This is a genomic window from Salinivibrio sp. IB282, from assembly GCF_001995685.1.
Lineage (GTDB): Bacteria > Pseudomonadota > Gammaproteobacteria > Enterobacterales > Vibrionaceae > Salinivibrio > Salinivibrio kushneri.
Genome location: NZ_MUET01000017.1, coordinates 1 through 57,671, shown reverse-complemented (window position 1 = coordinate 57,671; position 57,671 = coordinate 1). Strand labels below are relative to the sequence as shown.

Sequence of the window (57,671 nt, the reverse complement as noted above, 5' to 3'; positions counted from 1 at the left end):
CCGTGCCATTGATGCCTTCATCAAAGTGGGCAAAGAGATGAAATTGATTGGGTAATGTCATGACACAAACAACCATGAAAGCCTTGGCCAAACTCAAGGCGGAGCCCGGCATTTGGATGACGGAGGCCGAGCTTCCTGAGCTGGGGCATAACGATCTGCTGATCAAAATTCGTAAAACGGCCATCTGTGGCACCGATGTGCATATTTATAAGTGGGACGAGTGGTCACAAAACACCATCCCTGTTCCTATGGTGGTCGGCCATGAATATGTCGGTGAAGTGGTCGGCATTGGCCAGGAGGTACGCGGTTTCTCATTGGGGGATCGCGTATCGGGTGAGGGCCATATCACCTGTGGGCATTGCCGTAACTGTCGTGGCGGTCGTACTCACCTGTGCCGCAACACGGTTGGTGTGGGCGTCAACCGTGAAGGCGCGTTTGCCGAGTACTTGGTGATCCCTGCGTATAATGCGTTCAAAATCCCCGATGAGATTTCGGATGACTTAGCCTCGATTTTTGACCCATTTGGCAACGCCGTCCATACCGCGCTCTCGTTTGATTTGGTCGGTGAAGACGTATTAATCACTGGCGCGGGCCCGATTGGCATCATGGCCGCTGCGGTGGCGCGCCATGTAGGGGCGCGTCATGTGGTGATCACCGATGTGAACGAATATCGCCTCGAGCTTGCCCGCAAAATGGGCGTGACCCGCGCGGTCAACGTCGCCAATACCTCGCTGGAATCGGTGATGGAAGAGCTGGGGATGAGTGAAGGCTTTGATGTTGGCCTCGAAATGTCCGGCGTGCCCGCAGCGTTTAATAGCATGCTGGCAGCCATGAACCATGGTGGCAATATTGCGCTTCTTGGGATCCCACCCAGTGATATGGGGATTGATTGGAACCAGGTGATTTTTAAAGGCTTGGTGATCAAAGGCATCTATGGCCGTGAGATGTTCGAAACCTGGTACAAGATGGCGTCGCTCATCCAATCAGGGTTGGATTTAACCCCGATCATCACCCATCACTACAGCGTGGATGACTTTCAACAAGGCTTTGATGTGATGTGCTCAGGCCAATCAGGCAAGGTGATCCTCGATTGGCAAGACTAATGCCCGGCAGCCGGAACCATGTTTAGCCGTGTTGATGCGCGCTAGGCACGAGTGAAAACGCCCGCCTACCCGGTGGGCGTGTTTAATCCAGCCAAGGGATGGGGTTGGTGGTGTTGCCTTTGCGGCGAATTTCGAAATACAGAGAAGGGGTGGATTGGCCACCGCTGTCGCCCACCAAGGCGATAGCTTCCCCGGCGGTCACCGTATCGCCCACATCTTTGAGCAAGGCTTGGTTGTAGCCATACAAGGTCATGTCCCCTTTACCGTGATCGACGGCAATCAACAGGCCATAGCCACGCAACCAACTCGACAGCACCACTTTACCGGCATGGGCGGCTTTGACCTCGGTACCGCGCTTGGCACCAATCACGATACCATTCCATGACACCTCACCGGATTGGCGCTCGCCAAAACGATGGAGCAGCTTCCCTTGGGTGGGCCAGTGAAGTTTGCCTTTGGCCTTGCCAATGCCCGCCATTTTTACTTGCGCACGCCGCGCGGCCGCGGCGATCTGCTCTTGCAGCCGTTGCTTATTGGCCTTGAGTTCAGCTAAATAAGCATTGTCGCTGGCAATTTTGGCCCGGATTTTTTTCGCGGTTTGGCTTTGCGAGGCTTGCTCCCGTTCCAACGCTTGTTTTTTCTCGGTTAACTCTGCGACCAAGCTCGCCTGCTTATCACGTTGCTGTTTGAGCTGATGGGCCGTGAGTTGGTAATCGGTGCGAGTCGCAGCTAGTGACTCGATCGCCTCCCGCATGGTGCTTGCAAGTACCTCAGCGTACTTTGTGAGGCGGTCAAGTTTCGCGGGTGACTCTTGGCTAAGCAGACGTTTAAGCTGATCATGCTCGCCTTGGCGATATTGAGCATCGATCAATTCGGCCAACTGTGCCTGCTGGGCAATCATCTCTTGTTTGAGTCGCGCTTGTTTTTTGCTGAGGCGCGTGATTTGAGTATCAGTCTGCTGCAGGGTTTGCTGGGCTTGTCGTGTTTTTTTAGACAGGGTATCAATGCGTGTCGACTGTGCTTTTAGATCGCTTTGTAACGCATTGAGCTTTTTATTATGCGCCGCCAATTGCGATTGCTGGCGTGCAATTTCATCGCTCACTCCCTCTAGCTCAGAGTTGGCATTGGCTGAGCCAATCAACAGGCAGAGAAAAACGCCAGTGCATAATGCACTGGCGCGGAGGGTTTGGCGTAAGCGTGTTCGTTTTTCCCGCATAGGGGGATTATTTCAGATCGAACAGTGGCTTGCCAGTCATCTCTTCAGGAATCTCCATACCGGTCAATGCCAGCATGGTCGGTGCCAGATCAGACAGCTTACCGCCCTCTTTCAAGGTCACTGGTTTGCTACCCACATACATCAGTGGCACTGGCAAGTTGGTGTGTGCGGTATACGCACCACCGGTCTCTTCGTTGACCATCATCTCAGCGTTACCGTGGTCGGCGGTGATCAGCATCTGACCATCGACTTCTTTGATGGCTTCCAAGACACGGCCGATGCAATGATCGACAGCTTCACAAGCTTGAACTGCCGCGTCATACACCCCAGTGTGGCCCACCATGTCACCGTTTGGATAGTTACAGATGATCATATCGAACTTACCAGACTTAATCGCATCAACGAGCTTGTCGGTCAGCTCTTCTGAACTCATTTCTGGTTGCAGATCGTAGGTAGCGACTTTCGGTGAGGCGACCAAGGCACGCTCTTCGCCTTCAAACACGGTCTCGATACCGCCGTTGAAGAAGAAAGTCACGTGTGCGTACTTCTCGGTTTCAGAGATACGCAGCTGAGTTTTACCATTTTTTGATAGCCACTCGCCAAGGGTGTTGGAGAGGCTTTCAGGTGGGAAGGCCACCGTGGTATCGATGTCGGCTGCATATTCTGTCAGCATCACAAAGTCAGACAGCTCGGCGTATTTTTTACGCGTAAAGCCATCGAAATCCGGCATAAAGGCACGCGTCATTTGACGGGCACGGTCGGCTCGGAAGTTCATGAAAACGACCGCATCGCCATCGTTGATGGTCGCTTTGTTGTCACCGTCACGGTAAATTTCCGTCGGGGCGACGAACTCATCATTTTCTTCACGTGCGTAAGCCGCTTCCAAGCCTTCTACGGCGCTGGTCGCAGTGAATTCACCTTGCGCTTGGGTGAGCAAGTCATAGGCGCGCTCGACACGGTCCCAGTTGTTGTCACGGTCCATGGCGTAGTAGCGACCAACCAGTGATGCGGTACGGCCTTTACCCAGCTTTTCAAACAGGGCATCGAAGCGCTCTAGCGATGCTTTTGCACTGCGTGGCGGCGTATCACGGCCATCCAGGAAGCAGTGTAGATAAATCTGATCGGCGCCACGCTCTGCGGCCAGTTCAACCATGGCGGCAATATGATCTTCATGGCTGTGCACACCGCCTGGCGACATCAGGCCCATGATGTGCACGGCTTTGCCCTTATCGACGGCTTTATCAACAGCGGCGGTCAGTGCGGGCGTTTGATTAAACTCACCGTCCGCAATGGATTTGGCAATACGGGTCAAGTCTTGGTAAACCACGCGGCCAGCGCCGATGTTGACATGGCCAACTTCTGAGTTACCCATTTGTCCATCAGGCAGACCCACATCGAAACCGGACGCTGAAATCAGTGTGCTGTTATCGGCCATGAGGCTATCGATCACAGGCGTGTTGGCGTTGGTAATCGCGTTATCACTTTGAGGGTCGCGATAGCCCCAGCCATCGAGAATCACCAGTGCAAGTGGTTTTTTCGCAGACATGTTACGTCCTCTTAATTCAAGCAAAAGACTGACATTGGATGCCAATGACATTGGATGTCATGGAGCAACCACTGAGGCATGGAGCCAGATTCATGGCTAGCTTCAGGACTCAGTGTGTGCGTAATTTTACAACATTTTACGGGCTGATATGTAGGCTAAGATCAATTATCCCAGCTGACAAGTTAACCAGCAAGCCTTGGTTCACTTGCCTTCGACCCTTGACTCCCCTCATTATGGCGAAGATCGCCGCTGTGCGCGAATGGCTTGGCTCAATTTCTGCGATTGATGAAACCTTCTTTCTTTTCAAGTTATTGAGCGGAAGGTGAAAACGCGTGGACGTGCGTATGAGTGAGCAAACGCGCGATTTCGTCTCGGCAGGCTGTAAAACCATGGCGAGCAGGTTATACTCGACACCATTTTCACCCTTGATGGACTCTCGCCTTTGGCGAGACAAGCAAGCAGTATAGAGCAAAGGTTATGCAGGAATATATTGATTTTGTCTCCAACAACATGATTCTCACCCTTGTCTGGGTGGGTTTGGCGGCCGCTTTACTGATGTCGCTGATTAAACAAAAAACGGCTGCCTACAAAGTGGTCGGTCCTAATGACGCGGCGATCCTTAACAACCGAGAGAATGGGGTGTTTGTCGACATTCGTAGCCACGATGAATTTCGCGCTGGTCACATCACGGGTGCGCTTAATGTGTTACCGAGCGAAATCAAATCACAGTCGTTTGGTGAACTTGAAAAACACAAAAATGACCCCATTATCGTGGTATGTAAAACTGGTCAAACGGCGACTGACAGTGCCAATCAACTGGCGAAAGCGGGCTTCGAATCCGTGTATATTCTCAAAGACGGTTTGACCTCTTGGAACGATGCCAAAATGCCACTTGTTCGCGCCAAAAGCGGCAAGGGCAAAAGCAAAAAGAAAAAGTGATCCTTCACTCAATTCTCGAGCGACCGCATGACGCGGTGGCTCGCATTTTTTAATGTGCCAGGCGCATTTGCAATTTTTTAAATAAGGACGAACCATCATGGCTGAAGCCGAAAACAACCAACAAGCCGAGCAAAATTTTGCCATTCAACGCGTTTTTCTCAAGGACGTGTCTTTTGAAGCGCCAAACTCTCCAGAAGTGTTCCAGCAAGATTGGGCGCCAGACGTTAACCTCGATTTGGATACGCAAAGCCGCGAGTTGGGTGAAGGCATCTATGAAGTGATCTTGCGTTTGACCGTGACGGTGAAAAACCAAGAAAGTAATGCCTTCCTTTGTGAAGTGCAGCAGGGTGGTATTTTCTCTGTGTCAGGCATGGAATCGCCTCAATTGGCACATTGCCTGGGCGCGTTCTGTCCTAACATTCTTTTCCCTTATGCGCGTGAAACCATTTCTAGCCTCGTTGTGAAAGGGACCTTCCCGCAGCTAAACCTGGCACCGGTTAACTTTGATGCCTTGTTCATGAACTACCTGCAGCAGCAGGCAGGCGAAGCATCTAGCGAAGAAGACGCGCAAGCGTAAGGTGTGATGATGACAGATCTTGCTCCCACTCAAGACGCAGCGATTACGGTTCTGGGCGCTGGCTCTTACGGGACAGCGCTGGCGATCTCGTTGGCCAGAAACGGCGCTAACGTGGTGTTATGGGGGCACGATCCGAGTCATGTCGCGCAGCTAGAAATTGATCGCGCCAACCAAGCGTTTCTTCCCGATGTGGCGTTTCCAGACTCATTAGTGCTCTGTGCGGATCTTTCTGTTGCGGTTAATGCCAGTCGCGATTTGCTTGTGGTCGTTCCCAGCCATGTGTTTGCTGATGTACTGAGCCAGGTGCGCCCTCACTTACGGGCCGACTCTCGCATATGTTGGGCGACCAAAGGCCTAGAACCGGAAACCGGGCGCTTATTGCAAGAGGTGGCGCGGGAACAATTGGGTGACGATATTCCGCTCGCGGTGTTATCTGGCCCTACGTTTGCCAAAGAACTTGCCGCGGGCATGCCGACCGCGATTTCGGTGGCCTCGCCCGATACAGAGTTCGTGAGTGATTTACAAGAAACCATTCATTGCCAACACAGCTTCCGTGTGTATGGCAATCATGATTTTATCGGTATGCAGCTTGGCGGCGCGGTGAAAAATGTGATTGCGATTGGGGCAGGGATTTCCGATGGCATTGGCTTTGGCGCCAACGCACGGACGGCATTGATTACCCGCGGGCTTGCCGAAATGACCCGGCTGGGTGAAGCACTGGGCGCCTCTCGAGATACCTTTATGGGGATGGCGGGATTAGGGGATTTGGTGCTGACCTGCACCGATAACCAATCACGTAACCGTCGCTTTGGCCTGGCATTAGGCCAAGGTGAAGATGTGCAAGGTGCCCAAGACAACATCGGCCAAGTAGTCGAAGGGTATCGCAACACCAAAGAAGTATGGGCACTGGCCCAGCGTGCGGGGGTTGAGATGCCGATTGTTGAGCAGATTTATCAAGTGCTGTATCAAGGCAAACTGGCCCACCATGCTGCGCGCGATTTGCTGGCACGAGACAAAAAGTCCGAATAACAGCAAAGACAAAGAGAATAACGCGCGGGGTGAGAACCGCGCGTTTTTTTTATACACTGGCGTGGGGCGGTGTTGTCGCCTGAGTGGTAGATCATTTGGGATAAGGATGAAGGCAGTGAATCAGGCCAAAAAACAATGCCAACAAGATCGTGTCTGGCAAGCAGTGAAAAAAGAAGCGCGTGAGCATTCAGAGCGTGAGCCGATGTTGGCGAGTTTTTACCACGCCACCATTATTAAGCACGACAATTTAGCCAGCGCACTGAGCTATATTCTCGCCAACAAGCTTTCCACGCCCTCGATGCCTTCAATGGCGGTGCGAGAGGTGATAGAAGAAGTCTATGCCAATGATGCTTGTGTCGCGGAATCCGCGGCGTGTGATATTTGTGCCACCGTTGAGCGCGATCCGGCTGTCGAATTGTATTCAACGCCACTTTTATACTTGAAAGGCTTTCATGCGTTGCAAGGCTTTCGGGTTGCCAACTGGCTATGGCGTCAAGGACGCAAAGAGTTAGCCACTTACTTACAAAACCAAATTTCGGTGACCAGCCAAGTGGACGTTCATCCAGCGGCCTGTATTGGTCGTGGCATTATGTTTGACCACGCCACGGGTATTGTTATTGGTGAAACCGCGGTCATTGAAGACAATGTGTCTATTCTCCAAGATGTCACCTTGGGCGGCACCGGCAAAGAGGGCGGCGACCGCCATCCGAAGATCCGCACTGGGGTGATGATTGGTGCAGGGGCGAAAATACTGGGTAATATTGATATCGGTGAAGGCGCGAAAATTGGCTCTTGCTCTGTGGTGCTTAAMCMCGTACCGCCTCATACCACGGTGGCTGGCGTACCGGCAAAGATCGTAGGTCGACCCAGCTCGCACATGCCATCGCTGGATATGGATCAAGAATTTAATGGCTCGCACAAGACATTTATCTCGGGAGACGGGATATGATGCGGCTTGCATAAGCGCGGATTGCATAAGCGCGGATTGCATAATCGCGGATTGCATAATCGCGGCTTGCATAAGTGCGGATTGCACAAGCGCGAGTATTGTTTTCTAGAGTGACGGGATAATGCGCCGACTCAAGTGTGGGGTCAGAACGAAAAACGGAGCCCTCGGCTCCGTTTTGGCAATAGATGAAAGCTTCGCCGCGAGTTAGAACAGCTTTTCAGCGACTTCGTATAAGTCATCGCGGAATGGGCGCTTCATGTTTTCAATCGCATCAACGATGTCATGGTGCACCATTTTGTCATTCTGAATACCGACACAGCGTCCCCCTTCACCTTGTTGCAGAAGGTCAACGGCGTAAGCGCCCATGCGCGAGGCAAGAATGCGGTCAAAGGCGCCGGGCTGGCCACCACGTTGAATATGACCAAGAATGGTCGCGCGTGTTTCGCGGCCAGTTTCTGTCTCGATGAACTTCGCGAGTTCATTCGCGTCGGTCATCAGCTCAGTGATCGCGATAATCGCGTGTTTCTTACCTTTGTAGATGCCTTCTTTCACTTTGGCGAGAAGCTTGTCTTTATCCAAGCCGATCTCTGGGGTGATGATGTATTCACAGCCACCGGCAATCGAAGCCATCAAGGTTAAGTCACCACAATGGCGTCCCATCACCTCAACAATAGAGATACGCTGGTGAGAAGATGAGGTGTCGCGCAGGCGGTCAATGGCGTCAATCACCGTGTTCATCGCCGTCATATAGCCGATGGTGTAGTCCGTCCCCGCAACATCATTATCAATGGTGCCCGGCAGGCCAATACAGGGGTAACCCATTTCGGTCAGTTTCTTTGCCCCCATGAATGAGCCATCACCACCAATGACGACCAAGGCGTCGATACCGTGCATCTTCAGGTTCTGAATCGCTTGCTCACGGACTTTTTCGTCGGCAAACTCAGGAAAACGTGCCGAACCTAAAAATGTCCCGCCGCGGTTAATCACGTCGGAAACACTGGTGCGGTTGAGGCGTTCAATACGGTTTTGATGCAGGCCGAGAAAGCCATCATAAATACCACATACTTCTAAGCCTTCGCTGAGCGCGCTGCGAACCACACCGCGAATCGCTGCGTTCATACCTGGCGCATCACCGCCACTGGTCAAAACACCAATTTTTCTAACCATGGGTTACCCTCTAACTGTTCGTCACTTAATTCGTGCCGATTGCGGTAATGGCAACCTGCTTGCCCCAGTGAACCCGCAATGACGATCGCTTAAACTGTAATTTTCCTACTTCTGTAATAGTATTACAATTGCTATAGAAAAAAAGTTGATACATGTCAGCCCGATGAGCTTTTGTTCAGGTTACCTCTCACGCCTTTGCCTCTTTTGGCACCACGGATTTGGGATCTTGATGGATGATCACATCTGCCCCGGGAAAGGCGACGAGCAACCTATCTTCCACTTCATCGGCGATAGTATGTGCATCCACTAAGGGTAGCTCGTCATCCAGCTCTATGTGTAATTGGATAAACTTTGTCATCCCCGCCTGACGTGTGCGTAATTGATGAATGCCGTGCACCCCAACCACTGAGCTGGAGAGCACGGCAATTTTTTCTTGCTCTTCAAGCGGTAATTGCCTATCGAGTAGTGATTGGATGGCCTCATAAGCCATTTTAAGCGCTTGCGATAAGATAAACAGGCTGATGGCAATCGCAAACCAGGCATCGGCGTGTGTCCAGCCGTACCAACTCAGTCCAAGGGCAATAATAATCGCGACGTTCATTAATAAATCAGATTGATAATGAAGGGCATCGGCGGCGATGGCGGGGCTGGCGGTTTTGCGGATCACCCACTTTTGAAACAGCACCAAGCCGAGGGTGATCACGGTGGCACCGACACTGACCATAATCCCCAGTTCAGGGGCGGCAATCGGTACAGGCTTGAACAAACGTTCGAGTCCACTGAGCAGCAAGAAGGAGGCGGAGCCAATAATGAAGGTGGATTGCGCCAAGGCGGCCAGTGATTCGGCTTTACCGTGGCCAAAACTGTGTTCGCTATCTGCCGGTTGTACTGCATAGCGCACCACGAGCAAGTTGGTGAGCGAGGCGAGCAAATCGAGCAATGAGTCAACAAACGAGGCCAGCACACTGACCGAGCCGGTGAGCCACCACGCGATGAGTTTGGCTAACAGGAGAAGGGTCGCCACACAGGTGGCTGCCCACGCCGCGGCTTCAACCCAAAACGCATACTTTTTTGTCATACAGAGGGCAGTCGGTTAATTAACACTGCCCTCAGTATATATGCCATTGACGGCAAACGTATGACACGGCGCAGGTTTAGCGCCAACAGTCACCTTTTTGACCCGGTTGACGATTCTCCCCTTTACCACGGTGACCGTGGCCGCGTTGCGCCCGCTTTTCCGTCATCGCATCAAAAAAGGCGCTCTGTTGCTCAGCGGTCAGCACTTGTAACATCGCATGCTGATGGCGGGCATGACTAACGCGTCGCTCAAGATTAGGTTGTGACTGAGRCGACAATAGGTCGCGCACCGCTGCTTCATCGAACGTCTCTTGGGTAAGCAGTGTATGCATATTGGTATGGAAGTCGCTTCGTGCTTGTTGACGCTGGGCGCGATAGTCATCTCGCAATGCTTCAAGCTGCGTCTTTTGCTCAGCGGTCAAATCCAGATCACGCCACAGACTGCGGTCCATGCCACCACTAAAGTGCGGGGCAGCCAAGGTGGGAAGGGTCACTGCCGCAAGTGCTAAGCCAATCGTAAAGCGTTTCATCATCTCTCTCCTAATTGGAATGTTTACCCTGTTAGCCTACGGACTGGGATGTAAAGTGACGTTATTGGGTGTAAAGATGGGTAAAGTCACGCATGTGTGTGAGCCGCTATGATAGAAATACACCCTGTTGGGTGTCACAAACACGCCACCTTGGGAGTGAGTGTAAAAGCATGTATCAGGTTTTAATCATCGATGATGACACAGCGTTAACGGACCTTCTGAGCGAACTACTGTCTTTGGAGGGATTTGCGGTGCGCTGCGCGGATAACGGCCAAGTGGGGGTGGAGATGGCAAATGCGTCCCCGCCCGATATCATTTTGCTGGATGTGATGATGCCAGTACTCAACGGGATGGAAACCTTGCGCCAGCTACGCGCGACCTCCAACGTGGCGATTTTGATGCTCACTGCGCGAGGTGAGGAAGTGGATCGTGTGATGGGACTAGAATTAGGCGCGGACGACTATTTGGCTAAACCCTTTAGTGATCGTGAACTGCTTGCCCGAATGCGTGCCATTTTACGCCGGACGCAGGGAGATGGCGTTGAACCGACGCAATCGGACGAGGAGCCTGTCCTCGCCCACCATGACGTGCGGGTCTACCCACGCCGGTTAGAAACCCTATGTCAAGACAGGCCCGTGGAGCTAACGGGGATGGAAACCGAAATGCTCGCCTGTTTACTTCATCACCCTGGCGAAGTGGTGAGTAAATCCTTGCTCAGCGAACAGGTACTGGGCAAGCGCTTAATGCCGTTTGATCGGGCGGTCGATGTGCATATCTCCAACTTACGCAAGAAGCTGCCCGAGCGCCTTGATGGTAAGCCAAGGATCAAAACATTGCGCGGGAAAGGTTACTTATGGGTCGATTAATAGCGCTGCGGCAGCGTATCGGTGAACGTTGGGCGCGATTACCCTTTCTTGGCAGCCTTTATGGTCGGGTTTTTATTATTTTTTGGCTCACTTTGCTGGTGGTGCTCGCGGCAGTGATGTGGGCACAGCGTGGTGACCCGCGTAGCTTACATGCGATCTCATCCGTCGAAAAAGCGCGCATACAAAGTCAGATTGAGAAATTGATGGCCATCGCGCAGCGCCGAGAGGTACCGCTCTCTGTGCTGGTGGCACGGCAACATCAATATCGCGGACACCGCCGCACACCGTACAAGCTCTACTGGGTGCCTGACAGCGCACCGCTCGACGCGCTTCCTCGCGAGTTACGCCACTTTATGTCACGAACGTCAGACACTGCCGAGCCTTTGCAACGCCTCTATCATCGCCACATGTTCGCGGGGCCGTTTCCGGTCCAGACCTCCGATGCGTCGGGGCGTTTTTATCACGCCAGACGCTGGCAGCCCAGACTGCCCTTTGTCCTGAAAATATTGGAAAAGCCGGAGCATCTATTAGGTGTCACCATGTTGGTGAGCACACCTTTATTATTGTGGTTAGCGTATACCTTAACGCGCCCGGCCAGGCGCTTTCAGGCGGCCAGTCAACGGGTGGCCCACGGGGAGTTAGTGACAGACTCTGATCTTGAGCAAGGCCCGAGGGAGTTTCGCGACGCGGGGCAGGGCTTTAACCAAATGGTGACCTCGCTTAATCAGATGGTGACCGGACAACAACAGCTGGTCTCAGATATTTCTCATGAATTACGCTCACCGCTCACGCGTTTGCAAATGGCGCGGGCCCTCGCTGCGCGTGAGCTGGGCGATAGCGAGGCGTTAGCGAGAATTGAACGCGAAGCGAGCCAACTTGAGGCGTTGATCAGCGAGTTACTCACTTTGTCACGCTTACAATCCCAAGGCCACCTGGCGCGAGAAAGAATCAGTGCTGATGCCTTGTGGCAAACAGTGATAGAGGATGCCCAGTTTGAAGCCGGTCAACAGGGTAAGCAGGTCACCAGCAAGGGGATCCCAGATGCCATGCTGACCGTCAATGTGCGCCTGGCGCGTAGTGCCTTAGATAACGTATTACGCAATGCCATTCACTATGCCGGCCAACACGTTCACATCACGGTGGAACGAGACGCGGGACAGCTCTGCCTCTCGGTTGTTGATGATGGGCCTGGGGTGCCAGAGAGCATGTTAAAAGRCATTTTCCGCCCGTTTTACCGGGTATCGGCCGCGCGCGATCGCCACAGTGGCGGCTCAGGATTGGGACTGGCGATTACCGCACAAGCGATTCAACAGCACGGTGGGCAGGTTAACGCATCCAACCGTCCACAAGGTGGGCTAGCGGTGTGTTTATACTGGCCATGTGGTTAATATTGCGCAATCCACAAGCGGTTGCGACAATACCGCCTTTGCTGGATTTTGCAGGTTACTGCCATGTTTGATATTGCGCTCTATGAGCCTGAAATTGCACCGAATACGGGCAATATTATTCGCCTGTGTGCCAATTGCGGCGCSCACTTACATCTGATTGAACCGTTRGGTTTTGATCTTGACGAGAAAAAAGTCCGTCGCGCGGGATTGGATTATCATGATTTGGCGCGTGTGACACGTCATCAGGACTACACGGCGTTTGCAAAAGCGATGGCCGGCCGGCGGATCTTTGCGTGTACCACCAAAGCCACCCAGTTTCACACTGCGGCGACGTTTGCGGACGGTGATGTGTTGTTGTTTGGGCCAGAAACGCGCGGCTTACCCGATGCGTTGATCCAAGCATTACCAGACGCGCAGCGGTTACGCATTCCAATGCAGCCAGAGGCACGTAGCCTTAACCTGTCTAATGCCGTGGCGATTATTGGGTATGAAGCGTGGCGGCAGTTTGGTTTTAATGGCGCGCAATAAAAAACGCCCCCAGCGATGGCTGAGGGCGTGGATCTTTCATGTCTTCGGCGCGTAATTTACGCTTTTTTCGCTTCTGCCGCGGCTTTAGCAATCGCCGCAAAGCCAGCAGCGTCAAGCGCGGCACCGCCAACGAGCGCGCCGTCGATGTCTGGCATTGCAAACAGCTCAGCGGCGTTGCCGGCTTTCACAGAACCACCATATTGAATCACGACTTTGCTTGCCACGTCTTCGCTATAAGACGCAATATGCTTGCGGATCGCTGCATGGATATCTTGTGCTTGCTGCGCGGTCGCCGCTTTACCGGTGCCAATTGCCCAGATTGGCTCATAGGCGATCACGGCATCGTTCAAGGCTTCAACCCCTTGTGATTGGATTACAGCGTCAAGCTGACGTGCGCATACCGCGAGAGTTTCACCCGCTTCGTTTTGCGCGTCAGACTCACCGATACACAACACAGGCGTGAGGCCGTTTTCTTTCAAGAAAGCAAATTTCTGCGCGACAAATTCGTCAGACTCTTGATGATACTCGCGACGCTCTGAGTGGCCGATAATGATATGGGTCGCACCAAAGTCTTTCAGCATCTCTGCAGAGATATCACCGGTGAATGCGCCGCTGTTGTGTGTATCGACGTTTTGCGTACCGAGTTTAATCGCGCTATCAGCCAGCAGTTGCTCAGCTTGTGCCAAATACATCACTGGTGGCGCAACGGCCACATCGACGCCTTCAACGCCTTTCAGTTCAGCGTTAAGGCCGTTAAGCAGTTCAGTGACCATGGCTTTGCTGCCATTGAGTTTCCAGTTACCCATTACCAATGGACGGCGCATAGGAATTCCTCCGCGGTTTAGTTGATTTGAAGTCAAAAGATGTAAAGAAGGTAGTCTATTGTAGCGCGGCCTTCTCTGTTTAAAATCATAGAATGGCGAGAATGCTTTCGTTTTTACCCGTTTTAGGCCAAAAAGGGAACCTTAGGTAGTAAATTTTCATCATAAGGGCAGGCGGGTATCGACAAAAGTGTGACAGTCGCGCTCGTGGTAAGGCAAGACTTTCGGCACTATACGCGTGGGCGTGTTTAATGGAGGGAGGTTTTATGCCCCATCTGGTAATGGAATACACAGACGCATTGGCCGAGCGCGTCAATATTGATCAACTGGTGGATGACTTACACCATGCTGCGATTGCTACCGGCAGCTTCGACCCCGAGGCCTTAAAATCACGCGCGGTACCGTGCGGTGTTTGGCGTGTGGGGGCACAGGCAGATCGCAGTGAGTTTGTTCATGTTGAATTTCGGTTACTCGCGGGGCGCAGTACCCAGCAAAAAGAAGCGATCAGTGATGCGTTGACCGTGCCGCTGCGTGAGCATGCCGGGYACGTCAGTAGTCTTACGGTAGACGTCCGTGATATGGATACCAGTAGCTACCGTAAGTGGGTGGGGACCACGCGCGCGATGTAGCGCACTTATGCGGGGGTAGGGCTCTCACACAAGGGTGACTAAGTGGGACGGTCCGATCCTTTTGTCGCGCCTTTTTTCGCGGCCTGCCCAACGCGAAAGTCCATAATGTCCGCTTGATGACGGCATGTTCATCGGGTGCGGTAAACGCGGTGGCAAAGCGCGAATACTGGCGCGTCAGTGCTTGGAACAACAGCATATTGACGTGTAATGGGTTCTTACCATGATCTATCATTCGATTGATATGGCTTAACATCGCATGTAGCTGAGGTTGGGTGGCGTAAGATGCATTGGCGATGACATCTTCACTCATACTAAGCCTCAATGCTTCTAATGCGTGTGGGTCTGACTCAGCCAGTGCCGCCAACTCATCGAAAGAGGGTAGGGTCTTCATCGCTTACTCCTTACACGCCGCCGATCATCTGATCGTGTTACCAAAGCGTTAATTTAACTATGAGCCGGAGGCTGGAGGGGATCAAATAAGCGATGTCTGGCTATATTGGCGGCCTGAATGAGGATGCAGACGGAGGCGGGGGCAATCGACTGAATCCGAATGGGTTTTTGTGATTAATTCTCGTCGATAAAAATGCCCTGCTTTACCGTATGCTTGTCAGCAAAGCAGGGGAGCGGCTTACCAGTAGTGCTCGGTGGTCACGTTGCCTGGTTTACGGCGCAGGTTTTTGCTCAGTCCTTTACCTTCTAAGAGTGTTTTCACTTCTTTGACCATGGCCGGGTTGCCACACAGCATCACTTGGCTGTGTTCAGGCGTGAGGGGCAGACCCACTACCCGCTCAAGTAGCCCATCTTCCAGTGCGTGGGTCACGCGTCCAGAGAGCGCGCCCGCGGTTGGCTCGCGGCTGACGAAAGGTTGAACCACCAACTGATCGGGATACTTTTCTTGCAGCGCGTTAATGCGTGCTTGATAGGTTAAATCGGCGGCGAAGCGTACGGCATGCACCAATATCACTTTACGAAAACGTGACCACAGATCGCCTTGTTCCATGAGTGAGATGTACGGGCCGATTGCCGTCCCAGTGGCAAACATCCAAAGGTGTTGGCCTTGCGGCACTTCATCGAGGGTAAAGTAGCCAGCCGGATCTTGCGTAATCATCACGTTGTCACCCGGCTCAAGCGCGTGGAGGCGGGGTGACATTAACCCGTCGGCGACACGGGTGGCATAAACTTCTAAATATTTACTTTGTGGAGGATTCACGAACGAGTAGGCACGCTGGATCAACTTGCCATCGATCTCCATGCCGAGTTTTGTGAATTGGCCTGCCTTAAACGGCTCGACAGGGGCGGATAACACCAGGCTGAAGAGATCCYTTGTCCAATGTTGGTTCTCCACGACCTCAGCCTTAATCCAAGTGGCCATATTACCTCCTCAGGTCTTTTCTCCAATACGATATGTGCAGCGGTGCTGTCCAGAGACAATGTGCTCTTCGCGTTCGACCCGATAGGCCTCACCGAGCAGGTGGCGGAATAACTGGATTTCTGAGCGGCATAACGCCGGACAGGACTTTGCTGCATGACAGATAGGGCAGTGATGTTCAATCAGTATATAGTCGGTGCCGTCTTGATGAAGCTCGGCCATATATCCCTCGCTCTCTCTAAGATACGTCAAGGTTTGCAATTTAGCCTCTAAATTATCGCAATCTTTGAGCGCGTCTTGATATTGGGCAAAGGTGGCGGCTTCACGTTGGGCAATGACATCGGCAACACCTTGCTCGCCAAACACGTTTTGCACGGAATCGATAAGGGTAACCGATAAATCATGGTGGCTGTCGGCAAACCGCCGATGACCCTGGGCGGTTAGGGACCAATGACGAGAAGGTCTGCCCACTTTAGCGCGGATATCCTCAAAGTCGACCAAGCCATCGCGCTCTAAGCTTTGCAAATGCTGACGTACGCCCATGGTGGTCATGCCGAGCTGATCGGCCAAGACTTTCGCACTTACGCTGCCTTCGCGTTTGATGGTGTGTAGAATGCGGTCAGTGGACTTCATGATTCGATTTCGATTACCCCAATCGTGTCGTCGCAAATAAATAAAGTAAACTCTTTATAAAAGGATAATCGAAATCGACGGGCTTGACCAGTCTAGGGCCGTATTCACGGCCACTGGGGTTACAGGATGTGCGGTTTGATCGCCGTATCTTTGCGACTTAAATAATGGGTCGAACGGATCCGACGAATGGTGCGGCATTGCCCGCGTACCACCAAGGTTTCTGTGGTGGCTAAATCCCCGTGTCGGGTAATGCCATCGAGCAGATCGCCCTTGGTGATCCCAGTCGCCGCGAATACCACATTATCACTGCTGGCCATGTCCGATAGCGTCAACACCTGATGAGCGGCAATCCCCATTTGCGCACATCGTGTCATTTCTTGTTCACCGAGCAAGCGGTTGTCTGGGGTATCCCCTTTCACGTCGTGACGTGGTAGCAATCGTCCTTGCATATCGCCGCCCAGGGCCCGGATCACGGCCGCGGATACCACACCTTCTGGCGCACCGCCAATGCCAACCATCACATCGACTTCACTTTCTGGCATACAGGTGAGAATAGAGGCCGCCACATCCCCATCGGGGAAGGCAAAGACACGGATCCCTTTGGCCTGCATGCTGGCAATGATTTCATCATGACGCGGTTTGGCCAAGGTGGCGACCACCAAGCTGTCGAGTGGTTTACCCAACGCTATCGCGACGTTTTCGAGGTTGTCGAGCAAAGGCTTATTGAGGTCAATCGCCCCTTTGGCGCCGGGGCCGACCACCAGTTTTTCCATGTACATATCAGGGGCTTTTAAAAAGCTGCCTTTCTCGCCAGCGGCGAGGACTGCCAATGCGTTGGCTTGCCCCATGGCTGTCATTCGCGTGCCCTCAATCGGGTCAACGGCGATATCGACCGCATCGCCGCCTAAACCAACCTGTTCGCCAATGTAGAGCATGGGGGCATCATCGATTTCACCTTCCCCTATCACGATTTCACCGTCGATATCGGTGAGGTTAAGCAGGGTGCGCATTACTTCAACCGCCGCACCATCGGCCGCGTTCTTGTCTCCACGTCCCAGCCATTTGTACCCAGCCAATGCTGCGCCTTCGGTTACGCGCGAGAATGCCAATGCGAGATCACGTTTCATCAGTACTCCGGAAATGTCAGCCACACTAAGACGGGCCTTAGCCCAATTTGCGCGCAAGTCTACCAGAAAGAGAAAACGTTTGCGTGGAGTCGGGGCGCGCGTTTTTTTCTCATCCGGAAGGGGGATGACAAAAGGCGCTGCTTTTTTGCGCACTTGTACGCGAGCAGGTAGCGAGAACAGTGGCAGTCTGGTATCACCTGAGTACAATAAAGCCGGGGTGCACGTTCCGTTGCACGGGTTGCTGCGCATGAGGCAGTAACGGGATCAATCGTCAGAAATAAGGTGGCCTTGATGTCATTGGAAGTATTAGAACAACTCGAAGCGAAAGTACAAATGGCGGTGGATACCATTTCGCTGCTACAAATGGAAATCGAAGAACTCAAAGAAACGAACGGCTCACTAGAGCAAGATGCCGCCGCGGAAAAAGAGCGCCGTGAGCAGCTTGAGCAGGAGAACGCCAAACTGCGCGATGAGCAGCAAGCATGGCAAGAGCGCATTCGGAGCTTGTTAGGTAAGATTGAGAACGTTGAATAAACAAAAACAGAGCCAATTGGCTCTGTTTTGCTATTCGGTATCAGACGACGAGTCAGTCGTCTTCCGCATCGTCGAGGTCTTCGTCTGCCATGGTCAGCGCATCCGGTGAAAGGATCACGCCAGTGGTGTCGGCATAAACATGATCATCGGGCAAGAAAGTGACGCCGCCAAAGTTGACGGGGACATCCGTTTCACCGATACCTTGCTCATCAGTCCCCACTGGAATCGAAGCCAGTGCTTGAATGCCGATATCGATTTCATCGATGGTATCGACATCACGAACACAACCGTAAACAATCATGCCAGCCCAGTCGTTGTCAGCGGCAAGCTGCGCAATCTCGCCGTCAATAAGGGCGCGACGTAACGAACCGCCGCCATCAATCAGCATAATTCGCTGCTCGCCGGCTTGCTCGGCCATTTCACGAATTAACCCATTGTCCTCAAAGCATTTTACTGTGGTAATTTGGCCACCAAACGAGCTGCGGCCCCCATAAGAGCTAAACATTGGCTCCACGACATCCACGTGTTCGGGGTACATGTCGCATAGTTCCGAGGTATTATATTCCATAGTCTAACTTCTTGTTGAGGCAGAAAAAGGCTGGCAAGCTAGCGTTGCCAACATGGCAAGTCCAAGTATAACGAGCCCATAAGGGTTTGCAATGTTAAAGCGGTCAATCTGTGGCCTAATTAGACCAACAGCATACCCGTCATAAATAGGCCATTGGTGATCAGTGCACAACGCACCATGGTTCCCATCATGGGGCGCAGGGCGCTGGCATTAGTGGCTTGATAGACGTCACGCCCATGGCGCGCCAGAAATGGGACACCAGCGAGGAACAACCAACCCAACCAAGCTTGCAAGGTAAGGGCAGCAAACAAGGAATAACAAACGATGGCGCTGGCCAGCAAGATCACGTGATACTGACGCCCGCGCTCCGGCCCTAAACGCACCACCAAGGTATGCTTACCACAAGCGCGATCGTTATCAATATCTCGTAAATTGTTGATGTTTAATACGCCCACCGCCAGCAAGCCGCAAGCGGTGGCAGGAAGTATGATTAAAGAATCAATATGGCCGACCTGCAAATAGTAGGTGCCAGCCACCCCGAGCCAGCCAAAAAACATCAGTACCGATAAATCCCCTAACCCGCGATAGCCATACGGTTTGTTGCCCACGGTGTAGGTAATGGCTGCCACAATCGCCATCACGCCAAGCAGCAAGAAACTGATAATGTCGGTCGGTTGTTGGCAGGCTATCGCAATCAGTGAGCCACCACTGAGTAGGGTCAAACCAATATTGAGCATGAGCGCGCGGCGCATGGTGGTCAGGCTGACATGGCCGGATTGGATGGCACGCATGGGGCCGATACGCGTCGCGTTATCCGTGCCTTTTAGTGCATCACCATAGTCGTTCGCGAGGTTAGACAGGATCTGCAGCAATAAGGCAGTCACCAGCGCCATCAAGCTGATTGACCATGACAGGCTCCCTTGTGAGGCGGCGACAGCACTGCCGGACAAAATCGAGGTAACGGCCAGCGGTAGGGTTTTAGGTCGCGCCGCATCCAGCCATATCGCAAGAGTAGAAGGCCGCATAGCGATCCTCAAGACGAAAAAACGATGCCACTATTATCGCGCAAGCGGGGAGAGGAGTAACCCATTGTTGGCTGAAATCCGACTTGCTATTGCGCTAGCTCAACTTTTGATGCAAAAAAGGGCAGCGTTTGCTGCCCTAGTGTTGTGGTCTCTCGCACGCTTAGAGGATGAAACGACTCAAATCTTCGTCGTCAACTAACTCTTCGAGGTGGCGGCGGACATAATCGGCATCGACGGTGACGCTTTGACCGGCACGCTCGCTGGCGTCGTATGAGACCTCTTCCATCAAGCGCTCCATCAAGGTATGTAGACGACGGGCACCGATGTTTTCGGTTTTCTCGTTCACACGCCATGCGGCAGAGGCCAGCTCATCAATACCACTTTCCTCAAACGTCAGATCAATGTCTTCGGTTTTCAGCAGTGCGGTATATTGCTGGGTGAGCGAGGCATTTGGCTCGGTGAGGATCCGCTTGAAGTCATCGGTGGACAGTGCTTCAAGCTCAACACGGATGGGCAAGCGGCCTTGCAATTCCGGGATCAGATCAGACGGCCGTGATACTTGGAAAGCGCCCGAGGCGATAAACAAGATATGGTCGGTTTTAATCATCCCGTGCTTGGTGGACACTGTGCTGCCTTCGACCAATGGCAAGAGATCGCGTTGCACCCCTTCGCGAGACACATCGCCACCGCTGGTGTTGCCTGATTTACAGATCTTATCGATTTCATCCACGAACACGATACCGTTGTTCTCCACCATGTGGATGGCTTGCTCTTTGATTTCTTCTTGGTTAACCAGCTTGGCGGCTTCTTCCTCGGTCAGCGCTTTCATGGCGTCTTTGATTTTCATCTTACGCTTTTTGGTGCTGTTGCCACCGAGGTTTTGGAACATGCTCTGCAGCTGGTTGGTCATCTCTTCCATGCCTGGTGGCGACATGATTTCTACGCCCATTTGTGGGGCGGCGACATCGACTTCCACTTCTTTATCATCAAGCTGGCCTTCGCGTAACTTTTTACGGAAGCTTTGCCGCGTTGAAGAGTCCTCTTGGCTGTCCTCGTTTTGGCCCCATGCGTCGCGTGCTGGTGGCAGCAAGATATCGAGGATACGATCTTCTGCTTGTTCTTCTGCGCGGAATTTGACCTTTTCCATCGCTTGCTGCTGGGTCATGTTCATCGCCACATCCGCGAGATCGCGAATAATGGTTTCTACTTCTTTCCCTACATAACCCACTTCGGTGAATTTGGTGGCTTCCACCTTGATAAAAGGGGCGTTCGCGAGTCGTGCCAACCGGCGAGCGATCTCTGTTTTGCCCACACCGGTTGGACCTATCATCAAGATGTTTTTGGGGGTGACTTCCGCACGCAGCTCTTCGGCAAGCTGCATTCGGCGCCAGCGGTTTCGCAGTGCGATCGCCACCGCACGTTTGGCATTGTCTTGACCGATAATGTGACGGTCAAGCTCATGCACGATTTCGCGTGGAGTCATTTCAGACATCACTAATCCTGTTTCTTACTCTCGAGTTCTTCAACCGTGTGTTGCTGGTTAGTAAACACACATATATCACCGGCGATGGTTAGCGCTTTCTCTGCGATCTCGCGGGCATCTAACGCCGTGTTTTCAAGCATAGCAACCGCGGCGGCTTGGGCATAGTTGCCGCCAGAGCCAATAGCAATCAAATCGCGTTCGGGTTCAACCACATCGCCGTTACCCGTAATGATTAATGAGGCGGTTTCATCGGCGACGGCCAGTAGGGCCTCTAATCGACGCAGTGCGCGATCAGTGCGCCATTCTTTAGCAAGTTCAACCGCCGCTTTGGTTAGGTGACCTTGGTGCAGTTCAAGCTTGCGCTCGAAGCGCTCAAATAAGGTGAAGGCGTCAGCAGTGCCGCCAGCAAACCCGGCGAGTACTTGGCCGTTATACAAACGGCGAACTTTTCGGGCATTGCCTTTCATGACAGTATTGCCGAGTGACACTTGGCCATCGCCAGCAATAACCACTTTACCTTCGCGACGAACGGAGACGATTGTAGTCACGGGAACCTCTTTCTTTGTGTCTGGTACACCAGATGGGTGATTACTGTATGAGGTTGGGCTTTACCGATCACTTTTCAAGGGGTGAGGAGAGGATTTCAATCAAGGCTGGGCAAGGAATAGACTTGGCCCAGCCGATACAATGCAGCAGTGTTATTCCCAGTACCAAATGGCACAAGGTTCAACTCCGGCGCGTCGGAGCATATTACGGTCACGCTCTGCTTGACGCTTACGCGGGTAAGGACCCAATACCACGCGGTACCAGGTGCCTTTTTCCCCTTGGCTTATCTTGATTTGGCTTTCTAGCCCTTGAAAGGCAATGATCGCTTTACGCTCATTCGCCTGATCTTGACTGCGGTACGCGCCGCATTGCATCAGATAAGGACGCGTGGATTGTGGCAGTGCTTTGGCCTTCACTTCCACCTCTTTACTCTCCAGCTCCTCGATGTAACTCCATTTTTCTTCAGGCTTTTTAGGCAGATGTGCCTTATCGCTCTGCGCGGAAGGCTGAGGCTGTGCGTTTGTTGCCGGTTTAGGCGCGGGCGCGTCAGTGTTGCTCAATAGGTACAGGCCATAGCCAAACGCGCCAACCAAGCAGACAGCCAGTAACGCCCACTTTAATGGGAAACGAGCACGCGCTTTGGGTGGTTGCCGACGGGTATTTTTTTTACGCGGTGCTTTACCACGTTTTACGTAATCACGAGTTGCCACAGCAAGTATTCAAATTCAAAAAGCCAGTAAAGCGTTCATGTTACTGGCTTCGACCCGTGCTGACCAGTCTTACTACCGAGACGGTGGGGCAACGCTCTCACGGATCACTAACTTGGCATCTAAAAGCCGTGATCCTGCGTTCACTTCACGTCCTTGCAAGGTGTTGAGCAGCATTAACATGGCCTGACGACCAATGTCATAGCGAGGTTGGGAGACGGTGGTCAGGGGAGGATCGCAATATTCCGCGAACTGGATGTCATCAAATCCGACAATCGAAATATCTTGCGGTACGCGCATGCCTAAGCGTTTGGCTTGTTGCATTGCGCCCACGGCCATCACGTCGCAATGACAGAAGACGGCGGTGGGTGGCTCGGGCAGGGAGAGTAGGTTGGTCATTGCCCGTGCCCCCGAGGCAAAGCTGAAATCCCCCACCACGCTGTAGGCTGGGTTGACGGTAATCCCCGCGCGCTGTAGCGCTTGTTGATAGCCTTGCGAGCGGAATTGTGTCAGTGCGGTTTCTGGTACCCCAGTAATATTGGCGATACGGGTGTGGCCGACTTGGGTGAGGTAATTGACCGCCTCAAACGCGGCAGTTAGGTTGTCGATATGCACCGTCGGCAGTTCAAGATCCGGGGCATACTCACAGGCCATCACCAGCGGCGGCAGGTTTTTCTGCTCGGGCTTACTCACATCAAAGGGCACATCGGCGCCCAGCAGTAGCATGCCGTCTGCCTGCTTGGTGAACACCAAGTTGACGAATGCGTTTTCGCGGTGGTGTTGTTGGGCACTATCGCCGAGCAAAACCAGGTAACCGTGCTCCATCGCCGCTTCTTCGATCCCACGGATGATCTCACTAAAGTAAGGATCGCAGATATCTGGGACAATCGCGACGATGGTTTTGGACTCGTTGCGGCGTAGATTACGCGCAAGTGAGTTAGGGGAATAGCCAGCTTCTACGACCGCTTGCTCAACCTTTTTACGGGTTGTGGCCGAGACCTTTTCAGGGTTCATCAGCGCGCGTGATACGGTTGCTGTAGATACACCGGCAATGTGGGCAACGTCCTTCATTGTCGCCATAGTGACAGTCCTCTTGTTATCTGTATTGTGAGATCAGACAGTTATTAGCTCATCTGACCTGTTCTCTTAGCCAATTGCGGCCTTATTCTACCTAGCCTTGTCCGATTTAAACACGGACAAGCTAACACTTATTGCAATGAAAGTGTGATTGCTGTCGCTTTACTGCAAGGGAATATTAAGAAAGGTCTTGCGGCTCGACGTCTAATGACCATCTGACTTTACGTGACAGGGGGAGCTGTTGGATGGCCGGAAGTGCCACCTGGAGCCATTGCTGCATCACTTTTCGGCTGGGCGCTTGAATGAGGAGTTGCCACCGATAGCGACCCGCGCGTTTCGCCATGGCGGCGGGCATCGGCCCCATAATATGACAATCATCCTGTTGAACCGGTGAGGCAGCCAGTGTTTGACGGACTTGTTGTAAAAACTGCTGGACACTGTTTTCTTCATGCCCATCGGCGCGAAAGAGGCTAAGAAACGTGTAAGGCGGCAGCCATGCCTGACGCCGTTCATTTAACGCCGATTCGGCAAAGGCTTGATAGCCTTGGTGCACCAAAGATTGGATCAGGGCGTGCTCTGGATGGTGGGTTTGTAATAACACAGTACCTGGTTTGCTGGCGCGGCCGGCGCGCCCGGCCACCTGAACCATCAATTGGGCTAAACGCTCAGGCGCGCGAAAATCATTGCTGAACAGCGCCCCGTCCACATCGACTAAGGCGACCAGGGTGACGTTAGGAAAGTGATGGCCTTTGGCGAGCATTTGCGTGCCCAGTAGAATTTGATACTCACCTTTTTCAATATCGGCCAAGTAACCTTCAAGGCTCCCTTTTCGCCGGGTATTATCGCGATCAATGCGAACGGTATTGTATTCGGGAAATAACTCGCCAAGCTGGGATTCGAGTTGCTCGGTGCCTACGCCAACACTAATCAACTGGGTAGAACCACAGTCGCCACATTGCGGGGGCACTCGTTTTTGGTGGCCGCAGTGATGGCAGCGTAACTCTTGGTGTCGCTGATGAAGGGTGTAGTAGGCATCACAGCGTTGGCAGTTCGCCAGCCAGCCACACTCATGGCACATCATCGCCGGCGCATAACCGCGGCGATTTAAAAACAGCATCACCTGGTTACCTCGTTGCAAGTGCTGACGCATTTCAGCAATCAGCGGCGCAGACAAGCCAGCTTCGAGGTGATGGCCTTTGATATCGAGTATCCCTTGCCGGGCGGTGACCGCATTACCAGGACGTTGAGTCAGTTTGAGGTATTGGTATTTACCGGTCTTTGCGTTATGCAAGCTTTCTAGCGACGGCGTGGCTGAGCCCAAGATCACCGGTACGTTTTCTTCATGCCCCCGCATGACGGCCAGATCGCGGGCGTGATAGCGAAAGCTATCTTGCTGTTTATAAGAGGGGTCGTGTTCCTCATCGATAATGATGATGCCAAGCTTTGCCATGGGGGTAAAAAGTGCAGAGCGGGTACCAATCACAATGGCTGCTTGGTTTTCGCGTGCGGCCAGCCAAGCGTTGAGACGGTCGGTATCGCTGAGCCCTGAATGCATCACGGTCACAGGGACAGCAAAGCGACGCTCAAAACGGCGAATGGTTTGTGGTGTCAGGCCAATTTCTGGCACCAAGATTAGCGCCTGCTGGCCGCGTGCGAGCACCGGTTCTAGCACATTGAGGTAAACCTCGGTTTTGCCTGAGCCTGTGATCCCCTCTAGTAACGCGCAGGCAAAACCATCGCTGGCATTGAGGGTGGCAACCGCCATCGCTTGCTCGTGATTAAGCGTCGGCTTTTCTTCGGTGACCGCAAAGCTTTTTACCCAAGCATTGGCCTGAGAAGGGGGCGAGTAGGGCGCGATCCAGCCTTTTTCTGCCACTGTTTTGAGTACCGGCGCGCCGATGTCTTGTTCGATTAAGTCGGCTTGGGTGGCCGGGCCGTGAGTGAGCAGCTGCAACACTCGGGCTTGTTTGGGGGCGCGGCTCAGACCTGATAGAGGTTGGTTTTGTCCTGATTCGGTAATTTGCCACCATTTTTGTTGCTGTAATGTCGCCGGGCGTCCTTTACGCAGCGAAGTCGGCATCACCGCCCCCATCGCATCGCCAAGCGGGTGATGGTAAAAGCGACTGGCCCATTGCAAAAGGTTATAAACGGCGGGGGTCCAGACCGGTTGCGCGTCGAGTACGGTATCAATTGCTTTGAGTTGGCTGGTTTCCACACTGGCCGTGGACGACAAGCCGGTAACGATGCCGACTTTATGCTGGCGTCCAAACGGCACCTTGACGCGCCCGCCGACGACCGGGTGCTGATCGTCTGCGATACGGTAATCAAAGGTTTTCGGCAAAGGGACAGGCAACGCTACCTGAGCAAACTGTTCCATCACAACATCTTATTGGCCAGAAGGAATCTCAGTGTAACGGTTAGCCACACGTTGGCAAAGCCTTGATGCCTTTCAGCTGGCGCTATGATTGCACAAAAAAGTTGCGAAAAAGAGGGCGCTTGATTAGAATTGCGCGCCTTAGAAAATGTTTGTTAACGACGTGTGGTGCCCGGCTTAGGATCGGGAGAGCGACACGGCCTTCAAGATGAGGTTATCCCTATGAAAGCTGGTATCCATCCAGAGTACAAAGCCGTCACAGCAAAATGCTCTTGCGGTAACGAATTCGCGTTCAGCACAACCCTAGGCAAAGACATCTACCTAGACGTGTGTGACAAGTGTCACCCATTCTACACTGGTAAGCAGCGTATCCTTGATACCGGTGGCCGTGTTGACCGCTTTAAGAAGCGTTTCGGTGCCCTTAGCAGCAAAAAATAAGCCGCTATTGACCGAATACAGAGAAGGGACGCATCAGCGTCCCTTTTTTTGATCGTATCGTCCTTGTATTGGGGCAACAGGTCCGAGCATCATCGCGAATGCGTGTTAGCACTGGTGGACGTTTGCTCCCTGCGTTACCATCTTTATGCGAATGCAAACCTTCCCTGTGTGGTTTGTCGAGTGTCTGGCTAATATCGTTCACGCTTCCCTGGCGATATTGGTTATCTATCCCTTCACGATAATAATTAGGAACACTAGATGTCGGACGATAAACGCCAGCAAGCGCTGGATTATCATGCATACCCTACTCCCGGAAAAATTTCTGTTGAATTGAGCAAACCGGCCGACTCGGCCGCGGATCTCGCCCTAGCGTATAGTCCTGGCGTTGCTGAGCCGGTGCGAGAGATAGCGCAAGACGCAGATGCGGTTTACCGCTATACGGGTAAAGGCAACATGGTGGCGGTGATCTCAAACGGCACCGCGATTTTGGGATTGGGGAACTTAGGCCCCATGGCTTCTAAGCCCGTCATGGAAGGTAAAGCGTTATTATTCAAGCGTTTTGCCGGTTTGGACTCGATTGATATTGAAGTGAAACACCGCACTATCGATGAGTTCGTTGATACCGTGGCCAATATTGCTGACACCTTTGGCGGTATCAACCTCGAAGATATTAAAGCCCCTGATTGTTTTGAAATTGAAAAACAACTGATTGCACGGTGCGAAGTGCCTGTATTCCATGATGACCAACACGGTACTGCCATCGTGACTGCTGCCGGCATGCTTAACGCTCTCGAGCTACAAGGCAAAGATATCTGTGAGGCGACGGTGGTGTGCATGGGTGCTGGCGCGGCCGCGGTTGCCTGTATGGAGCTATTAATAAAATGTGGTGCGCAGCGAGAAAAAATCTATATGTTGGATCGTAAAGGCGTGATCCATACGCGTCGTGATGATATCAACAAATACAAGCAGCTGTTTGCCAATAACACCGATAAACGTACCCTCGAAGATGTGATTGAAGGCGCGGACATGTTCGTTGGCGTATCTGGCCCTGACTTACTCTCACCAGAGGCCTTGAAGCTGATGGCAGACAAGCCCGTGATATTTGCCTGCTCGAATCCGGATCCTGAAATCCACCCGGATGTGGCACATCAAGTCCGGGATGATCTGATCATGGGAACCGGGCGTTCGGATTATCCCAACCAGGTCAATAACGTACTTTGTTTCCCGTTTATTTTCCGTGGTGCATTGGATGTKCGTGCCAGTGAAATTAACGATGCGATGAAACTGGCCGCGGTCGAGGCCATTCGCAGTTTGGCCAAAGAGCCGGTGCCACAAACAGTATTAGACGCCGCCGGCTTGTCTTCGCTCAGCTTTGGTCCTGATTACATCATTCCCAAGCCCATGGACGCGCGTTTGTTGCCGAAAGTAGTACGTGCAGTGGCGCTGGCGGCCGTCGAAACCGGCGTAGCTCGTATCGAGATGCCAGAAAACTATATGATGTAGCGAGGCATGTTGCCATGCGTAAGTGGCAGACAGCACGATGCTGCAGGTAATGAAAAACCCGCCGGTTGGCGGGTTTTTTTAGTATTCGCTATCGTCGAATTCGATACCCAGCTCTTTCATGATCCGACGCGCTTCGGCGGGGATGCTGTCGGGTTTATCCTTACGGATATCGTCATCGGTTGGCAGAGGTTGACCGGTGTAGGCATGAAGAAATGCCTCACACAACAACTCGCTGTTGGTCGCGTGACGCAGGTTTTGCACCTGACGACGAGTGCGCTCATCAGTAAGAATTTTTAGTACTTTTAATGGGATAGAGACGGTGATCTTCTTTACCTGCTCTTTCTTTTTACCATGTTCGGCATACGGATTAATGTAGTCGCCGTTCCACTGCGCCATGTCTCACCTATCTTGATTAAGGAATACCCAGGATGATGCTGCGGAGATTTTAGCTATATTAACCGCCACATGCAAAGGAGTGTAGACGTCTAGAAGTATTGACGTCCCAAAAAGCGACGGGTAAGGTGGCAGTATGACGCCTGGATCACGCCCACCATGCGCAAACAGACTAGCAAGGACAGATAATGACAGAGAAAAAAACCGACACCATCGCCGTTCGCACTGGGATTGGCACCGACACCCAGCACCATGCGGTAGTGCCTCCCTTGTATTTATCGACCAATTACCGTTTCCCGGCTCTGGGAGATGTGCCTACCTACGACTACGCGCGAGGCGGCAACCCAACCCGTGCGCAGTTGGAACAAGCGCTGACTGACTTAGAGGGGGGCGCGGGTGCGGTAGTGACTAACTGTGGCATGTCGGCGATAAACTTGGTGTTATCTCTATTGGAGGCAGGCGATCATATCGTCGCCCCGCACGATTGTTATGGCGGCACCTATCGCTTGCTCGAATCACGCGCCAAACAAGGCATTTGGCAGGTGAGTTTTGTCGATCAATCCGACCATGAGGCGTTGGAGCAGGCATTGGCTAAGCAGCCCAAGTTGGTGCTGGTGGAAACTCCATCCAATCCACTTCTACGCGTGGTCGATATCGCAGAAATAAGCCAAAAGGCCCATCAAGTTGGGGCCTGGGTGGTGGTGGATAACACCTTTTTATCGCCCGCCTTGCAAAAGCCGTTTGCGCTGGGCGCGGATATGGTGGTCCATTCCACCACCAAGTTTATTAATGGTCACTCCGATATTGTCGGTGGCGTGGTGGTCGCGCGTACGGATGAATTGGCAGACACACTGGCTTGGTGGGGAAATTGCTTAGGGGCGACGGGCAATGCCTTTGACAGTTATATGACATTGCGAGGGTTGCGTACACTGGGCGCGCGCGTTAAACAACACCAGCACAACACTGAAGCGGTACTGAGCTACCTACAAACGGTGCCGGCGGTGCGGAAAATATACTATCCCGGGTTGGCCTCTCACCCTGGCCACCAAATTGCTGCGCGCCAGCAAGCGGGGTTTGGTAGCATGCTGAGCCTAGAGTTGGAGACCGACCAAGCCGGTGTGGCGCGGTTTATCGACGGTCTTTCGTTATTTGCTCTGGCCGAATCGCTAGGGGGCGTGGAAAGCTTGATCACTCACCCTGGCTCGATGACGCACCGAGCTATGAGTGACGCCGCGCAAGCAGAAGCCGGCATTTCGCCGACCTTATTACGCTTGTCGATTGGATTAGAAGATGCGCAAGATTTGGTCGCCGATTTGGCGAATGCTTTTGCCCGTTTAGGGGGTAACCCCCGATAGAGGCTGCGCCGCCGTGCGCGCCGTTTTACTGAGATTGATAGACATTAAGAGAGACCTTGCCATGCATGCGCAACCGATGGAAACGTCCCCAGAGTCACCACGCCAATTACACAAGTTTGGTGGCAGTAGCCTTGCGAGCCCTGATTGCTATCGCCGCGTGGTCGATGTATTGACCGCGCATGCGAGCCAGCAAGACTTGATCGTGGTATCTGCGGCAGGAAAAACCACTAACCAGCTGATCATGTGGTTGGCGCAATTAGACAAGGATGGACGAGTGGCGCATGAGACCTTGCAAACGGTGCGCGCCTTCCAGCAAGATTTGATTGAAAACTTGGTGGATGGAGAGACAAAACAACAGCTGGTGGATGCACTTTATGCGGATATTGCCACCATCGCGTCGCTGGGCGATAAGGGCGTGAGTGAAAATGACAAAGCTTACGTGCAAGGTTTTGGTGAGGTCTGGTCGGCGCGCCTGTTGGCCCAGTTATTGAAGCAGCATCAGCGTGCGGCGGTGATGTTAGACTCACGCCAGTGTTTGCGCGCCGAGCGCGCCGCTCAACCAGAAGTGGATCGGGGGGCGTCCTGGCCTTTGCTGCAAAATCAGCTTTCGCAGCATAGCGATACACATGTGGTGATCACCGGGTTTATGGCACAAAACCAAGCGGGAGAGACGGTGCTGTTGGGGCGCAATGGCTCCGATTACTCGGCTACTGTCTTGGGGGCGCTGGCGGGCGTCAGCCGTGTGACTATTTGGAGTGATGTCGCCGGGGTGTATAGCGCCGATCCACGCCATGTTGATAATGCCTGTTTGCTACCTTTGATTCGTATTGACGAGGCGGGCGAGCTGGCGCGTCTGGCTGCCCCCGTGCTGCATAGCCGCACCTTACAGCCGGTGGCGCAAAGTGCCACCGACCTAACCTTGCGCTGCACCCAAGCGCCGGATAGCGGCTCAACACGTATTGAACGCGTATTAGCCACAGGGCGCGGGGCAAAAATCATTACGGCGTTGGATGAGGTAAGCTTACTCCAGTTTGATGTTGCGCGAGGACAAGACTTTCAGGCGATAAAGCAGGAGCTTAGTCGGATTTTGTCACAGCTGAAGGTGCAGCCACTGGCAACCGATTATCAAGACGATCAATACCGAATATTGTTGGCATTTACCACAGAAGTGGTGGCGCTAGTAATGGCGCAAATTCAAGATGCTGGCCTTTCGGCTGAACTCAAACTGCGTGAAGGCTTTACCATGGTGGCGGCTGTAGGAGCGGGCGTGGTGAACAATCCCGTCCATTGCCATGGCTTTTATCAACAATTGAAATCCCAACCGGTGGAGTTTATCAGTGAGTCTGCGTCTGGACTGAGCATGGTGGCGATCCTTCGCCAAGTACATACTCAAGCCCTCGTCGCTAGCTTGCATGATGCCTTGTTTCAAGCCCAGCGCCGGATCGGTTTGGTGTTGGTGGGCAAAGGCAATATTGGCACCCGCTGGTTAAGCCTTTTTGCCGAGCAAAAAGCACACCTGGAAAAACGCCATGGCAAGGAAGTGTCATTGATCTCAGTGGTGGACAGTCGCAACCAGTGGCTTGATTTCGCCGGCATTGATGCCACGCAGGTATTAGAGGGGTTTGATGAGCGTTGCGAGCCTTATTTTGATGACGAATGGCTCACCCGCTTACTTAATCACCCGTATGACGATGTGATTGTATTGGATGTTACCGCCAGTGCGTCATTAGCGTACTTGTACCCGCGACTGGCAGAGCATGGCTTTCACTTAATCTCCGCCAACAAAGAAGCGGGGGCCGCGCCAGCCGAGCAGTATCACGCGATTCAGCAGGCGTTTAGCAAAACCGGGCGCCATTGGCTCTACAATGCGACCGTGGGCGCAGGGTTACCCATTAACTACGCGGTGCAAGATCTGCGTGAAAGTGGCGACACGATTGTTGCGCTGTCTGGGATCTTTTCTGGCACCTTGTCGTGGCTGTTCTTGCAATTTAGAGGTGAAGTGCCATTCAGCGTATTACTGGAACAAGCATGGCAGCAAGGGCTCACCGAGCCTGATCCGCGGGATGATCTGTCGGGTGCCGACGTGGTGCGTAAATTGGTGATTTTGGCACGCGAAGCGGGCATGTCGCTTGAGCCAGAGCAGGTCAAGGTCGAGTCCCTGGTGCCTAAACCACTGGCTGATCTGTCTTTGGATGCGTTTCTTGATCATGCCCACCAAATGGATGAACAACTACAAGAGCGATTAGACAAGGCGCATAAAAACCGGTCAGTGCTCCGCTATGTCGCGCGCTTAAATGCTCACGGTAAAGCGCAAGTGAGCCTAGAAACCTTACCCAGCGAGCACCCACTGGCTCATCTGTTGCCGTGTGACAATGTATTTGCGATTGAAAGCCATTGGTATCGCGAGAATCCCTTGGTGATTCGTGGCCCTGGGGCGGGACGCGATGTCACGGCGGGCGCCATTCAATCCGACTTAAATCGCTTGATAAGTCGCCTTCACTAGTCTGCTCGTGGATAACCGTTATCAAGCTGTTTACGCATTGCGTAGACAGCTTTTTTTGTGTGAAACATGGGCAATCTAGGCGCATTTTGGTGGCCGCGTCGTCTATCTTCATCACACCATGAGTATTTTTCATGGCCCGTATCGTTGACATTTTCATCGAATCACGACAATCTTTAGACATATGGACGTCTAAACGTATAAGTATAAAACACAGCAGATACAGTCATACTGAACAGCGCCGTTCGGTGTCAGGGAGAGGATATGAGCTACACGCACGCAGGCCACATTGATGCACTCAATCAGAATATTGCTGACTTAGATGGCGATATTAATGTCTCATTCGAGTTTTTTCCGCCCAGCACCCCAACCATGGAGGAGACGCTTTGGAACTCCGTGCATCGCTTAAAAGCGCTTAAACCTAAGTTCATGTCGGTGACCTATGGCGCCAACTCGGGTGAGCGTGATCGCACCCATGACATCGTGAAAAGCATTCATGATCAAACCGGTATCGCCGCGGCGCCCCATCTAACCTGCATTGATGCCACTGAAGATGAGCTTCGCCACATTGCCCGCGACTATTGGCAGAATGGCATCCGTGACATTGTGGCGTTACGAGGGGATTTACCCTCGCCAGAGAAAAAGCCGGATATGTATGCGGTGGACTTGGTGCGTTTGCTCAAAGAGGAGCATGACTTTGATATCTCGGTTGCCGCTTACCCTGAGGTACATCCAGAAGCGAAAAGCGCACAGGCGGATTTAATTAACCTTAAACGCAAAGTGGATGCGGGGGCCAGCCGGGCGATTACCCAATTTTTCTTCGATGTTGAAAGCTATCTGCGCTTTCGTGACCGCTGTGTGGCCGCGGGGATTGATGTGGAGATTGTGCCGGGGATTTTGCCCGTCTCTAACTTCAAGCAGGCGTCACGCTTTGCCAAGATGACCAATGTGCGTGTGCCGCAGTGGATGCACAAACAGTATCAAGGACTGGAAGATGATCCCGTCACGCGCCAGATGGTGGGCGCCTCGATTGCGCTTGATATGGTGCGGGTGCTAAGCCGCGAAGGGGTGAAAGATTTTCACTTTTATACCCTTAACCGTGCGGAATTAACCTATGCCCTGTGTCATACCTTGGGGGTGCGCCCACTTGCGGTCACACCTTAAAAAATACGCCCCGGTTATGTCGGGGCGTATTAGGTTGCGTGTTGTGTTTGTTGTATTGATTAAGCACTGGCCGCGAGCATAGTGAGTTCGTCGCGCACTTCCTGCGCCCAGGCCAACCAAGCGCGGCGCTGATGAATACTGCGTCGCAGCGCAAGGCGCATTAAACGTTGTTGTGAGGTCAGTAAGGCGGCTTGTCCGTACTCACGTTGCTCAAGCTGAGTATAGTGATTAAGGAGCTGCTGAGACTCGGCAATCAAGTTATTCACATGATCCAGCATGGGAGCGGGGTCGAGCACCTCACAACTGAGTAATCTTGCCACGTACTCGTCACGCGGTGGCGCTAACTTGGGCGTTTGAATAAACCACGCTTCTAGCATGTCGGTGCCAACAGGCGTGATGGCGTACACCTTTCTATCCGGCTTCCCGACTTGCGGTTCAAGCCGGTAGGTGACCGCACCTCGATCGGCGAGCTTATTGAGTTCACGATATACCTGTTGATGGCTGGCTTTCCACACATTACTGATGGTGGTGGAAAACGCCTTGGTAATATCATAACCCGTCGCCTCACAGTTGCTTAGCACTGTCAGTATTACATGGGGAAGTGACATCTCTTATATCCACAGTTTTGTTGGTACAACGATTGTTTAGCCTGGGAGCGGCTAGCCTTCTTTGGGCTATTTTGCCGTCGCCAAGGCTTGTTCTAAATCGGCAATGATGTCATCGATATGCTCAATGCCGACACAAAGACGGATCATCTCGGGTGTCACCCCGGCTTTCGCTTGCTCTTGCTCGTTCAACTGGCGGTGCGTGGTCGAGGCGGGATGGCACGCCAGTGACTTGGCATCACCAATATTCACCAAGCGCTTGAAAAGATTCAGCGCATCATAAAATTTCACTCCCTCGTCAAAGCCGCCTTTTAAGCCGAATGACAGCAATGAGGCCGGCAGTCCACCGCGGATAAGCGACTTAGCACGTTGGTAATGAGGATGATTGAGTTGACCGGCATAGTTGACCCACGCCACGGCCGGGTGATTGGCAAGGTAATCGGCCACGGCTTTGGCGTTCTCGCAATGGCGCTCCATACGTAGGCTTAAGGTTTCTAACCCCTGCATCAACATAAAAGCATTCATCGGCGAGAGGGCCGCGCCACTGTTACGTAGCGGCACTGTACGTGCGCGGGCAATAAACGCGGCTGGGCCAAAGGTCTCACTATAAACCACGCCGTGATAGGCCGGCTCCGGTTGTGAGAATTGCGGGAAGCGGGCTTGATGTGCCACCCAATCAAAGGTGCCGCCATCGACAATTATACCGCCAAGGGTAGTGCCATGACCGCCAATGTACTTGGTGAGTGAGTGCACCACGATATCGGCACCATGCTCAATCGGTTTGCACAGAACAGGCGTGGCCACGGTATTATCGACGACCAAGGGGACCCCATGCGCGTGAGCGACCTTGGCAAAACCGGGGATATCCGCGATATTGCCGGCAGGGTTACCAATCGACTCGCAATAGACCGCTTTGGTGTTGTCATCAATCAGCGCCTCAATCGCACTGGCGTCGTCACTGGGGGCAAAACGTACTTCAATGCCTTGCTCGGGGAGCATATGGGCAAACAAGGTATAGGTGCCCCCGTAAAGCTGTGGTGTGGCGACGATGTTATCACCGGCCTTGGCGAGAGTTTGCATGGTATAGGTGATGGCGGCCGCACCAGCACTGACACAAAGCCCCGCGATGCCGCCCTCTAATGCCGCCACCCGTTGCTCCAACACGTCGTTGGTCGGGTTCATTATCCGAGAGTAGATATTGCCTGGAACATCAAGGTTGAACAGGTCAGCACCATGTTGCGCATTATCAAACTCGTAAGCGACGGTTTGATAAATGGGCGTTGCCACCGATTTGGTAGTGGGGTCGGTCTGGTAGCCGTGATGAATCGAGAGGGTTTCGTCTTTCATGGCAATTCCTTTGCGTTGTTGGGTCGCGTCAGTGCGACCTTTAATAGTAATAATATTATCAATGTAACAGCAAGCATTCGCTGACGCTTTAGCGAAAAAAAACGAGCAGCGGTCTCTGTGACACGACAAATCGATACAAAAACAAAAAAGCCGCACCCTAGGGTACGGCTTGACTAACAAGGATTAGCCGGTATTACGCAGGCCGGCGGCAATCCCCGCAATGGAGATCATCAAGGCATCGTCGAGCGATTGGTCCGGATCCGCTTGCTGACGCGTGCGGTATAACAGCTCGGCTTGCAGCATATTGAGCGGCTCGACGTAAATATTACGTAAGCGAATCGCTTCCGCCCCCCACGGGTTTTGCTCCATCAGGTTATCGCTGTTTTCCACCGCCAGTACCACTTGGATATCTTGGCGCAACTGATCCCGCAAGGATTCACCCAACGGCCAGAGGCTTTCATCGACCAAGCGCTGATCATAGTACTTGGCAATATCGAGGTTGGTTTTGGTAAACACCATCTCCAGCATCCCAAGACGGGTGGAGAAAAACGGCCATTCGCGGCACATTTCTTCCAGCTGGGCTTTGTGGCCTTTTGCAATGGCGTGATCGATCGCTTGTCCAGCCCCCAGCCAAGCCGGCAGCAATAAACGATTTTGACTCCAGGCGAAAATCCAAGGAATCGCGCGCAAGCTCTCGACACCGCCATCGGGATTGCGTTTGGAAGGGCGCGACCCCAATGGCAGTTTGCCTAACTCAAGCTCCGGCGTGGTAGAGCGGAAGTAAGGCACAAATTGCTCATGACCACGCACTACATCACGGTAGGCTTGGCAGGAGATGTCACTTAAGGTGTCCATCAGCTGACGCCATTCCTGCTTAGGCTCCGGTGGTGGCAGCAAGTTCGCTTCCAAAATCGCGCTGGTGTAAAGGTTTAAGCTGTTGACGGCAACGTCGGGCAGCCCCAGCTTGAAGCGGATCATCTCCCCTTGCTCGGTCACCCGTAGGCCACCTTTTAGGCTGCGAGGAGGCTGTGAGAGCAAAGCCGCATGCGCGGGCGCCCCACCGCGACCCACGGTGCCACCGCGGCCATGGAAAAGGGTGAGATTAACTCCTTGCTCATCACATAAATTGACCAAGGCTTCCATGGCGCGATATTGCGCCCACCCGGCAGACATTACCCCAGCGTCTTTGGCGGAATCCGAGTAACCGATCATCACCATTTGAACGTTCTGGGTAAAGCCACGGTACCAATCAATGGCTAGCAGCTCCCCAATCACTGCCTCGGCATTATTCAGATCATCCAAGGTTTCGAACAACGGACACACGTCCATACGGAACGAGCAGCCGGCTTCTTTCAGCAATAGATGCACGGCCAGCACGTCGGAGGCGGTGCGTGCCATGGAAATCACATAGGCACCCAAGGCTTCGCGTGGCTGTTCGGCGATCACGCGGCAGGTGTCGATCACCTCTTGTACCTCAGGTGACGGTGACCAATCACGCGGCAGCAACGGACGTTTAGACGCCAGTTCGCGGGTTAAGAAGGCTTGCTTGTCTTGCTCGCTCCATTGGGCGTAATCGCCCATCCCCAAATAACGGGTCACTTCTGAGAGCACATCGGCATGGCGGGTACTTTCTTGGCGAATATCGAGCTTGATCAGGTGTACACCAAAACATTGCACGCAGCGAAGCACATCAAGCAACTTGCCGTCGGCAATAATGCCCATGCCACAGTGGTGGAGAGACTGGTAACACGCCAGTAATGGTTGCCACAACTGCTGGGTGTCGGTCAGGATCCCTTGTGAGGAGGCGCGCTCGCCTTTCAGTTTGGCGTCCAAATAGCTCAGGGTGTGCGTTAGCTGACTGCGCAAGGTTTTGAGGATGGCGCGATACGGTTCGTGTGCCTCGCCGGCTATCTCACGCACAGTGTCATCACACTGTGTCATTGACAGTTCACTGATCAAATCCTGGACATCGCGCAAATACAAATCCGCCGCTTTCCAGCGTGATAACAGCATCACTTCACGGGTGACCTCGCTGGTGACATACGGGTTACCGTCGCGGTCGCCACCCATCCACGAGGAAATTTGTACTGGCTTGGCATCAATGGGCAAGTTGATATCGAGATGGCTTGCAAGCTGCTGATCAAATTGGCGTAAAAACGCGGGCACCGCTTGCCACAGTGAATTTTCAATCACCGCGAAGCCCCACTTGGCTTCATCAAGCGGGGTAGGTCGGTCTTGGCGGATCACATCGGTGTGCCAGGCTTGCGCAATCAACTGCTCGAGACGTTTCTCGGTTTTGGCGCGCTCTGCCGCCCCCAAATGTTCACTGAGCTCTAATTTCGATAAACATTTATTAATCTGGTGTGATATTGCTCGGCGATATTAGTCAGATTCAAAAATTGGCTAAAGGCGCGGGCGACCGGAAGCAGTTGGTCAGCCGGCAAGTTTTGCAGCACGGTTTTCAGCTTAGCATGATCGTCCTGATTGCCAGCGGCAGCCGATTTTGAGAGCTGACGAATTTCCTCAACTTTTTCTAAGAGTGCGGGGCCATGGGCATCTTGGATGGTGTTACCCAGCAGACGGCCAAGCATACTGACATTGCTTTTTAAGGCAGAGTACTTTTCGTTCATAGCGTATCCATTCTGTAACAAAGTTACATCCTACTGTGACTGTAAAGAACCAATCTAGCGAATATTGCGCGATCGGGTCAACTTAACCGCAAATTAGCGCGAAAACTGGCCGCCGGATTTGATGCTTATCATAGAGCCACCCCAAAAGCTGAAAAAAAGTTTCAGCTTTCAGGTTTGCCAGTCTTCCGAGGGCTTCTCCGCGCCCGCCATATCGCGACTTTCTCGTGAATAGCGTCAGTGTCATTTGCATGGTTAGATGGAATTATTGCTCTAATATGAATGAATAGACATTAAAAGTGATTTTTTACGCTTTTTGGGGTTGACGGCCAAACGGGAATACGATAAAAAATAACCATTCACTATTTATGAATAAAAATATTTTATTGAGAGTTGACCATGATGCCACTCGCTGCCAAACACAACGCCCTTTCTGCTCGACGACGCTAGCCTGCTTTGCGTGGCTATCGGCTACGCCCTCGATCCTCTGCTGCCCCGCAGCACGCCTTAAACACCCATAAAGAGAGACACCCATGACACTTAACACCATTATTGTCGGTGCCAGTGGCTACACAGGAGCCGAGCTTATTGCCCTTGTCCATCGCCATCCGCAATTGCACTTGGCCGGTTTGTATGTCTCGGCAGGCAGTGAAGACGCTAATCGCCCTGTGAGCGCGTTGCACGGCCAACTGCGTGGCGTGGTGGATATGCCACTGATGCCGTTGTCCTCGCCACAGGATGTCGCCAAGCAAGCCGATGTGGTGTTTTTAGCCACCGCGCACGCGGTCAGTCATGACTTGGCGCCGATTTTTCTGGCTCAAGGTTGCGTGGTGTTTGATTTGTCGGGGGCGTATCGGGTCAATCAAGCCGATTTTTATCTTGCCCATTACGGCTTTGCGCACCAATCACCGACATGGCTTGAGCAAGCCGTGTATGGCTTGGCGGAGTGGCAACAGGAAGCATTATCGGCAGCACAGCTGGTCGCCGTGCCGGGATGCTATCCCACCGCCAGTCAATTAGCGCTCAAACCTGTGCTGGATGCAGGCTTGTTGGATAAACAAATGTGGCCGGTGATCAATGCCACTAGCGGCGTGACGGGCGCGGGGCGCAAAGCGAGCCTGACCAACAGTTTTTGCGAAGTGAGCCTGCATGCCTACGGGGTGTTTTCTCATCGTCATCAGCCAGAAATTGCCGCACACCTCGATACGCCGGTGATTTTCACCCCGCACCTGGGCAGCTACAAGCGCGGCATTCTTGCCACCATTACCGCCAAATTAGCCCCAGGTGTCAGTGAGGCCGAGGTGGGGCAGGCACTCTCTCACGCCTATCAAGAGGCGCCGCTGGTACGGGTGCTCCCAGCCGGTGAGGTGGCCAAGCTGCAAGCGGTGCAGCATACCGGCTTTTGCGATATTGGTTATCAGGCCGCGCATGGGCACCTGATCCTCACCAGTGCGATCGATAACTTACTCAAAGGCGCGGCCAGCCAAGCCGTGCAGTGTTTAAACCTCAAGTTTGGCTTTGCCGAAACCACAGCGATTGTCTAGGAGAAACGGATGAAAACGCCATTAGTGATTAAGTTAGGCGGCGCGGCACTGAGCTGCAGCGAGACTCTCGCCAAGGTTTTCGGCGCGATCAACACCTATCGCAGTGAGGCTGAGCGCCCGTTAGTGCTGGTGCACGGTGGCGGCTACTTGGTCGATGATCTGCTCAAAAAGCTCGCCCTCACCAGTGTGAAAAAACAAGGCTTGCGGGTCACGCCGGCCGACCAGATTGATTATGTCACCGGTGCCCTCGCCGGGACGGCGAATAAGCTGCTGTTAGCCGAAGCGCGTAAGGCGAAGATTAAAAGCTGTGGCTTGAGCTTGGCCGATGGCGGCTTGTGTCAGGTCAGCCAGCTGGACCCTGAACTAGGTGCAGTGGGGGAAGCTAGCGCCGGTGATCCTAGCCTGCTACAGGCGGTATTGGCCGCCGATTGTGTCCCCATTATTAGCTCGATTGGCATCAGTGACCAAGGTGAGCTGATGAATGTCAACGCCGACCAAGCGGCGGTGGCGGTGGCAACCACGCTAGGCGCTGAGCTGGTGTTGCTGTCAGATGTCAGCGGTGTGTTAGACGGCAAAGGGCACTTACTGCCTTGCCTCACCGAGTTAGATGCGCAGCACTTGATGGAAAAAGGCGTGATCACCGATGGCATGGTGGTCAAGGTCAACGCCGCGTTTGCCGCCGCCCGCGAATTAGGTAAACCGGTAGAGATTGCCACCTGGCGTTATCCAGAAAAACTCACGCAATTATTCGATGGCCAGCAAATCGGTACCCGGTTTAGCGCCAGTTAATAAGACGTATAACGACGCGACGACACCGTCGATTTAGGATTTAAGGAGAGCAAGATGAGCAAGGTAAATAAAGTGGTACTGGCCTATTCGGGTGGATTGGATACCTCGGCCATCATTCCATGGCTAAAAGAAAACTATGACTGTGAGGTGGTGGCTTTTGTGGCCGACGTCGGTCAAGGCGAACAAGAGCTCGAAGGCATTGAGCAAAAAGCGATCGCCTCCGGGGCGTCACAGTGTTTTATCGCCGATCTGAAACACGAAATGGTGGCGGATTATATTTACCCTAGCCTAAAAACCGGTGCGGTGTATGAAGGTAAATATCTACTAGGCACCTCGATGGCGCGTCCTATCATTGCCAAAGCGCAGGTCGAGTGCGCCCTTGAGGTCGGGGCAGATGCACTTTGCCACGGCTGTACCGGCAAGGGGAACGATCAGGTTCGTTTTGAGAGCACCTTCTCCGCGCTGGCGCCGCAACTGAAAGTGATTGCGCCGTGGCGGGAGTGGGATCTCACCAGTCGTGAAGCCTTGCTCGATTACTTGGCCGCCCGCGACATTCCCTGTACGGCGAGCCTTGAGAAAATTTATTCACGTGATGCCAATGCTTGGCATGTCTCAACCGAAGGCGGCGTGTTAGAAGATACCTGGACGGCGGCCAACCAAGATTGCTGGGTATGGACAGTGGCACCGGAAGAGGCACCCAACACGCCTGAGTTTGTCACCTTGGGTGTACAAAGCGGGGAAGTGGTCTCGGTCGATGGTGAGTCCATGTCGCCTTATGACGTGCTAACGCTATTGAATGACAGAGGGGCAGCCCACGGGGTCGGACGGATTGATATCGTTGAGAACCGTTTGGTGGGGATGAAATCCCGCGGCTGCTATGAAACCCCAGGCGGCACCATCATCATGGAAGCGTTGCGTGGCGTTGAACAACTGGTGCTGGATAAAGAGAGTTATCAGTTCCGTGAGGAGCTCGGTTTAAAAGCCTCTCACCTGATTTATGATGGGCGTTGGTTTACCCCGCTTTGCCAGTCGATTGTTGCCGCGGCCAATTCTCTTGCCGCGCCGGTAACGGGCGAGGTGGTGATCAAGCTCTATAAAGGGCAAGCGACTGTGGTACAAAAGCGCTCGACCAATAGCTTGTACTCGGAAGACTTTGCCACCTTTGGGGATGATGATGTCTACGATCACAGCCATGCCGAAGGCTTTATCCGTTTGTATTCGCTGTCGAGCCGGATTCGTACGCTGAACAAACAAAAACAATCCTAATTAAAAAAGCATCGTGAGCAGTAAGGAGAGACAGCATGGCATTATGGGGCGGACGCTTTAGTCAGGCAGCCGACAAACGGTTTCAAGCGTTTAACGATTCACTGCGCTTTGACTATCGCCTAGCAGAGCAAGACATTGTGGGCTCCATTGCTTGGTCGAAAGCCTTGCGTTCAGTGGGCGTGCTGAGTGATGACGAGCAACAGCAATTGGAGCTGGCGCTCAATGAGCTCAAGCTGTCGGTGATGGAAAATCCTGAGCAGATCTTAAACTCAGACGCCGAAGATATTCACAGCTGGGTCGAGCAGCAACTGATCGATAAAGTCGGAGATTTGGGCAAAAAGCTGCATACCGGACGCTCACGCAACGATCAGGTGGCCACGGATCTTAAACTCTGGTGTCGCCAGCAAGGCCAACAAATCTTGCTGTCTCTCGACAAGCTTCAGCAGCAGCTGGTGGATGTGGCCAGTCAGCACCATGATACCGTGTTGCCCGGCTATACCCACTTACAGCGTGCACAGCCGGTGACCTTTGCCCATTGGTGTTTGGCCTATCTGGAGATGTTTGAGCGCGACACTACCCGTTTAAAAGATGCACTGAATCGTCTGGATACCTGCCCGTTAGGATCTGGGGCGCTGGCAGGCACCGCGTACCCGATTGATCGCGATGCCTTGGCACAAAATCTGGGATTTAAACGCGCCACCCGTAATAGTTTGGATTCGGTCTCAGACCGAGACCATGTGATGGAGATGATGTCCGCCGCATCTATGTCGATGCTGCATCTCTCACGGATGGCCGAAGATATGATCTTCTACAATTCGGGCGAGTCCGGGTTTATCGAGCTGGCGGATACGGTGACGTCAGGCTCGTCGCTGATGCCACAAAAGAAAAACCCCGATGCGCTAGAGTTGATACGTGGCCGAACGGGGCGGGTGTACGGTGCTTTGTCGGCGATGATGATGACGGTCAAAGCCTTGCCGCTTGCTTACAACAAGGATATGCAAGAAGACAAGGAAGGACTCTTCGATGCCATGGACACTTGGCATGATTGTTTGGATATGGCCGCCTTGTGTTTTGAAGGCATCACCATTCACAAAGACAAAACCTTGCAAGCGGCGCAGCAAGGTCATGCCAATGCGACCGAGTTAGCCGATTATTTGGTGAGCAAAGGGATCCCGTTCCGTGAAGCGCACCATATTGTGGGTGTGGCGGTGGTGTCCGCTATTGAGCAAGGCTGTGGACTGGAAGATCTACCGCTCGCCACCTTGCAGCAATTCTCGCCGGTGATTGAAGACGATGTGTATGCCATGCTCACGATTGAATCCTGCTTGGCCCAACGTCGTGCGCTCGGTGGGGTCGCGCCCGAGCAGGTTAGCTTTGCCATTCAAGAAGCGCAAAAGCGTTTGGATAAGCGCTTTACCCCCAAAGTCACGGTGCGCTCAGCGCGGCTGACGGATCTCGATACCATCGAAGGCATGGTGGTGTATTGGGCGAAGTTGGGGGAGAACTTACCTCGTGATCGCCATGAATTGGTGCGTAATATCGGCCTGTTTGCGGTATCCGAGCATCAAGGGGATTTGACCGGTTGCGGCTCGCTGTATATTTACGACTCAGGGCTGGCAGAAATTCGCTCTTTGGGAATCGAAGCTGGCTGGCAGCGCCAAGGTCACGGTACGGCGTTGATGATGCACTTGATTAAAAAAGCCAAGCAAATGGCGATTGAGCAAGTTTTTGTCCTCACCCGAGTGCCAGAGTTTTTCACCCAATTAGGCTTTACCCCAGTGTCAAAATCGCAACTGCCTGAGAAAGTAATGAAAGATTGTGAAATCTGTCCTCGCTTCCACGCCTGTGACGAAGTGGCGCTAACTTATAACATTGCTGGGCCAGCCACGATCTCGACTTTCTCGCCGCTYGAGGGAGAGTGAAAGCGGCATTAGTGTCGCTTTTTATTGCGCCGAAATGGATAAATCAATAAATGAAGCATGAGCAAGGCGCTGGCACTGCCGGCGGCGAACAACAAGGCAATCGACTCCACTTGTCGTGGTGTGTCGGCATAGGCCCACCACCAAAGCGGCCACAGTATGGCAGACATGATAGCAAGTTGGGCCATACAGCGCGTGCAGCGTCCCAGCTTCTGCTTCCAAATGCTAGATTGACAGTATTTGCAAGCCATGTGGTTTCTCTTGGTCGGTAACGGCGATAGCTTATTGTGACGCAGTGAACCGCGGGATACAAAAAAGCCCTCCGCGAAGGAGGGCAAAGGTAAGCAAGTGCTTGGGGAAGCAACAGGCAGCGCCTGTAAAGCGCCGAAAATCGGCGAAAAGGGCAGTGGATTAGCAGCCAGGGCCGCAGTCCATGCAGTGTTTGATTATTTCAGGACCGAGTTTGAGTTTGGCGTTGACATCACGCAGTGCGGTGCGCACGCCTTCTTCAATCACTGGGTGATAAAAGGGCATATCCAACATTTGCGAAATCGTCATTTGGTTTTGATGTGCCCATGCCAACAAGTGGGCCAAGTGCTCGGCGTTCGGGCCAATCATTTCAGCGCCCAAGAAACGGCCAGTGCCTTGTTCGGCATAAACGTGTAACAAGCCTTTGTTGCGCAGCATCACCCGTGAGCGGCCTTGCCCTTCAAAAGAGACCACGCCGGTTTCAAAGCAGCCGCAGGGGCCGAGACGATCGGTAATTGCTTTGTAGCTTTCGCCCACCATCGCAATTTGCGGGTCAGAGAAGACTGCAGAGAGCTTGCTGCGGCGCAATCCAGCACGAATATCTTTGCCGCGTCCGGCGTTGTCACCAGCAATGCGCGCTTGGTCAGCCGCTTCGTGCAGCAACGGAATTTGATTACTGGCGTCGCCGGCAATAAAAATGTGCGCTGCCGTGGTTTGCAGGGTATAACTATCGGCAACCGGCACCCCGCGGGCATCCACTTTGATGCTGGTCGCGTCAAGGTTAAGTTTGTCGACATTGGGGCGACGACCGGTGGCGGCAACCACATAGTCGACCCAACGCAATTGGCTCTCGCCCCCTTTATCACGGTAACGGATTTGCACCTTATCGCCTTCACGTACCATCTCTTCCACCTTGGCATCGGCGTCGAGATAAAACTCCTCGCTGAAGGTTTTATCCGCATATGCCATGATGTCTGGATCGGTGAGGGGGCCCACTTGGCCGCCGACGCCAAACATAGTCATCTCGACCCCGAGGCGATGCAGCGCTTGACCCAGTTCAAGGCCAATCACGCCCGGACCAAACACGGCGACCGATTCAGGTAAGTCATCCCATTCAAAAATATCATCATTGACCACTAAACGATCACCAAGGTGATCCCAAGCAGACGGCCAGCTTGGACGCGAACCTGTCGCGATCACGATGCGATCAGCATGGATGGTGGTGTGATTGTCAACCATTAAGGTGTGATCATCGATAAAACGCGCATAGCCGTCGATTTTGTCTTGGGCGGGGATATCGTCGACACTTTCCAGTACAAAGCCGACAAAACGGTCACGCTCGCGTTTCACTCGATCCATCACCTCACGGCCATTAATTTCCGTGGTGCCGCCGGGATACACACCGAAGCCGGGCGCTTTGTCGATATGGTGCGCCGCTTCAGCCGCCGCAATTAACAGTTTGGATGGCATGCAGCCAACCCGTGCACAGGTGGTGCCATAAGGGCCGCCTTCAATCATCACCACGTTATCCGTATGCGCTTTGGCTGCGCGATAAGCACCGAGCCCGGCGGTCCCGCCACCAATCACAGCCACATCAACCGTTAATGTTTTCATTGCTTTCTCCTGGGAAAATAACGGGCGGCAACAATGCCGCCCAAACAGCGGATTACTGGTTCAGATAGGCGTCGAGTTCTTCACTGCCACCGATGTGACGGCCACCGATAAACACTTGTGGCACCGTGGCGCGACCGCTGACCGCACGCAAAGAAACCGTGGTAGCGTCTTTGCCAAGGATAATTTCTTCAAACTGAAGGCCTTCATCGATCAGTGCTTGTTTTGCTTTGGCACAGAATGGGCAGCCTGGCTTGCTAAACACGGTGATCGAATCTTGCAGTTTATGCTCAGGAGCAATATAGCCCAGCATGGTGTCGGCATCAGAGACCTTGAACGGGTCACCTGGTTCGTTTGGCTCAACAAACATTTTTTCGACCACGCCGTTTTTCACCAGCATGCTGTAGCGCCATGAGCGTTTGCCGAAGCCAAGATCATTTTTGTCGACCAGCATGTCCATGCCATCAGTGAATTCGCCATTGCCGTCAGGCAGGACATGGATGTTGTCGGCGTCCTGGTCAGCTTTCCACGCGTTCATCACAAAGGTGTCGTTGACGGACACACAGACAATGTCATCGACGCCATACTGTTGAAAAACAGGGTACAGCTCGTTATAGCGTGGCAGGTGTGAAGATGAACACGTTGGGGTAAACGCACCTGGCAAGCTGAATACAATCACGGTTTTATTGGCAAAGATGTCATCGGTGCTTACGTCTTTCCATTGGTCGCCTTCGCGAGTACGGAAGGTGACTTGTGGTACGGGCTGACCTTCTTTTGTTGCTGTCATGAATCGTTCCTTTTGTTTTCAATCTAAGTGGTTAAGCGAGAAGTGACTCGCTGTGTTTTGATGGGTCTAGTATTGCTAAATAAGATTGATAGCTCTAATCGCTTGATGCTATGGTTTTGATAGTTATCCCCTATAGAAGAGGCAACGATGAACATTCGTGACTTGGAGTATCTAGTCGCGTTGGCTGAACACCGCCATTTTCGCAAAGCAGCTGAAGCCTGCTTTGTCAGCCAGCCGACCTTAAGCGGGCAAATTCGCAAGCTGGAAGATGAGCTGGGTGTGAGTTTGTTAGAGCGAACCAGCCGTCGTGTGTTATTCACCGATGCCGGTATGAGGTTAGTACAACAGGCACGTAACGTATTGCGCGAAGTCACAATTTTGACCGAATTGGCCAGTGAGCAAGGGGAAAGCATGACCGGCCCTTTGCATATTGGTCTGATCCCTACAGTTGGGCCTTACCTGCTGCCTAAAATTATCCCACTGCTGCGTGATCGTTTCCCTGAGCTGGAGCTGTTTATTCACGAAGGACAGACGCAGCAGCTAGTGCAGCAACTGGAAGAGGGCAAACTCGATTGCATTATTCTGGCGTCAGTGGAGGAAACGCAGCATCTAAAAGAGCTGCCTCTTTACGACGAGCCGATGCTGCTCGCGGTCAATGAAAAGCATCACCTCGCCGATTGTGCCGAGGTGGCGTTAGATGTGCTGCAAGGCGAAACCTTATTAATGCTCGGTGATGGTCATTGTTTGCGCGATCAGGCGATGGGTTTTTGTTTTAAAGTGGGCGCGCGTGAAGATCAACGCTTTCGTGCCACGAGTTTAGAGACCTTGCGCAACATGGTGGCTGCAGGAAGTGGGATCACCTTATTACCGCAATTGTCTGTTCCTGCTGATAAGCGAGATGGTGTGGTGTATATACCCACCACGTCACCAACGCCATCTCGCCAAATCACGCTCGATTATCGTCCTGGCTCGCCGCTACGAGGACGTTATGAGCAGCTGGCTGACGCTATCCGTGAACAAATGACCGACGTGATGAGTGATCGCCACCGCCACTAGCTTATCGCGTGACGTGGATATAAAAAGACGCCCGCATGATGATGCGGGCGTCTTGATGTGAGGAGGCTATTGACGATGCGACAGGGTCAGAACAGCGACTCTGTGCCTGACTCATAAATGTTGCCATCCGGCTGTGACGATACATACTCGGTGGGTTCAGTGCCTTTTATAAAGTACTCAAACATCGACGTATGATCGGTTTTTCTGGTTAAAAGCCCGGTCTCACGGTCAATCCGCACTTTCACAATACCAGGGGGGACGGCTTTATTCTGCTCAGGCACATCCGCGAGAGCATGCTGCATAAAATCAATCCATGCCGGCTCCGCTGTTTTTGCGCCTGACTCTGCCCCGCGGATAGGCTGACGCTCGTCGCCTAGATTGGCATTGCGAGTGGTTCGCCCAAGCTTGCGCGAATGATCATCAAAGCCAACCCAAACCGTGGTGACGATACCTGGGCCATAGCCAGTGTACCAAGTATCCTTTGAGTCATTGGTGGTACCGGTTTTACCGCCGATATCGCGTCGTTTGAGGGCTTGTGCGCGCCAGCCCGTGCCATTCCAGCCTGTCCCATAGCGCCAATCACCACCACCCCAGATGTTGCTTTGCATCATCTCGCGTACCAAAAATGCATTTTGTTCATCAATGACTTGTTTGGCATGACGCTGTGTGGTGGTGTCATCTTGCGCGAGCAAATTCTGCTCATTAAACGGATCGGCCTGATCCGTTTGCTGCTCGCAATTATCACAAATCACCGGTGGGTTAGCGCGATAAATCTCTTCACCGAATGGGGTTTCGACCCGATCAATGATAAAGGGCTCCATAAAATAGCCGCCATTGGCAAACACGCTAAAGCCTTGTGCCATTTCGACGGGGGTTAAGCTGCCTGCCCCCAGAGCAATCGCTTCAGCGCGCGGTAGGTCGTCACGTTGGAAACCAAAACGCGTGAGGAAGTCCAGCGTATCGTCGAGCCCCACTCGGCGGAGTACTCGCACCGCCATGACGTTTTTCGACTGGGCTAATCCCAATCGTGCGCGCGTCGGGCCGGCATAGCGTGGCGGTGAGTTTTTAGGACGCCATGCCACCCCTTGGCTGCGATCCCAACGGTTAATGGGCGCGTCATTAATCAAGGTGGCGAGTGTCATGCCCTCATTCACTGCGGCGGAGTAAATAAATGGCTTGATACTTGAGCCCACTTGGCGAACTGACTGTGTGGCACGATTAAACTTGCTATGGACAAAGTTAAAGCCGCCCACCAGTGCTTTGATTGCCCCCGTTGAGGGTGACATAGAGACCAAGGCTGTATTAGTGGTAGGGACTTGGGCCAAATGCCAGCTGTCACCGACTTGACGAATAAACACTTGTTGGCCACTGGCGAGGAACTCGTCAGCACGTTTGGGCGCTGGGCCTTGGCGACTATCAGTGATATAAGGTCGCGCCCAGTCTAGCCCTTYCCAAGGCAGTTCGATTTCACGACCATTGGGCCCAATAACCTGTGCCGATTGCGCTTGGACATCGATCACAACCGCTGGCTCTAGTGGGCCGTAGCTGGGCTGCTTGGCAAGGTGGTCAACAATCCGCTGGTGCTGCCAACGCTGGCTTGGCGCTTGCCACAAGGTCGCAACGGGGCCACGGAAACCATGGCGGCGATCGTAGGCGAGAACGTTTTCTACTGCCGCCTCATTCGCGGCGCGTTGCTTATCAGCATCAACGCTGGTGAAGATACGCACCCCTGAGGTATAGGCGTCTTCGCCAAACTGCTCAACCGCCCATGCGCGGGCCATTTCTGCCACGTAAGGTGCGGACAGTTCAATTTCAGCCCCATGATAGCGGGCCACAATCGGCTCATTCTTCGCTTGCTGATACTCGGCATTGGAAATATACCCCTCTTTCAGCATCCGCCCCAGCACCACATTCCGGCGATCGGTGGCGCGCGAGAGCGAATACAAAGGGTTCATGGTGGAGGGGGCTTTGGGTAATCCGACAATAACTGCCATTTCGCTCAAGGTGAGTTGATCAAGGGTTTTGCCAAAGTACACCTGGGCGGCGGCTCCCACCCCGTATGAGCGATAGCCTAAAAAGACCTTATTAAAGTACAGCTCGAGGATTTCTTCCTTGCTAAGCAGTTGCTCAATATGCACCGCGATAAAAATCTCTTTTATCTTGCGCATAATACGTTTTTCGTTGGAAAGGAAGAAGTTACGCGCCAGCTGCTGGGTGATGGTACTGGCCCCTTGCTTGGCCGTACCTGACATCGCCACCACCACCGCGGCGCGGACAATGCCGATAGGGTCAATCCCTGGATGTTGATAAAAGCGACTATCTTCTGTCGCAATCAATGCATCAATCATGGGCTGAGGGATGTCCTCGAGCATGACGGGGATGCGACGCTTTTCACCAAACTGGGAGATCAACGCCCCATCGGCGCTATAAACCTGCATCGGAGTCTGCAGTTCGACACTTTTGAGTGTCGCTACATCGGGGAGGTCAGGTTTTACATACAGGTAAAACCCAAAGATTGTAGTGACTCCAAGCACTGTGCAAACCAGTGCAAAGATAAGCAAACGCTTTATGAACTTCACCTGAGATTTCCCGTTCTATTGCCATTGAGCCGTTCAATAATCATACGTGAGTAGTATAAAGGCACCAGCATTAAAAATAACCCGTGATGCGGTCAGTTTTGTAAATACTGACTTCACGCTAACGTTGGGAGCCTAACACGAAATGATGCGAAGTTCGGCAGTTTTAGGTCTCGCTTTGGGCCGACAGACGAGTCATGCGGTGGCCATTCAGCCATCGTCTGCGACTCAGCAGGTAGTCAGCTTACACACACTGGCTACCGATCACGATGATCACTTGGTTGAGTCAATTAAAACGTTGAAAGCCGACATGCTCGAACCGCTGCCTTGGTACCAGCGCTGGATGACGCGTGTAGTGATTGGTGTCGATGACGACACTGTGATCAGCAAAACATTAACGGCGGCGGATGTCGATGATCCGCTAGAGCAAGAAGCGATGGTCGGGCAGGCGCTGAGCCAAGTGCTCAATATGGACATCAGCGATCTCCTGTTCGACTTTTCTAAAAAAGACGTCGGGACGCAGCCTGGCGACGCACATTACCAGGTAACCGCATGCCGCCAATCCACGCTAGCGCCCATCCTTGCCGCTTGTCACCAGGCCAAGCTAAACGTGAGTGTGGTTGACCGACAACAGCATGGTCTTCAAGCATTGTATGAGGCGTTAGTGGCCTACCATCAACCCGATGCTTGGCCCCTTTGGTTACATGTGTGTGCGGGGGCACTAACGGTCACCGGAAAACGCACCGATGGGGAGGATTACCAGCAGCGATTATCGCTGACGTCCCCGAGACAGGCTGACGCCGATGACCTCTCCTATCAGGTGCTATGCCAACATATTGAACACGCCTATCACGCCTACCTGACGCAATCTGGTAGTCACTCTGATGCCAGCGTTTGGTTAAGTGGTGATTGGCCGGAAGCGATGCGCTTTCCGGCTCAGATAGCGTGCCATTCTATCAATCCTGGTGCGCCGTTTGGTTGTGAAAACTTGAATGCCCCCGCCACTGTGGCACTTGGGCTGGCTCTGCGAGGTGCGCAATGATGGCGATTAACTTATTACCGTGGCGGGCACAAGCACAGCGCCGCCAACAGCGTGCCTTCGCCATGGCCACGCTGATGGTCGTGGCAGTAACACTCCTGTTTGGCTGGACAGTCACGGCAGTACAGCAGCACAGGATCGCGGTTCAGCAAGAACGCAACCAACAACTCGAACAAGGTATCAAGCAGTTTAAACACACCTTGGCTCAGTTTGAGAAACAAGACACGCAGCGTCGCGCGTTGCAGTCACGATTGGGGCTGGTAAACCAATTGCAGCAACAGCGTAATAATGTGACCGCCGTACTCAACTTTATTCCTCGTGTGATGCCCCCTGGGGCCTACCTTACTCGCATTGCACAACAGGCGGAGCGCATCAGTCTAGAAGGTTGGGTTCATTCCAACGCGGAGCTTGCGCGTTTACTGGCCTCACTGGAAACGGACCAAGCCGTGGACGATCTGGATATAGAGACGGTCGTCACGAATGGCAAAGCGGCTGGGCCCAATAAACGCTTTACGCTCAGCTTTTCCTTTACCCAGTATGTTGCCCCCGAACGATTAAGTGGCGAGGAGGATGCATCGTGATCGAATGTGACTGGCGAGATCTCCCCTTTGCACCGCGATGGGTCAAGCTGAGTGTATGGCTCTTCTTGGGCGGGATAATCTTAAGCCTCATTTGGGTGGTGGGGATTGGGCCGCAACATGCGCAGTGGCAGCGAGTGAGCCAGCAAGAACAACCATTAAAAGCTCAGTATCGAAAGCTTGCGCATGAAGTGGCGGGATTGCCGGATGTTGAAGCGCAACTCAACGCGTTGAATCAACAGTATAACCAGCTGATCGCGCAGTTGCCCGAAGAAGAGGAATTGGCGGAATTATTGGCCGGCATTAGCGACGTTGGGGGGCGCCATCAACTCAATTTCGACACTTTAGCTTGGCGGCCTCGTCGGCAGGGGCAATGGTTGGATGCGATCCCCATCGATATTGTCTTACACGGGCAGTATCGAGATATTGGCGCATTCAGCGCTGATATCGCGGCAATGACGCGTTTGGTGTCACTGCAAAACTTTACCTTGACGCGTGACCAAGCGTCACCAGCCGACGACTTACGACTGTCAGTGTCGGCCACCACCTATCGATACACTGGCCCTGATGGGCGTCGTTAATCATGGTAGTAAGGAGCAGTATGAGACGCTACGGGTACATCTTTCTAGCACTTCTCAGTGGCTGTCATCATGATCATACCGACATTGATCAGTTTATGAGACAGGCAAAATCGCACGCCGAGGTGAGCGCCACCCGGATCCCGCCCGCGCCAACCTACCAGCCGCTTGCTTTTTCCGCGAGCGGTCGCGACCCCTTTTTTCTTGCGCCTGATAGTCGACAGGATCTCGCAGCAATGGGGGATTGTTGGCAGCCCACTTCGGGAGAGCAGACGTCTCCACTGACGGCGGTGCCACTCGATCAGCTTCAGATGACAGGCAGTTTAACCAAAGGTGAGCAGAGGCAAGCACTCATGGCATTACCTAGCGGTTTGGTGCGCAAAGTGAAGCGGGGAGAGCGATTAGGACCGCATCATGGTCGTGTGATTCAGGTAGCACCTAACCAGGTGAGAATTAAACAGCTGTTGCCAGATGGGTTGGGTTGCTGGCAGCCGCGTTTTGTGACTTTGTCAACCCACCCCGGCGTGTCGGAAAAAGGATGGCGTGAATGAAAGCAAGCAGGGTAAAACGCACACTCGGATCAGGACTGGCGCAAGCTGTCATTGTGACTGTTTTCGTTTGTGGGATGGTATGGAGTACCGCAGTGGAGGCCGCTGAGGCAGTGACCTTAGTGCAGGCGCAACTTACGTCTCCCACGCCGCAAGAGACGCAGATCAGCTTGCGTTTTGACAGTGCCTCGGTGATGGCGGACTTTCGCCAGTTGAGCCCTAAGCAGCTCATGATTCGATTACCTCAGGTGGTCGTCAAGCCAGACTTACTTGGGCGGATGAAAGGGCAAGAGACGGGGTTGCCTGTGAACGCCGTTCACATCAACCAGGTCGCAGGCTACACCAAGATAGAAATTGATGCCCAGCAAGCGATGACGTTTGATTACCAACAACAGCATCAGCAATTAATTATCACCTTGCGCGACGCCGATCCGGCGACTGCTCAAGTCCCTGCTCCCGACGCACCGATTTCCATCAATTTCCAAGATATTCCTGTGCGGGCGGTGTTACAACTGATTGCCGAACAAAATCAATTTAATTTGGTGACCACTGACAGTGTGCAGGGCAATATCACCATGCGTATCGACGGGGTACCCTGGCAAGATGTGTTGGATGTGATTCTCAGGGTCAAGGGGTTAGACAAGCGCCAACGTGGGGATGTGATGTTAGTGGCCCCTCGTAAAGAACTGATGGCGCAAGAAAAACAAGATCTCGAGATGGCGCAACAAGCAGACGCGCTGTTGCCTTTGTCTTCTGCCGTGATCACCGTTAACTACGCCAAAGCCACTGACGTCGCGGCGTTAATCCGAGGCCAGGGGCAGGGAGTCAGCTTGCTGTCTCCTCGTGGTGCCGTCTCACTCGATTCGCGCACCAATGCGATCATCATTCGTGATATCGAGAAGAACATCGATCGTATTCGCACGTTAGTGAGTCATTTAGATGTGCCGGTCAAGCAAGTCGAGATAGAGGCACGCATTGTGACCGTCGAGCAAGGCTCAGTGGATGAACTCGGTGTGCGTTGGGGGCTATTGAATCGAAATGGCTCAACCACGGTTGGTCCGTCTGTGGAAGGTAACTTGATGTGGGATAGCAACGTGACGGGGCAAGGGCCTGAAAGCTTAAACGAGGCGGCGACAGACGGCGTTAATATGGGGGACTTTCTCAATGTGAACCTTGCGGCTGCTAACCCCTCCGCCTCGAGTATGGCGATGCAAGTGGCGAAGCTCGGCAATGACCTTCTACTCGATTTGGAGCTGTCGGCACTTGAAAGTGAAAGGAAAGCAGAAGTGGTATCCAGCCCTCGTCTGATCACCACCAATAAAAAAGCAGCCTACATTGAACAAGGGACAGAGCTGCCTTACCTCGAGGCGTCTTCAAGCGGTGCGGTGGCGGTGTCGTTTAAAAAAGCGGTGTTGAGCTTGTCGGTGACCCCACAAATTACGCCCAACAATACGCTGGTCTTGGATTTAAAGTTAACCCAAGATATGCCCGAAAAAGCGGTGGTGGCCGGAAAAGGCGAAGCGATGTCGATCAGTACCAAGCGCATTAATACCCAAGTGTTGGCGGAAAATGGTGAAACTGTCGTCTTAGGGGGGATCTTTCAGCAAACCATGATCAACAAAGAGACCCAAGTGCCGCTGCTGGGGGATATTCCGTTGGTTGGTAACTTGTTTAAGCACCAGTTAAAAGACCATGCAAAACGCGAACTTCTGATCTTTGTGACCCCTAAAATCGTCACAGGCTAGGTTAGGTGTTGCCAAAGGGGCCACTGTCCTGAGATAATTTTTAATCTGATCACGAAATATCTGTGAGGAATTGGCGCCTCGGGCTTTTTTCATTAAGCCTGCGGGCGGTGTTGTCTTATTTAACCGCGCGTAAAATTGCTTAAAATGGCTGAAAAACGAAACATCTTTTTGGTAGGCCCTATGGGGGCTGGTAAAAGCACAATTGGTCGTCATCTCGCTCAGCAACTTCATATGGAATTCTATGATTCTGATTCAGTGATTGAAGATCGTACTGGAGCAGACATTGCATGGGTATTTGACGTTGAGGGTGAAGAAGGTTTCCGTAAACGCGAAGAAAACGTGATAAACGACCTCACTGAAGAGCAAGGTATCGTTCTCGCGACTGGCGGTGGCTCGATCATGAGCAAAGAAAGCCGCAACCGTCTCTCTGCTCGTGGTGTGGTGGTGTATTTAGAAACCACCATCGAGAAGCAGCTGGCACGCACCCAACGCGATAAGAAACGACCACTATTACAAACTGACCAACCACGTGAAGTGCTTGAGGCGTTAGCGGAAGAGCGTAATCCTCTTTATCAAGAAATTGCTGATTATGTTGTCCGTACTGACGATCAAAGTGCCAAAGTGGTGGCGAATCAAATCATGGCGCTGTTAGAGCAGCAATAACCAAACACAGGACCCGACCATGGAACGGATAGACGTTAACCTAGGGGCACGTAGCTACCCTATCTCGATCGGTGAAGGGCTGTTAGCTGATGCTAGCCTATTTGGGAGCGTCCATTCGCGTCGGGTTGCTGTCATCAGTAATGAGACAGTGATGCCGCTATACGGCGACGCACTGGTCTCAACCTTAAAACAGGCAGGCGCGGCGGATGTCGCTCGCTTGAGTCTCCCCGATGGTGAGGCTTACAAGTCTTTAGAGACGTTTAATACCATCAATACCTTCCTATTAGAAAACAATTACAACCGTGATGTGGTACTCGTCGCGCTGGGCGGCGGCGTGATTGGTGACATCGTTGGTTTTGCCAGCGCCTGCTATCAGCGCGGGGTGGACTTTATCCAAGTGCCCACCACGTTATTGGCGCAGGTGGATTCATCGGTTGGTGGCAAAACAGCCATTAATCACCCACTGGGCAAAAACATGATTGGGGCTTTTTATCAGCCCCAAGCGGTGGTGATTGATACGCAAGTGCTTAGTTCTCTACCGCGTCGTGAGTTTGCCGCTGGCATGGCCGAAGTGATCAAATACGGCATTATCGCCGATGCGTCTTTCTTTGATTGGCTAGACAGCGAAATGACGGCACTGACAGCGCTCTCGCCGGATGCGCTCAGTTATGCCATTCGCCGCTGTTGCCAGATAAAAGCCGATGTGGTCGCACAAGATGAAACCGAGGCGGGCGTCCGTGCACTCTTAAACTTGGGTCATACGTTTGGCCATGCGATTGAGGCAGAAATGGGATATGGCAACTGGCTTCACGGTGAAGCGGTCTCGGCAGGGACGGTGTTGGCCGCTAAAACGGCGCAGCGACACGGTCTTATTGAGCCAAAAACTGTGTCACGCATCAYTGCCTTACTGGAAAGTGCGGATCTTCCCATACAGGCACCCAGTGAGATGAACTACGATGCTTTTATTAAGCACATGATGCGTGATAAAAAAGTGCTTTCAGGACAGTTGCGCCTGGTTTTGCCGACAGCGATAGGCCAGGCTCAAGTGGTTGCAGATGTGCCCCATCAGTGTATTGCTGATGTGATTGATGCCGGTTAACCATTGAATGCATGACAGACACTTTTGATACTCTAGCATTGGATCTGGAAAGCCAAACCCAGCTCCTTTCTCGACTGCAATTTATTACCCGCTTTAGCGCCAACTTACTCCAAGTGACCGGGCCTGAGGGGGCAGGTAAAACCTGGCTCAGTGAGCGCTATATGGAGCAGTGGGCAGATGCGCATGTTCACGCCTTATTGGCGTGCCATACCGCCCAGAGCGATGCACAGCGCCGCGCTATCTTGTTGCGGCAAATTGTTAAAGATGGCGTGTTTAACGAAGCCGACCCGCTTATCGATAGCCTCACCATGATGCTCGATGGCGGAGGGTGCGATGCCTTATTGGTGATTGATGATGCGCACCGTTTGACCCCAGGCTTGTTGTCAGAGTTGTGGGCCTTGGTGCAACACGCACAGCATCAGGCTAATTGGCGTATCAATGTGGTGCTTTTCGCGCTCCCTGGAAAGTTGAACAAGTGGCTAAGCCAGGTGTCTTACGGGCACGAGCAAAAACCCCTGGAGCTGGAAATCTCCCCCCTCAATGAGGGAGAAGCCGAGATGTTTATTGATGTGTTGGCGGTTACCCAGCGCATCGGTGGCGAGAAAAAGAAACAGTGGTTAGCCAAACTTGCCAATCAAACCGTTTACCCCGGCACCATTATGGGAAAGGACAATCAGGAGACAGGCGCTGTGAGTAAAGATAAGAAAAAGCCCGCTAAAAACAACAAACCCTTCTTAATGCTGATTCTCGCTGTGGTATTGATGATCCTTGGAGCCGGTGCAATTTGGTGGGTATTTCCAAGCCAACAAGCTGACTCTGCGTCAGAGGCGGTGCTTCCTGAAGGGCTCAAGCAGTTAGACGATTTGCTCAGTGAACAAGAGGAGCAGACGCTCACTGACCCGCAAACAACGACCCAAACAGATGCACAACCTAGTGCGTCTAGCGCGGACGCGGGGAGTGGGACGATTGCCTCGCCATCTAGCGATAATGGTGCGGTAACGGAAGATCAGGCCGCCCTGCCAGATGATATCAATGGGGAAGGGCTGACTGTCGGGCGCAGTGATGAAGGCCAGCGAGTCGTGGTACCGGATGACGTGGTTGATGCGATTATTGATGAACAAGATGCCGGGGGAGACGGTACCGACGCCGTTGAGGAGCCGTTAGCCAGCGAAATCAGTGAGGCAGTGCCTTCACCTGCGGCACCGCAAACCACCGCTGATAACAGCGCGAGTTCAGATCAAGCGACCGATGAGGGCGCAACGGCGTCGCCGACCAACTCTGAATCAGACAATCGCAGCCAAAACAATCTCAGCCAGAATGAGGATGGGCTGCCATTCGCGCCACAAGCTTTGCTTAATGTTCCAGCCCAGCGTTATGCCTTGCAATTGGCCGCGCTGCAATCGCGGCAAGATGCCGTTGCCTTGATTGAGGATTATCAATTGGCTGACCGCGTGCAGGTGTACCAAACACCGCGAAACAACGCGACCTGGTATATGGTCTTGTTAGGTGACTATGCCAGTGTGACGGAAGCGCGTCGTGCTGAATTAAACTTAGCGGATAATGTCCGTGCACTGCAGCCTTTTGTGAAATCATTCAGTCAGATTCATCGCGAAATTAACCGAGCRAATGGCCAGTAAAATCCGCTGATTGATGAMGCAAAATAGGGTACAATCCGCCCCTTTTCAGACCGCAGAGATAGATTAGGGGCAATGAGAAAGCATCGCGCGTTTCTAAAGTGGGCGGGAGGTAAGTACTCACTGGTTGATGACATTCGTCGTCATCTTCCTGAGGGTGACACGCTGATAGAGCCCTTTGTTGGGGCCGGATCGGTGTTTCTCAATACCGATTATGACCACTATATCTTGGCGGACATCAATCCTGATC

At 53.0% G+C, this 57,671-nt stretch carries 53 protein-coding genes and 2 pseudogenes (1 of these 55 running past the window's edge); 30 read left to right on the top strand and 25 right to left on the bottom strand.

All coding sequences use genetic code 11. The features are described 5' to 3' along the window. Nucleotides 1–55, top strand: partial view of a glycine C-acetyltransferase gene (locus tag BZG14_RS05635; RefSeq protein WP_077608202.1) — the 3' portion only. 1,142 nt of this gene lie to the left of the window's left edge; the window shows 55 of its 1,197 coding nt (coding positions 1,143–1,197); its start codon lies beyond the left edge, outside the window; the stop codon is at nucleotides 53–55. Nucleotides 56–74: 19 nt separating this feature from the next. Continuing rightward, nucleotides 75–1,103 carry an L-threonine 3-dehydrogenase gene (tdh, locus tag BZG14_RS05630; protein ID WP_108743522.1) on the top strand — a complete coding sequence of 343 codons (1,029 nt, stop codon included), beginning with the start codon at nucleotides 75–77 and terminating at the stop codon, nucleotides 1,101–1,103. Between the two features lie 82 nt (nucleotides 1,104–1,185). Here tdh and BZG14_RS05625 read toward each other — a convergent pair whose 3' ends face one another. Further along, entirely contained in the window at nucleotides 1,186–2,319 is a 1,134-nt protein-coding gene (locus BZG14_RS05625) for a peptidoglycan DD-metalloendopeptidase family protein (RefSeq protein ID WP_077485851.1), read from the bottom strand. Nucleotides 2,320–2,326: 7 nt separating this feature from the next. Beyond that, nucleotides 2,327–3,865 (bottom strand): 2,3-bisphosphoglycerate-independent phosphoglycerate mutase, encoded by a 1,539-nt coding sequence (gene gpmM / locus BZG14_RS05620; RefSeq protein ID WP_077485849.1) that lies wholly within the window; start codon nucleotides 3,863–3,865, stop codon nucleotides 2,327–2,329. 477 nt (nucleotides 3,866–4,342) lie between these two features. On the opposite strand from gpmM, the gene BZG14_RS05610 reads away from it, so the two are divergent. The 4 genes from BZG14_RS05610 to cysE all read left to right on the top strand — a co-directional run bounded on the left by BZG14_RS05610 (nucleotide 4,343) and on the right by cysE (nucleotide 7,359). After that, the gene (locus BZG14_RS05610; RefSeq protein WP_069361902.1) at nucleotides 4,343–4,804 is read left to right on the top strand and encodes a rhodanese-like domain-containing protein; all 462 of its coding nucleotides are present in this window, start codon (nucleotides 4,343–4,345) and stop codon (nucleotides 4,802–4,804) included. 97 nt (nucleotides 4,805–4,901) lie between these two features. After that, nucleotides 4,902–5,381, top strand: a complete 480-nt coding sequence (gene secB / locus BZG14_RS05605; RefSeq protein ID WP_069361901.1) for a protein-export chaperone SecB — start codon at nucleotides 4,902–4,904, stop codon at nucleotides 5,379–5,381. A 9-nt stretch (nucleotides 5,382–5,390) separates the two neighbouring features. Further along, nucleotides 5,391–6,410, top strand: a complete 1,020-nt coding sequence (gpsA, locus tag BZG14_RS05600; protein WP_077485845.1) for an NAD(P)H-dependent glycerol-3-phosphate dehydrogenase — start codon at nucleotides 5,391–5,393, stop codon at nucleotides 6,408–6,410. A 115-nt stretch (nucleotides 6,411–6,525) separates the two neighbouring features. Then, on the top strand, nucleotides 6,526–7,359 hold the full coding sequence (gene cysE, locus BZG14_RS05595; protein WP_241824621.1) for a serine O-acetyltransferase: 834 nt from the start codon (nucleotides 6,526–6,528) through the stop codon (nucleotides 7,357–7,359). A 204-nt stretch (nucleotides 7,360–7,563) separates the two neighbouring features. Here cysE and pfkA read toward each other — a convergent pair whose 3' ends face one another. The 3 genes from pfkA to BZG14_RS05580 form a co-directional block, all read right to left on the bottom strand. Then, nucleotides 7,564–8,526: a 6-phosphofructokinase gene (gene pfkA / locus BZG14_RS05590; protein ID WP_069361899.1), complete on the bottom strand. Its 963-nt coding sequence runs from the start codon at nucleotides 8,524–8,526 to the stop codon at nucleotides 7,564–7,566. A 187-nt stretch (nucleotides 8,527–8,713) separates the two neighbouring features. Continuing rightward, the gene (fieF, locus tag BZG14_RS05585; protein WP_069361898.1) at nucleotides 8,714–9,604 is read right to left on the bottom strand and encodes a CDF family cation-efflux transporter FieF; all 891 of its coding nucleotides are present in this window, start codon (nucleotides 9,602–9,604) and stop codon (nucleotides 8,714–8,716) included. A 76-nt stretch (nucleotides 9,605–9,680) separates the two neighbouring features. Further along, nucleotides 9,681–10,136, bottom strand: a complete 456-nt coding sequence (locus BZG14_RS05580) for a Spy/CpxP family protein refolding chaperone (protein ID WP_077608200.1) — start codon at nucleotides 10,134–10,136, stop codon at nucleotides 9,681–9,683. Nucleotides 10,137–10,303: 167 nt separating this feature from the next. Between BZG14_RS05580 and BZG14_RS05575 the strand changes: the two genes are divergently transcribed. From BZG14_RS05575 to BZG14_RS05565, 3 genes are all read left to right on the top strand, one after another. Then, complete coding sequence (locus BZG14_RS05575) at nucleotides 10,304–10,999, top strand: response regulator (protein WP_077485842.1); 696 nt, start codon at nucleotides 10,304–10,306, stop codon at nucleotides 10,997–10,999. Beyond that, complete coding sequence (gene cpxA, locus BZG14_RS05570; RefSeq protein ID WP_077608199.1) at nucleotides 10,987–12,387, top strand: envelope stress sensor histidine kinase CpxA; 1,401 nt, start codon at nucleotides 10,987–10,989, stop codon at nucleotides 12,385–12,387. Before BZG14_RS05575 ends, cpxA begins: the two co-directional genes overlap by 13 nt. Nucleotides 12,388–12,450: 63 nt before the next feature. Continuing rightward, on the top strand, nucleotides 12,451–12,915 hold the full coding sequence (locus tag BZG14_RS05565) for a tRNA (cytidine(34)-2'-O)-methyltransferase (protein ID WP_077608198.1): 465 nt from the start codon (nucleotides 12,451–12,453) through the stop codon (nucleotides 12,913–12,915). A 56-nt stretch (nucleotides 12,916–12,971) separates the two neighbouring features. Here the strand turns inward: BZG14_RS05565 and tpiA are convergent, their stop codons facing one another. Next, nucleotides 12,972–13,739, bottom strand: coding sequence for a triose-phosphate isomerase (gene tpiA, locus BZG14_RS05560; protein WP_069361893.1), 768 nt, complete (start codon nucleotides 13,737–13,739; stop codon nucleotides 12,972–12,974). Between the two features lie 263 nt (nucleotides 13,740–14,002). Between tpiA and BZG14_RS05555 the strand changes: the two genes are divergently transcribed. Further along, nucleotides 14,003–14,365: a 5-carboxymethyl-2-hydroxymuconate Delta-isomerase gene (locus tag BZG14_RS05555; protein WP_077608197.1), complete on the top strand. Its 363-nt coding sequence runs from the start codon at nucleotides 14,003–14,005 to the stop codon at nucleotides 14,363–14,365. Here the strand turns inward: BZG14_RS05555 and BZG14_RS05550 are convergent. The 4 genes from BZG14_RS05550 to glpX all read right to left on the bottom strand — a co-directional run bounded on the left by BZG14_RS05550 (nucleotide 14,295) and on the right by glpX (nucleotide 17,494). After that, nucleotides 14,295–14,756: a DUF3135 domain-containing protein gene (locus BZG14_RS05550; RefSeq protein ID WP_077608196.1), complete on the bottom strand. Its 462-nt coding sequence runs from the start codon at nucleotides 14,754–14,756 to the stop codon at nucleotides 14,295–14,297. The genes BZG14_RS05555 and BZG14_RS05550 overlap by 71 nt on opposite strands. A 237-nt stretch (nucleotides 14,757–14,993) precedes the next feature. Next, complete coding sequence (locus BZG14_RS05545; protein WP_077608195.1) at nucleotides 14,994–15,737, bottom strand: ferredoxin--NADP reductase; 744 nt, start codon at nucleotides 15,735–15,737, stop codon at nucleotides 14,994–14,996. A 9-nt stretch (nucleotides 15,738–15,746) separates the two neighbouring features. Further along, nucleotides 15,747–16,367 (bottom strand): helix-turn-helix transcriptional regulator, encoded by a 621-nt coding sequence (locus BZG14_RS05540; protein WP_077608194.1) that lies wholly within the window; start codon nucleotides 16,365–16,367, stop codon nucleotides 15,747–15,749. A 119-nt stretch (nucleotides 16,368–16,486) separates the two neighbouring features. Further along, nucleotides 16,487–17,494 carry a class II fructose-bisphosphatase gene (glpX, locus tag BZG14_RS05535; RefSeq protein ID WP_077485830.1) on the bottom strand — a complete coding sequence of 336 codons (1,008 nt, stop codon included), beginning with the start codon at nucleotides 17,492–17,494 and terminating at the stop codon, nucleotides 16,487–16,489. A gap of 291 nt (nucleotides 17,495–17,785) precedes the next feature. Between glpX and zapB the strand changes: the two genes are divergently transcribed. After that, entirely contained in the window at nucleotides 17,786–18,028 is a 243-nt protein-coding gene (gene zapB, locus BZG14_RS05530; RefSeq protein WP_077485828.1) for a cell division protein ZapB, read from the top strand. A 52-nt stretch (nucleotides 18,029–18,080) separates the two neighbouring features. On the opposite strand, the gene rraA is transcribed toward zapB, so the two are convergent. The 7 genes and pseudogenes from rraA to priA all read right to left on the bottom strand — a co-directional run bounded on the left by rraA (nucleotide 18,081) and on the right by priA (nucleotide 25,814). Continuing rightward, a complete protein-coding gene (rraA, locus tag BZG14_RS05525) occupies nucleotides 18,081–18,596 on the bottom strand; it encodes a ribonuclease E activity regulator RraA (RefSeq protein ID WP_077608193.1) in 516 nt (171 codons plus the stop codon). A gap of 119 nt (nucleotides 18,597–18,715) precedes the next feature. Further along, nucleotides 18,716–19,621, bottom strand: coding sequence for a 1,4-dihydroxy-2-naphthoate polyprenyltransferase (locus tag BZG14_RS05520; RefSeq protein ID WP_077485824.1), 906 nt, complete (start codon nucleotides 19,619–19,621; stop codon nucleotides 18,716–18,718). A 160-nt stretch (nucleotides 19,622–19,781) separates the two neighbouring features. Continuing rightward, nucleotides 19,782–21,113: an HslU--HslV peptidase ATPase subunit gene (hslU, locus tag BZG14_RS05515; protein WP_069361884.1), complete on the bottom strand. Its 1,332-nt coding sequence runs from the start codon at nucleotides 21,111–21,113 to the stop codon at nucleotides 19,782–19,784. A 2-nt stretch (nucleotides 21,114–21,115) separates the two neighbouring features. Next, nucleotides 21,116–21,652 carry an ATP-dependent protease subunit HslV gene (gene hslV / locus BZG14_RS05510; protein WP_069361883.1) on the bottom strand — a complete coding sequence of 179 codons (537 nt, stop codon included), beginning with the start codon at nucleotides 21,650–21,652 and terminating at the stop codon, nucleotides 21,116–21,118. 150 nt (nucleotides 21,653–21,802) lie between these two features. Further along, nucleotides 21,803–22,360 (bottom strand): SPOR domain-containing protein, encoded by a 558-nt coding sequence (locus tag BZG14_RS05505; RefSeq protein WP_069361882.1) that lies wholly within the window; start codon nucleotides 22,358–22,360, stop codon nucleotides 21,803–21,805. 72 nt (nucleotides 22,361–22,432) lie between these two features. Further along, a pseudogene (gene cytR, locus BZG14_RS05500) lies at nucleotides 22,433–23,443 on the bottom strand (DNA-binding transcriptional regulator CytR); the annotation flags it as partial. A 169-nt stretch (nucleotides 23,444–23,612) separates the two neighbouring features. Then, entirely contained in the window at nucleotides 23,613–25,814 is a 2,202-nt protein-coding gene (priA, locus tag BZG14_RS05495; RefSeq protein WP_077459029.1) for a primosomal protein N', read from the bottom strand. A 216-nt stretch (nucleotides 25,815–26,030) separates the two neighbouring features. On the opposite strand from priA, the gene rpmE reads away from it, so the two are divergent. Together rpmE and BZG14_RS05485 are read left to right on the top strand one after the other, a co-directional pair. Continuing rightward, complete coding sequence (gene rpmE, locus BZG14_RS05490; protein ID WP_046074736.1) at nucleotides 26,031–26,246, top strand: 50S ribosomal protein L31; 216 nt, start codon at nucleotides 26,031–26,033, stop codon at nucleotides 26,244–26,246. Nucleotides 26,247–26,504: 258 nt separating this feature from the next. Beyond that, nucleotides 26,505–27,749, top strand: coding sequence for a malic enzyme-like NAD(P)-binding protein (locus tag BZG14_RS05485; RefSeq protein ID WP_077608192.1), 1,245 nt, complete (start codon nucleotides 26,505–26,507; stop codon nucleotides 27,747–27,749). Between the two features lie 78 nt (nucleotides 27,750–27,827). On the opposite strand, the gene metJ is transcribed toward BZG14_RS05485, so the two are convergent. Then, nucleotides 27,828–28,145: a met regulon transcriptional regulator MetJ gene (gene metJ / locus BZG14_RS05480; RefSeq protein ID WP_069361878.1), complete on the bottom strand. Its 318-nt coding sequence runs from the start codon at nucleotides 28,143–28,145 to the stop codon at nucleotides 27,828–27,830. 185 nt (nucleotides 28,146–28,330) lie between these two features. On the opposite strand from metJ, the gene metB reads away from it, so the two are divergent. From metB to metF, 3 genes are all read left to right on the top strand, one after another. Further along, nucleotides 28,331–29,497, top strand: a complete 1,167-nt coding sequence (gene metB, locus BZG14_RS05475) for a cystathionine gamma-synthase (RefSeq protein ID WP_077608191.1) — start codon at nucleotides 28,331–28,333, stop codon at nucleotides 29,495–29,497. A gap of 61 nt (nucleotides 29,498–29,558) precedes the next feature. Beyond that, the gene (locus BZG14_RS05470) at nucleotides 29,559–32,000 is read left to right on the top strand and encodes a bifunctional aspartate kinase/homoserine dehydrogenase II (RefSeq protein WP_077608190.1); all 2,442 of its coding nucleotides are present in this window, start codon (nucleotides 29,559–29,561) and stop codon (nucleotides 31,998–32,000) included. Nucleotides 32,001–32,261: 261 nt separating this feature from the next. Then, on the top strand, nucleotides 32,262–33,161 hold the full coding sequence (gene metF, locus BZG14_RS05465) for a methylenetetrahydrofolate reductase (RefSeq protein ID WP_069361875.1): 900 nt from the start codon (nucleotides 32,262–32,264) through the stop codon (nucleotides 33,159–33,161). Nucleotides 33,162–33,220: 59 nt separating this feature from the next. Here the strand turns inward: metF and BZG14_RS05460 are convergent, their stop codons facing one another. From BZG14_RS05460 to ppc, 3 genes and pseudogenes are all read right to left on the bottom strand, one after another. Continuing rightward, a complete protein-coding gene (locus BZG14_RS05460) occupies nucleotides 33,221–33,769 on the bottom strand; it encodes a PadR family transcriptional regulator (protein ID WP_077608189.1) in 549 nt (182 codons plus the stop codon). Between the two features lie 66 nt (nucleotides 33,770–33,835). Further along, nucleotides 33,836–35,113, bottom strand: a complete 1,278-nt coding sequence (locus BZG14_RS05455; RefSeq protein ID WP_069361873.1) for an O-acetylhomoserine aminocarboxypropyltransferase/cysteine synthase family protein — start codon at nucleotides 35,111–35,113, stop codon at nucleotides 33,836–33,838. A gap of 183 nt (nucleotides 35,114–35,296) precedes the next feature. Then, nucleotides 35,297–37,743, bottom strand: a pseudogene (gene ppc, locus BZG14_RS05450) (phosphoenolpyruvate carboxylase). Between the two features lie 530 nt (nucleotides 37,744–38,273). Here ppc and argC point away from each other — a divergent pair. From argC to argH, 4 genes are read left to right on the top strand one after another with little or no spacing between them, the layout of a single operon-like run. Beyond that, the gene (gene argC / locus BZG14_RS05440; protein WP_077608187.1) at nucleotides 38,274–39,284 is read left to right on the top strand and encodes an N-acetyl-gamma-glutamyl-phosphate reductase; all 1,011 of its coding nucleotides are present in this window, start codon (nucleotides 38,274–38,276) and stop codon (nucleotides 39,282–39,284) included. A 9-nt stretch (nucleotides 39,285–39,293) separates the two neighbouring features. After that, complete coding sequence (gene argB, locus BZG14_RS05435) at nucleotides 39,294–40,073, top strand: acetylglutamate kinase (protein WP_077458679.1); 780 nt, start codon at nucleotides 39,294–39,296, stop codon at nucleotides 40,071–40,073. 54 nt (nucleotides 40,074–40,127) lie between these two features. Then, nucleotides 40,128–41,339 (top strand): argininosuccinate synthase, encoded by a 1,212-nt coding sequence (locus BZG14_RS05430; RefSeq protein WP_077608186.1) that lies wholly within the window; start codon nucleotides 40,128–40,130, stop codon nucleotides 41,337–41,339. A 35-nt stretch (nucleotides 41,340–41,374) separates the two neighbouring features. Then, a complete protein-coding gene (gene argH, locus BZG14_RS05425; protein WP_077608185.1) occupies nucleotides 41,375–43,261 on the top strand; it encodes an argininosuccinate lyase in 1,887 nt (628 codons plus the stop codon). Nucleotides 43,262–43,269: 8 nt separating this feature from the next. On the opposite strand, the gene BZG14_RS05420 is transcribed toward argH, so the two are convergent. The 3 genes from BZG14_RS05420 to BZG14_RS05410 form a co-directional block, all read right to left on the bottom strand. After that, nucleotides 43,270–43,509, bottom strand: coding sequence for a DUF3624 domain-containing protein (locus tag BZG14_RS05420; RefSeq protein ID WP_077608184.1), 240 nt, complete (start codon nucleotides 43,507–43,509; stop codon nucleotides 43,270–43,272). A gap of 160 nt (nucleotides 43,510–43,669) precedes the next feature. Next, complete coding sequence (locus BZG14_RS05415) at nucleotides 43,670–45,121, bottom strand: dihydrolipoyl dehydrogenase (protein WP_077608183.1); 1,452 nt, start codon at nucleotides 45,119–45,121, stop codon at nucleotides 43,670–43,672. Between the two features lie 52 nt (nucleotides 45,122–45,173). Beyond that, the gene (locus tag BZG14_RS05410; RefSeq protein WP_077608182.1) at nucleotides 45,174–45,905 is read right to left on the bottom strand and encodes a glutathione peroxidase; all 732 of its coding nucleotides are present in this window, start codon (nucleotides 45,903–45,905) and stop codon (nucleotides 45,174–45,176) included. A gap of 147 nt (nucleotides 45,906–46,052) precedes the next feature. Here BZG14_RS05410 and oxyR point away from each other — a divergent pair, with 147 nt between their 5' ends. Next, entirely contained in the window at nucleotides 46,053–46,961 is a 909-nt protein-coding gene (gene oxyR / locus BZG14_RS05405) for a DNA-binding transcriptional regulator OxyR (RefSeq protein ID WP_077458674.1), read from the top strand. Between the two features lie 86 nt (nucleotides 46,962–47,047). On the opposite strand, the gene BZG14_RS05400 is transcribed toward oxyR, so the two are convergent. Then, a complete protein-coding gene (locus BZG14_RS05400; protein ID WP_077608181.1) occupies nucleotides 47,048–49,540 on the bottom strand; it encodes a penicillin-binding protein 1A in 2,493 nt (830 codons plus the stop codon). Between the two features lie 142 nt (nucleotides 49,541–49,682). Here BZG14_RS05400 and BZG14_RS05395 point away from each other — a divergent pair, with 142 nt between their 5' ends. From BZG14_RS05395 to BZG14_RS05355, 9 genes are all read left to right on the top strand, one after another. Further along, nucleotides 49,683–50,579: a hypothetical protein gene (locus BZG14_RS05395; RefSeq protein ID WP_077608180.1), complete on the top strand. Its 897-nt coding sequence runs from the start codon at nucleotides 49,683–49,685 to the stop codon at nucleotides 50,577–50,579. Then, on the top strand, nucleotides 50,576–51,157 hold the full coding sequence (locus BZG14_RS05390) for a PilN domain-containing protein (RefSeq protein WP_077608179.1): 582 nt from the start codon (nucleotides 50,576–50,578) through the stop codon (nucleotides 51,155–51,157). Before BZG14_RS05395 ends, BZG14_RS05390 begins: the two co-directional genes overlap by 4 nt. Beyond that, nucleotides 51,154–51,735, top strand: a complete 582-nt coding sequence (locus tag BZG14_RS05385; protein WP_158011728.1) for a type 4a pilus biogenesis protein PilO — start codon at nucleotides 51,154–51,156, stop codon at nucleotides 51,733–51,735. The genes BZG14_RS05390 and BZG14_RS05385 overlap by 4 nt, the downstream gene beginning before the upstream one ends. A gap of 20 nt (nucleotides 51,736–51,755) precedes the next feature. Further along, on the top strand, nucleotides 51,756–52,283 hold the full coding sequence (locus BZG14_RS05380; protein WP_158011727.1) for a pilus assembly protein PilP: 528 nt from the start codon (nucleotides 51,756–51,758) through the stop codon (nucleotides 52,281–52,283). Then, nucleotides 52,280–54,025: a type IV pilus secretin PilQ gene (locus BZG14_RS05375; protein ID WP_077458668.1), complete on the top strand. Its 1,746-nt coding sequence runs from the start codon at nucleotides 52,280–52,282 to the stop codon at nucleotides 54,023–54,025. The genes BZG14_RS05380 and BZG14_RS05375 overlap by 4 nt, the downstream gene beginning before the upstream one ends. A gap of 144 nt (nucleotides 54,026–54,169) precedes the next feature. After that, the gene (gene aroK / locus BZG14_RS05370) at nucleotides 54,170–54,688 is read left to right on the top strand and encodes a shikimate kinase AroK (RefSeq protein WP_077458667.1); all 519 of its coding nucleotides are present in this window, start codon (nucleotides 54,170–54,172) and stop codon (nucleotides 54,686–54,688) included. A 19-nt stretch (nucleotides 54,689–54,707) separates the two neighbouring features. Further along, nucleotides 54,708–55,787 (top strand): 3-dehydroquinate synthase, encoded by a 1,080-nt coding sequence (gene aroB / locus BZG14_RS05365; RefSeq protein ID WP_077608178.1) that lies wholly within the window; start codon nucleotides 54,708–54,710, stop codon nucleotides 55,785–55,787. Nucleotides 55,788–55,798: 11 nt separating this feature from the next. Then, nucleotides 55,799–57,424, top strand: a complete 1,626-nt coding sequence (locus tag BZG14_RS05360; RefSeq protein ID WP_077458665.1) for an AAA family ATPase — start codon at nucleotides 55,799–55,801, stop codon at nucleotides 57,422–57,424. Nucleotides 57,425–57,496: 72 nt separating this feature from the next. Next, nucleotides 57,497–57,671, top strand: a 175-nt coding sequence (locus tag BZG14_RS05355) for a DNA adenine methylase (protein WP_198532022.1), incomplete at its 3' end; no start/stop codon positions are given.

What these genes read in the sequence shown, in the direction of transcription:
- BZG14_RS05575 (WP_077485842.1), top strand. Translation starts at nt 10,304, where the DNA reads ATGTATCAGGTTTTAATCATCGATGATGACACAGCGTTAACGGACCTT.
- metF (WP_069361875.1), top strand. Translation starts at nt 32,262, where the DNA reads ATGAGCTACACGCACGCAGGCCACATTGATGCACTCAATCAGAATATT.
- BZG14_RS05625 (WP_077485851.1), bottom strand. Translation starts at nt 2,319, where the DNA reads ATGCGGGAAAAACGAACACGCTTACGCCAAACCCTCCGCGCCAGTGCA.
- tpiA (WP_069361893.1), bottom strand. Translation starts at nt 13,739, where the DNA reads ATGCGCCGTCCATTGGTAATGGGTAACTGGAAACTCAATGGCAGCAAA.
- BZG14_RS05520 (WP_077485824.1), bottom strand. Translation starts at nt 19,621, where the DNA reads ATGCGGCCTTCTACTCTTGCGATATGGCTGGATGCGGCGCGACCTAAA.
- gpmM (WP_077485849.1), bottom strand. Translation starts at nt 3,865, where the DNA reads ATGTCTGCGAAAAAACCACTTGCACTGGTGATTCTCGATGGCTGGGGC.
- BZG14_RS05420 (WP_077608184.1), bottom strand. Translation starts at nt 43,509, where the DNA reads ATGGCTTGCAAATACTGTCAATCTAGCATTTGGAAGCAGAAGCTGGGA.
- pfkA (WP_069361899.1), bottom strand. Translation starts at nt 8,526, where the DNA reads ATGGTTAGAAAAATTGGTGTTTTGACCAGTGGCGGTGATGCGCCAGGT.
- BZG14_RS05470 (WP_077608190.1), top strand. Translation starts at nt 29,559, where the DNA reads ATGCATGCGCAACCGATGGAAACGTCCCCAGAGTCACCACGCCAATTA.
- BZG14_RS05375 (WP_077458668.1), top strand. Translation starts at nt 52,280, where the DNA reads ATGAAAGCAAGCAGGGTAAAACGCACACTCGGATCAGGACTGGCGCAA.
- BZG14_RS05550 (WP_077608196.1), bottom strand. Translation starts at nt 14,756, where the DNA reads ATGAAGACCCTACCCTCTTTCGATGAGTTGGCGGCACTGGCTGAGTCA.
- argB (WP_077458679.1), top strand. Translation starts at nt 39,294, where the DNA reads ATGAAAACGCCATTAGTGATTAAGTTAGGCGGCGCGGCACTGAGCTGC.
- metJ (WP_069361878.1), bottom strand. Translation starts at nt 28,145, where the DNA reads ATGGCGCAGTGGAACGGCGACTACATTAATCCGTATGCCGAACATGGT.
- oxyR (WP_077458674.1), top strand. Translation starts at nt 46,053, where the DNA reads ATGAACATTCGTGACTTGGAGTATCTAGTCGCGTTGGCTGAACACCGC.
- rraA (WP_077608193.1), bottom strand. Translation starts at nt 18,596, where the DNA reads ATGGAATATAATACCTCGGAACTATGCGACATGTACCCCGAACACGTG.
- BZG14_RS05410 (WP_077608182.1), bottom strand. Translation starts at nt 45,905, where the DNA reads ATGACAGCAACAAAAGAAGGTCAGCCCGTACCACAAGTCACCTTCCGT.
- BZG14_RS05380 (WP_158011727.1), top strand. Translation starts at nt 51,756, where the DNA reads ATGAGACGCTACGGGTACATCTTTCTAGCACTTCTCAGTGGCTGTCAT.
- tdh (WP_108743522.1), top strand. Translation starts at nt 75, where the DNA reads ATGAAAGCCTTGGCCAAACTCAAGGCGGAGCCCGGCATTTGGATGACG.
- BZG14_RS05540 (WP_077608194.1), bottom strand. Translation starts at nt 16,367, where the DNA reads ATGAAGTCCACTGACCGCATTCTACACACCATCAAACGCGAAGGCAGC.
- secB (WP_069361901.1), top strand. Translation starts at nt 4,902, where the DNA reads ATGGCTGAAGCCGAAAACAACCAACAAGCCGAGCAAAATTTTGCCATT.
- BZG14_RS05455 (WP_069361873.1), bottom strand. Translation starts at nt 35,113, where the DNA reads ATGAAAGACGAAACCCTCTCGATTCATCACGGCTACCAGACCGACCCC.
- hslU (WP_069361884.1), bottom strand. Translation starts at nt 21,113, where the DNA reads ATGTCTGAAATGACTCCACGCGAAATCGTGCATGAGCTTGACCGTCAC.
- BZG14_RS05395 (WP_077608180.1), top strand. Translation starts at nt 49,683, where the DNA reads ATGATGCGAAGTTCGGCAGTTTTAGGTCTCGCTTTGGGCCGACAGACG.
- gpsA (WP_077485845.1), top strand. Translation starts at nt 5,391, where the DNA reads ATGACAGATCTTGCTCCCACTCAAGACGCAGCGATTACGGTTCTGGGC.
- BZG14_RS05610 (WP_069361902.1), top strand. Translation starts at nt 4,343, where the DNA reads ATGCAGGAATATATTGATTTTGTCTCCAACAACATGATTCTCACCCTT.
- BZG14_RS05415 (WP_077608183.1), bottom strand. Translation starts at nt 45,121, where the DNA reads ATGAAAACATTAACGGTTGATGTGGCTGTGATTGGTGGCGGGACCGCC.
- rpmE (WP_046074736.1), top strand. Translation starts at nt 26,031, where the DNA reads ATGAAAGCTGGTATCCATCCAGAGTACAAAGCCGTCACAGCAAAATGC.
- BZG14_RS05460 (WP_077608189.1), bottom strand. Translation starts at nt 33,769, where the DNA reads ATGTCACTTCCCCATGTAATACTGACAGTGCTAAGCAACTGTGAGGCG.
- zapB (WP_077485828.1), top strand. Translation starts at nt 17,786, where the DNA reads ATGTCATTGGAAGTATTAGAACAACTCGAAGCGAAAGTACAAATGGCG.
- BZG14_RS05430 (WP_077608186.1), top strand. Translation starts at nt 40,128, where the DNA reads ATGAGCAAGGTAAATAAAGTGGTACTGGCCTATTCGGGTGGATTGGAT.
- metB (WP_077608191.1), top strand. Translation starts at nt 28,331, where the DNA reads ATGACAGAGAAAAAAACCGACACCATCGCCGTTCGCACTGGGATTGGC.
- aroK (WP_077458667.1), top strand. Translation starts at nt 54,170, where the DNA reads ATGGCTGAAAAACGAAACATCTTTTTGGTAGGCCCTATGGGGGCTGGT.
- BZG14_RS05390 (WP_077608179.1), top strand. Translation starts at nt 50,576, where the DNA reads ATGATGGCGATTAACTTATTACCGTGGCGGGCACAAGCACAGCGCCGC.
- glpX (WP_077485830.1), bottom strand. Translation starts at nt 17,494, where the DNA reads ATGAAACGTGATCTCGCATTGGCATTCTCGCGCGTAACCGAAGGCGCA.
- argC (WP_077608187.1), top strand. Translation starts at nt 38,274, where the DNA reads ATGACACTTAACACCATTATTGTCGGTGCCAGTGGCTACACAGGAGCC.
- fieF (WP_069361898.1), bottom strand. Translation starts at nt 9,604, where the DNA reads ATGACAAAAAAGTATGCGTTTTGGGTTGAAGCCGCGGCGTGGGCAGCC.